The sequence below is a fragment of the Nitrospirota bacterium genome, from assembly GCA_004296885.1.
Classification (GTDB): domain Bacteria; phylum Nitrospirota; class Nitrospiria; order Nitrospirales; family Nitrospiraceae; genus SYGV01.
The window spans coordinates 55,741-103,290 of the sequence record SCVN01000018.1; the positions used below are offsets into that span (position 1 = coordinate 55,741).

Genomic DNA, 47,550 nt, shown 5'->3' on the forward strand with positions numbered 1-47,550 from the left:
ACGGTTGACCAACGTGCCGACATGAACCTTGCCGATCAGGACACCCTGGGCGCCGACCTCCAGCGTCCCGGCCGCCTGAATGTCCCCTTCCAGGCGGCCGTCGATCCGCACGGCACCGTCGAAGCGGCACCGGCCCTTCACTGCCAGCCCTTTCCCCACGAGCGTGCCGCTGTCCTCGGCGCCATGGATCGCGGGTTTCTTGAACCACATGGCGTCACGGCTGGTCCGGCAACTGCTGGTCCGATACGACCGTCCGGTCGCGAGGCACCGCCGGCCCGCCCGGCCCTTCGATCTGCGCCTCCAAGGATTCCGCGAGCACCCGCAACCATGATCGCCGACGGTTCAACGGCTGACCGCACATGAGGCAGAAACCCGTGCGGCTTTCCAGTTCGCAGCCGCACAGCAGACAACCCTTGAACCGCCAGAAGTACATCATGGACTTCCCTCGCAAATGCTTGTCTCGACTTGCACGATGTCCCCTCGGAAATGAGCAAGGTCGGTGCCGAAACGCGCGGGTGTCTAAAATCGAGCGAGTTCCGGTCGGTTATCTAACTCGCAGCCTATTCGCGGGGAAAAGCGATCGCAGGACAGACCCTACACCGGCTTCAGCCACGTGCAGATAACTTGTTGATGATCCTTGAGATTGGATTGAATGCAAGAACCTACACCGAGATGCATAAATGCATCGGACCAGGCGAAGGCTTACAACTCTGTCGGCTCCGGCTCTGATGCCTGCGGCCGGCCATCCGCCGGCGCCGCCTTCGTATCTCCCGGATGCAGACCGTGCTTCCGCAGCAACTTGTAGAAGTCGGCTCGGTAGCGTCCGGCGATCTGCGCCGCGCGCGAGATATTGCCGCCCGAGGCCTGCAGGATCTCCTTGAGGTACCGTAGCTCGAATTCCCCTCTCGCCTCCGTCAGCGGTTTCAACCGGCCTTCGGACGAGACGGGAACAGCGGGCAGCAGGTCCGCCGTGATCATGTTTTGCATGGCCATAATCACGGCCTTTTCCACCGCGTTCTCCAGCTCACGGACATTACCGGGCCATGGCTGCAGCATCAGCTGGTGCATCGCCTCCGGCAGGAATCCCCGCACGTCCTTGTTCGATCGTCCGGCGCTTTGACGGAGAAAATGCTGCGCCAGCGCGGGAATGTCATCCCGTCGCTCGCGGAGCGGAGGCACGGTGATCGGCACCACCTGGATGCGGTAAAAGAGATCCTCTCGGAACGTCCCCGCTTTCACGGCCTGGGCCAAATCCCGATTGGTCGCCGTGATGATGCGGACATCCACTTTGGTGGGGTGCAGCCCCCCGACCTCCTGCACTTCCCGCTCCTGCAACGCCCGCAGGAGCTTCACCTGCACGGCCAGCGGCGTCTCGCCGATTTCATCGAGAAACAGCGTGCCCCGTTCGGCGCTCTGGAACAGCCCGCGCTTCGCATGCTGCGCGCCGGTGAAGGCGCCCTTCGCGTGCCCGAACAGTTCGCTCTCGATGAGGCTCTCTGGAATGGCCCCGCAGTTGATGGCGACGAAAGGGCCCTTGGCCCGCCGGCTGTTGCAATGGATGACGCGCGCGATGACTTCCTTGCCGGTGCCGGTCTCGCCGGAGAGCGAGATGGTCGCATCCGTGTCGGCGACGCGCGCGACCTGTTGCAGCAACTCCTGCATGGACGGGCTCCGCGCGACCACGTTCTCGAGCCCGTAGAGCTCCTTGACCAGCAACTTGAGCCGCTGGATTTCCCGGCTCATCCGCCGCTGCGCCAGGGCTTTCTCGACGTGCACGGCAAATTCCTTGTCGTCGAACGGCTTTGTGAGGTAGCCGCACGCGCCTTTCTGCATGGCTTCCACGGCGTTGGGAATGCTTCCATGGGCGGTGAGGATCAACACCGGCAGCTCGGGGTGGAGCTGGCGCAGCTCCTCCATCAAGGCCAGCCCGTCCCGGCCGCCGAGGCGCAGGTCGGTAATGGCCAGATCGTAGACATCGCGGCGCGCTTCGGCGAGCGCCGTGTCCGCGTCGGTGCAGGCCGTAATGCCAAATCCCATCGCCGTCAGGCGGATCTTGAGCAGATGGAGCAAGCCTTCGTCGTCATCCACCAGCAATATGCGTTCGCCTTCCATCGTCGCGCCTTTCGTCTGCACGCTACGGCTGCGCGTCCTTCCCGGAAGCCGGAGGGATCCGTCCCGGGGCCGGTTTCGGCCTCCGCTTTTCTTTGTCCTTCATTTCCTGATCGATCCGTTTCAACGCGTCGAGTTGCCTGGTCAGCTCCTCGATCTGCTTGTCCCTGGCCTTGAGCCCTCGCTGCAATGTCCGGATCGCCGGCCCGTCCAATTCCTGCGACAGCTGCTGGATCGCCAGTTCCCGGTCGAGCACGTCCCGGACCAGCTGCTCGGTCATCCTCGCCAACGGCCCCGACCAGGCGCCGCCGGAGGGTTGCTCCTTGAGCACGTGCAGCCAGACCCGGCTGGACGAGGCGAGGCGGCTGTCGGGGGAGGCGGCGACGACCTGCTGAAACTGCCGGACCGCTGCTTCCCGGTTTTCATAGAGCGCAACCAGCGCGCGAGTGAAATGGACCCGGTCACAGGTCTGGCGCTCGGCGCAGGTGCCGAGTTGGGTCTCGTGCGCCTGCACGAGACTCTGGTAGCGCGACAGGTCGGCGGCATCCGGCATGAAGAACGGCGAGGTCGGGCTGACCGCGGGCGCGCAGGCGCTGAGGCTCGCGAGCGCCAGCAGCGCTCCGCCGGCCCATGTTCCCTTGCGCATCATGCCATGTCTCCCGGCCGGCGGAGCGGCAACAGGAAGCAGGCGACCGTTCCCTTGCCGACCTCGCTCTCGATCCAGACCCGCCCCCCATGCGCCTCGATGACTTTCTTCGCCAGCGCCAATCCAAGTCCGCTCCCGGCCACCGCATGCTTTTCCTGCCGGCGGCCCTGGTAGAACCGTTCGAAGACGTGTGGCAAGTCTTCCGGCGGAATGCCCGGGCCTGCATCCGAGACGGAGAGACCTGCGTTGCCCATACGCTCGTCCGGTTCCACCCGAACCTGGACCGTCGCCCCCTCCGGGCTGAACTTGAGGGCATTGGAGAGGAGGTTGTCCACCACCTGTTCGATCCGTGCGGCATCCATCGTCACCCACAGCCCGCCGGGCGGCGCGTCGACCAGGACCTGGATACGCCGGCCTTCCGCCAGCAGGCGGGTTTTCCGCACCGATTGTTCCACGGTCCGCGTCAGGTCGGCGCGCGCCAGCCGGTATTCCATCAATCCAGCTTCCATCTTCGAGAGATCCAACAGCGTCGAGATCAGATGCATCAACCGCTGGCTGCTGTCCCGCATGATTTGCAGCGTTTCTCGTTGCGCCCGGTCCAGGGGACCGGGGATTTCATCCAGCAACAGCTGCGTTCCTTCCCGAATGGACGCCAGGGGCGTGCGCAATTCGTGGGAGATGTGGGCCAGAAATTCGGCCTTCATCTCGTCCAGTTCCTGAAGTTTTGCGCCCATCCAATTGACCGTTTCGACCAGTTCGCGCAGGTCGCTGGGCACCTCGACGCTGACCGACCTTCCGAAGTGCCCCTGGCCGATGCGTCGGATGTGCTCCTGGATACGACGCAAGGGACGCAAAATGCTGAGGCTCGCGATCGCCGCGAACGCAAAGCCCAGCACGATGGCGGCCATCAGCAGCTTCCGCATCATGGCCTCGGCCCGAGCCGAACTGGCCCGGGCTTCATTGACCAGAGTGCCCACTCGATTCTCGTGAAGCGCAATATAGGCGTCGAGTTGGTCTGTCATGTGCGTCACGTGCTCGTCGCGCTGACGCTCGTCGTCGGCCGACGGCTGAGCAAAACGGAGCGGTTGGCCTTCGATCTTGTCTCGAAACTGCTGGCGGTAATCCTGGTGCAGCCGCAGCAGATTGTCCAAAAGACCTTGGCCCTCCGGTTCGGTTTCCTGTCGCCGGAGCGCCGTTGCCGTCCTGCGAAATTCATCCGCCTCCTCGCCCAAACTCTTCAAAAACACTTGGTCCCGCACAGCCAGATATTTCTTTTCACTGCGCAGTTGGGCATAGAGGCTTGTGATGAGGTGCTTGGCCGTTTCGATCGCCGGTTGGTGATAGGACACCAATTCGGTATTGAGTTTCGTGAGCTGGCGGAGCTGGAAGAGGGCATAGAGATTGACTCCTGCGACCACCAAAATGATCGCGAGAGAGCCCAAGGCCAGTCGCCAGAAGATTGAAAGACGCATTAGTGGTACATCTCTGTTTCCGGAAGCCTTTTTCGGTGCGCGCTTTTTCGATTCATGCGCATGAAAATCCATACAACTGTAGGTCATTGTAAACTATGGATATGCCTATCCATACATTGGCAATGGTGTAGGCATATCCCTTCAATTGCTCGTTGGTTATTCTTCTCTCATTTCCCGACATAATCAAGAAAACCATTGAAAAATTAGACGCTTCTCCCATCTTCCGCACTCCGGCATTCCCCTTGCTCACATAGAAAATCGCATGCCGATATTTCCTCACGGCACAGGCGACATAAGAGACCGACACCCATAGCGCATTGAAGTAGGCTCTCGACTTACAGAGCCTGACCCAGAAAGGGGGGCACGATGAACAGGATCTTATTGAGCATCCTTTCGCTCCTGTTGCTCGTCGGAGTAGGCGTCATGACGGTCGCCGGCGAAACAGCCATCGCGTCTCAACCAACGGCCATCCGGGTCGATTTGCGGCTTGAGGTTGAGCCGTCCATGTTTCAGGGAACCGTGGAGGCCATCGACCTCTCCGATTCCAGCATGCTCATCAGGACGGACTACGGCCGTATGCTCCGTCTCTTCAGTATGAACTGTCAGGGGCTGCGCGGCCTGAATGAGGGCGACCGCGTGCGGCTCGAACCGGACCCGGAGGGGGCCCTGACCGTCACCACGATGGACCGGACCGTACCTCATCTGACACAGAGCCAGACCTTGCTGGACCAGGCGGCTTGGTCGCCGGGGCTCTGCGACGGGGAGACCCTGTGAACCTCGAACAGCTGATTGTGATCGGTCTCTTGGGGTGGATGGCGATGCACTGGCTGTTGTTCAGCCTGGACGTACCGTGATCGCTCGCGCAGGACCGGATGAACCGGCTCCGTCGTGAGACCGGTCGCCATCCTGTACGACAAGATCAAGGAGGTTGTCATGAAACACATTCTCTTCAATACGGGACGGCTGCTGCTCATGGGCATCATTATGGTCCTGGGCTCTGCGCAGCTCGGCTTGGCGCAAACCGAGGGGCCTCCGGCCCGCGAATGGTCGGGCGGCGCAGCCATCGGTTTTTTGGGCAACACGCCGGACGGGACCGCCTTTGCCCTCAATATGCACGGAGATCGATTCCTGACCCGAAGCTTTTCGATCGGGCCGTTGATGCAATTGGGCGTGACGGGAGACATGACCCAGGTCGGGCTGTCCGGTCAGGGGAAGTATTGGATCGACATTCCGGACACGTCCGACAAACTGAAGCTGGTCTTGCAAGGCGGGTTGGGCTTCGCGCATGCGGATCTGCGCGGGTCCGACACCTCCTGGTTGATCCCGCTCGGGGTCGGACTCGACTACAAAGTGGACGAACGAATGGCGCTGACCTCGACATTCCTCCTCAATTTCACCGATCTCCAGCCGAGTCCGGGAACCCATACCACCGTGATGCCCGGGCTCACCGTCGGAGTGCGATTCTAGGCCCAGCGCAACGATCCTGCCTGTTGCCTTCTGGTTGCCCGGGCAAGAGCGTGACGACAGCCGCAGGATCGCCGGAAAGGAGGGACAGGAGATGAAACCGGTATGCCTCGTGCTCGTGGTGGCATTGATCGGCTCCATGGCCGGCTGCGCAGGGATGACGGATGAGCAGCAGCGATTGCTTTCCGGCGGCGGCATTGGGACGGCCGGAGGCGTGGCGCTCGCCGCGGTCACAGGAGGGAGCCTGCTGATCGGAGCCGTCGTAGGGGGCGCCGCTGGTGTCGCAGGAGGTACGCTGGTGAACGAGCAAGAAAAGAAGAAATCCGCGAAAACTGCAACAGGGAAAAAGACCCGTGCGGTGCAGAGACAAGAAACGAAGGCGGATTAGCGCCCGACGAATCGTGACCGTCCCCACGGCACCGTGCAAACCGCCGCGGGATTGCCTCGAGGGATTCCGACCCATGGCCAATCAACAAGGAGCAGGAGGAGCATCATGATGACGACGAAAGAGTTTGTTCGCGCCGTTTTCGGTGGATTCGCCCTTGTCCTCGTGGCGGTCCCCCTCCTTTGGGCCCAAGCTGATCAGGATGAAGGGCGCCTGCAAGCCGCCAACGTGGCCATCGACAAAGACGCCGCATCCAAAGGATCGGCCGTTCAGGCGCAGACTCTGTCCAAACAGTTCAACGTCCCATCGAGCCAAATTGAAAGCATGCGCGCCCAAAAGCAAGGGTGGGGTGAAATCACCATTCAGCTCGCCATGGCGCAACATCTGACCCAGACTGCCCCCCAGACCTATCCCTCCATGAACGAGGCGCTGGCGAAGATTGAGACGCTGCGAAACGAACACATGGGCTGGGGCAAGATTGCGAAGGACCTCGGCTTCAAGTTGGGACCTGTGGTCCGCGACGCCGAACAGGCACGGCAAGATCTGGCAAAAGACCTCCGTGCGGCAAGGACGGAGCAGGCGACCAGACAAGAACGGACGGAACGACCCGATCGTCCCGTGAGGCCGGAGCGACCGGAACGGCCCGAACGGGCCGCCCACAGGTAGCCAGGCCCGCATTATCTCCCCGATCCAGCGAGGGGAAGGGGGGAGGGCCAGGAATTGTCGGATGGTGGCTTCCGGCCCCTCCCGGCGGGCATGCATGAAGGGAATCCCCATGGCGGCGCGTTCTCTGCGGCGGGTGAGTATGCTGGGGGCCATGCTCTTCGGTGTGGCCGCGTGTACGCCCTGGGAAGTCACGTATCTGGAGAACGCGGTCAACCAAGCCAGCCAGGAGGAGGTGGCCGAGCGTTTCGGCTCTCCGCACAGCACGACCGGGTCGAACGCGAGCGAGTCCGAATGGATCTACCGATATCGCGGGAGCCCCATCGGCCCCATGGGCGGTTTCGATACCGGCGACGATTCTTGCCGTGAGTATGTGTTGACCTTTGATCAACAGGGCACATTGCGCAATTGGAAACGGCAGCAATGCTAAATACGTGCAAGAGGGCCGACCTCCTGTTTTCTGTTCGGCGGTGGAGAGCGAATCATGGGGACTTCCGCAAACAGGAAGAATGCAGCGGTCAGGCGTACGATCGCTTTCAGCGGACTTCTCAAAATCCTGCTCACGATCCTCGCGGTCTGCTGGGGTGTCTTCCCTCAATCCGGTGAGGCATCCGAAGACAATTGGCAGATAGGGCTCTCGGCGTACCATTCATCGGGAACCTACGGCACCGGCTCGCGGACCACCATTACCTCGATTCCGCTCTCCATACGCCGTTTGTTCGATGATGGTGACATCACGCTCATCATCCCCTACCTGTCGGTCACAGGCGACTGCAACGTGACGTTGCTCAGCGGCGTGCCGAACCAAACGGGCGGGACTTGTCCGACAAGAACCGTGGTCCGTAACGGACGCAATGTGCAGACGCAAACGCTGAACACCCGCACGACCGAGACCGGCATCGGAGACACGCTACTCCAGGGCCGATACTACGTTCTGGATGAACAAGGGCTGCTGCCCACCGTCGCACTCACGGCTCGAGTCAAGTTCCCCACGGCCGATGCAAGTCGGGGGCTGGGGACGGGTGAATTTGACGAGAAATTCGGCGTTCAGCTGTCCAAGAATCTCACGGCCCGATGGGTGAGTTTCGCCGACGTCGGCTACACCTTTGTCGGTTCTCCACCGGGGGTCGCGCTCAGGAACCAATGGAATTACGATATTGGGCTCGGCTACGCCTTGACGCCCAACCTGCTCGGCAGTGTCTACTACGAATATTGGACCGCCGTGGTTTCCGGGCTGCAGGACCCCCAAGACCTTTACTTTGACCTGAGTTATAAGGTGAGCCAGATGTTTCGGCTCAATGCGGGGCTTCTGGTAGGACTTTCGGACGGCGCACCCGATTATGGCGTGACGGGGGGCATTGCCGTCAGATTCTAGATTCTATGCGCGGCTACATCGGTGTTCCCTAACAGTCATTGCTGAACTTGCACAAATTAACCATCTCAGGGATTCGTGGATAGGGATCAATGCAGACCGGATCCGGCAGAGGCCAGAAACCGTTCCTTGCGAAGCCAAATTCTGGTCCGACCGGCCGTACGAGGCCCCCACGGCTTCTCATATTTCGCCGGCCGGCTGCCGTGGAATCCCGTAGCATGGCCTGGAAACAAGCAGCCAGATCAATAGGTTGCGCCTATCAATCCGCATGGCATCTGCTCTCGGCACTGGACTTGCTCCCCTCGAATAGAGGAGTCAAGGACATGGGCCAGCTCTGGACGGTAGCGCGGACAGCGGCGGCGATCCTGCTTCTCACCTCCCTGTATTTCGTTGCCGGAAAACTGGGGTTGCGGCTGGCTTTCACGAACGCCAGCGCCAGCACCGTCTGGCCATCCACCGGCATCGCACTGGCCGCACTGCTCCTTCTGGGATATCGGGTCTGGCCGGGCATTTTCGCCGGCGCCTTTCTGGTCAATCTAACGACCACGGGGTCGCTGCAGACGACGCTCGGCATCGCGCTCGGCAATACGCTCGAAGGGCTGACCGGCGCCTATTTTGTGAATCGGTTTGCCCACGGGCGCCACACCTTCGACCGTGCATCGGATGTTTTTATGTTTGCGGGCCTGGCCGGCATGGTGAGCACGGCCATCAGCGCCACCTGCGGCGTGATCAGCCTCTCCCTCGGCGGGTATGCCGAGTGGGCCGACTTCCGTTCGATCTGGCTGACCTGGTGGCTCGGGGACGCGGGAGGCGCGCTGCTCATCACACCGGTATTGCTGCTCTGGGCCCTCAATCCGCGCGTGGACTGGCCCCGCGACCAGGCCATCGAGGCGCCGCTGCTGCTACTGACGCTCGTGGCGGTCGGACAAGCCGTGTTCGGCGGATGGTTGTCCGACGCCATGACGCCCTATCCTCTGGCCTACCTGTGCGTGCCGGTCCTTGCCTGGGCGGCATTCCGATTCGGCCCGCGTGAAACCGCCACCGTCTCGCTCCTGCTCGCCGGACTCGCCGCCTGGGGCACCCTCCGCGGACACGGGCCCTTCGTGGGCCACACACAGGACGAGTCCCTCATCCTCCTGCAGACGTTCATGGTGCTCACGGCGGCGATCACGCTGGCCCTGGCCACCATCGTCGCGGATCGGCGCCGGGCGGCCGCCATGCGCGCCCAGCTCGCCGCCATCGTCGAGTCTTCCGACGACGCGATCATCAGCAAGACGCTGGCAGGAAACATCCTCAGCTGGAACATCGCGGCCGAGCGGATCTTCGGCTATGCCGCGGATGAGGTCATCGGACGTCCAGCCGCCCTCCTTATCCCTCCGGATCGCCTCAACGAAGAGCCCGCCATTCTCCGGCACCTCACGCGCGGCGAACGCATCGAGCACTTCGAGACCGTGCGGCAACGGAAGGACGGGACACTCCTCGACGCATCCCTGATGATCTCCCCGATCAAAGACGCCGAAGGCGCCATCATCGGGGTCTCCACAATCGTGCGCGACATTTCCGAACGCAAGCGCGCCGAGAAGACGTTGGAAGACACGAACCGGGAGCTGGTCGCCCGAATCCAGGACCTGGAGCACCAGTCCTGCCAGATCATGCTGCTCAGTCAATTGGGGGAACTGCTCCAGTCATGCCACACCATAGAGGAGGTCTATGCCATCATCGGCACATTCGCGCCGCAACTCTTTCCGGACGAGCCGGGATTCCTGGGGATCATGAGCGAGTCCGGCCATTTGGTCGAGGCGGCCGTCACATGGCATTCTCCGCTCGCCAGCAAGACCGATTTCCAATTGGACGAGTGTTGGGCGTTGCGGCAGGCCCGGCTCCATGCCGTAGGGGAAACCCGCGCCGGACCGTTTTGCCAGCACCTCGACCGCCCGTTTCCCCTCGGCTATCTCTGTGTGCCCATCATGGCCGAAAGCGAGACGCTCGGCTTGCTCTACGTGCAGAGCAACCGGCATGCCCCAACGCGCGCCGTTCGCCACACGGACTTGTCGGATTCCTCCACGCAACGGATGGCGCAGGCCATGGCCCAGCACATCGCCCTGGCGATCGCCAATCTGAAGTTGCGCGCGGTCCTCCGCGCGCAAGCGATACGGGACCCGCTCACCGGTTTGTTCAACCGGCGCTACCTGACCGAATTGCTGGAGCTGGAGTTGCGCCGCGCTCAGCGGAGCCGCTATTCCGTCGGGGTGGTCATGCTGGACATCGACCATTTCAAACGGGTGAACGACACCTTCGGCCATCAAGCCGGAGACATGTTGTTGCGCGAATTCGCCGCGCTCCTGAATACGAACTGCCGGGGCGGAGATATCGTCGCGCGGTTCGGGGGCGAGGAGTTCGTACTGGTGTTACCCTCCGCATCGTTGGAAGACGCGGCGCGACGGGCGGAAACGCTGAGGAAGGCCGCCGGAGATCTGCAGTTGGTCCGTGACCACCAGACACTTGGGCCCGTCACCGTCTCCCTCGGCGTTGCAGTGTTCCCGAATCATGGAACGACTGGCGAGGCTTTGATCCAGGCGGCCGACTCCGCTCTCTATCAAGCCAAGCAACGTGGACGCAACCAAGTGGTGTCCGTGGAATCTTCGTGACCGGTTCGGCGACGACCAGGTTGGCTCCGGCGGATGAAGGTTCGCGCGCGGCGCAAGGACACCGCTCACCGCGCTAAACTACCCCCTCACCCCGGATAGTTTCATGAAATGACTGCCAGCCGGGAAACCAGGCGGGGAGCAAGGAGCGAGAAAAACGCTGAGCGGAGGGTGGATCGCGAGAGCTCCTGCCATGGTGGGGATCTCGGAGGGGCTTCAGGCTTCCCGGACGACCGGGCCTGCACACCACCCCTGCGCCTAACCCCCTGCTCCTACAGTGTTCCTCTCTCCAACACCTCCGCTCAGCTACCAGGTAACCTCCATCCCGATGCGATCAAGAGAGGCCGGCGCGATCTTAGCCTGGAACCCATCCTCCACATCAATTCCGCATTGAGTCATTCGGCTACAGTGACGGGATCAGCCCATGGTGCGGATGGCTACAGTCAAGGACGGAGGCCATCCCTCTTCGTCCTTGTCTTCATTAGGTCCAGCCAGGGCCAGTGCGTATCTCCTTGAAAGTAAGTGCCTATTTCTTGAGCTACTGGTCCCGAGGCATAGCGGCACCACTCTTGCCCTTCAAGCAGAGAGCCCTCCCGCGCGTAGCGTGAGGCGCCCGGGACAGTGCAACTGATACCGAACGGACAAGGTCACAATGGCCCGCACAGGGTTTCGACGGAGACTCCGATGAGACGCTTCCGACGGACAGCCTCCCCGGGAAGAATATGCCAGGCGCTCCGGGAGGTCTGGCTGATCGGCATCATTGTGCTGCTGGGAAGCTGCGTGGCCCCGCTGCCCACGATGCAACAGGCAGCCAAACAGGGGGACACCAAAACCGTGCTGCTGCTCCTGGATCAGGGGGCGGATGTGAACGCCAGAACCGACCGGGAACAGGTCCAAGGGATGACCCCCCTGCACTGGGCGGCCATGTACGGCCAAACGGATACCGTCAAGGCGTTGCTCGCGCGCGGCGCGGACATCAACGCCAGGACAGGATACAGCGGGGAGACCGCCATCCAACTCGCGGTGACGCCCTATCGAGTCGTGGAAGGGCAGGCCGCCGCAGAGAGGGAAGCGACCGTGCAAGCCCTGCTGGATGCAGGTGCGGATGTCCACAACAAGACCAAGGCGGGAGGCACGTTGCTCTGCACCGCCGCGTACCATCTCTCGCCAGACATCGTCGGCAGGATTCTGGACAAAGCGAGAGACATAGAAGAGCGAGACGGCAGAGGGCAGACCCCACTGTGGTGTGCGGCTGGTTCTCCTTTTGACCGGACTGGCAACGTGCGCGTACTCTTAGCCAAGGGAGCCAAGGTGAATGCCCTGGACAACCAGGGCAAATCCGTGCTCGCCATCGCCGCGCAGGTAGGCAACGCGGAGGTGGTCCGCATGCTCCTTGCCAAGGGCGCGGATGCCAGCATCAAAGACCAGGAGGGATTCACGGCTTTGGATCGAGCCGAGAGCAATCATCAGAAGGACGTCGTCGCGCTGCTCGAACGCGCCATCGCCAAGCAGCAGCCTGTCATCCAGTCCCCTTCGGTTCCATCCGTTGCCGCGGCGCCGCCGGCTCCTGCGCCTCCAGTGAGCGACGTGGACCACCCACCCGTCAACAAAGCGACGGCGAAGAAGCATGCCTATGCGGTCGTGATCGGCATCGAACAGTATCAACAGCAATTACCGCGGGCCGACTTTGCGGCACACGACGCGCAGATCATGGGCCAGTATCTGAACACAACGCTCGGCTATGCCGAGGAACATGTCGTGGTCCTGCTCAACGACCGGGCCACGAAGAATGGCGTAGAGAAGTACATCGAGGGCTGGCTCCCCGATCACGTGGAGGCGGGTGACTCGGTGTTCATCTACTTTTCGGGCCACGGGGCGCCGAACGCCAGGACCGGCAAGGCCTATCTTGTACCCTATGACGGTGATCCGGCGTTTGTGGAGCAGACGGGCTATCCGCTTGACCGTCTGTATGACAAGCTGGCCGCACTCCCCGCGAAGGAGATCGTCGTTATGCTCGACTCCTGTTTTTCGGGAGCCGGAGGAAGGTCCGTGATCGGCAAGGGCATGCGGCCGATGGTGCTCTCGGTGGAGAATCCACTCTTGGCCAAAGGCAAGGTAGTGGTCCTGGCGGCGAGCGGCGGCGGTCAAGTCTCCTCGACCTACAACCAACAAAGCCATGGACTGTTGACCTATTTTTTCCTCAAGGGATTCCAGGGCGAGGCGGACGCGAACCATGACGGCCGCATCGAGCTGCGGGAACTGTACGAGTATCTGAAGCCGCAAGTGGAGCGGACGGCGCGGCGCGAGTTTCACAACGAACAGCAGCCACAACTGCTGGGCAACCCCGACATCCTGAGCCAGGGCATCGTGCTGATGGGAGCGGGCAGACCGTAAGGTTTATGCGTGGTCGCATGATCAAGCTCCTGAGCATCCCATTGCTGGCCCTTTTGGCCGGCTGCGCCACGATCTTCACCGCCGCCCGCGACGGTGATCTTCCGACGGTGCAGACCTTGGTCACCCAAGGCGCCGACGTCAATGCCGCGAATGAGAACGGCAGCACGGCTCTCCATTTCGCGGCGGATAAGGGACGTGCGGAGGTCGTCCGGTTTCTGCTGGACCAGGGAGCCTCGGTCAACGTCAAGGCCAAGTCCGGTTCGACGCCGCTCTTGCTGGCTGCGCAATCCGGTTCTCTGGAGGTTGTCCGGCTCCTGCTGGACCGTGGCGCCGAGGTCAACGTAGAAACCGGCGCCGGCAAGGGCCACATCAATTGGACGCCTCTGACAGTGGCCGTGGAAGCCAATTCTCTGGAATTGGTACAGCTCCTGTTGAGCAAAGGGGCCGACCCGAATCTCCCGGACGACCCGACTATCGCTCCCCTCGCGCATGCTGCGAGGAAAAACAATCGTGAGATGGTTCGCCTCCTCTTGGAACACAAAGCACATGCCGGTAAGGAGTATGCCCTGCGCATGATGGCGCTGCACGGCGATGTGGAAACCGTCCGTCTGCTTCTGGACCGGGGCGCCGATGTGAACGACCGGGGAGGGGGAGGCTGGACTGCGTTAAAGGAAGCCGCCTGGGGGAATGATGCAGGAAAACAACTCCGCGTCATCCAGCTCCTGCTCGAGCGCGGAGCCGACCCGACCGCGATCGACGATGAAGGCTGGACCGCCGCGCGGTGGGCGGAACATCGGGGCAAGCCGGCCCTGGCCAAGGTGCTCAGAGAAGCAGAAGCGAGGGCCGCCAAGGCCGGCCCCGCGGCCCCGCTCCCGGCCGGTCCCGCCGTTCCCGCCAGCGACGTGGACCGTCTCCCGACTGCAAAGGCGCTACGAAAAAAGAACGCCTATGCCGTCGTCATCGGCATCGAACAGTATCGCGAGAAATTGCCCAAAGCGGATTTCGCCGCGCGGGACGCCACGCTGATGGGCGAATATCTGACGAAAGTCCTCGGATACCCGGAAGAGAACGTGGTGGTCCAAGTCAACGAACGCGCGACGGGCAAGGACCTGGAAAAGTATTTCGAAAACTGGCTGCCGAATAATGTCGAGAAGGATGGCTCGGTGTTCGTCTACTACTCAGGCCACGGCGCCCCGAACCCCAAAACAAGCGACGCCTACCTGGTGCCCTACGACGGCGACCCCACCTTCATCGAGTCCACGGGCTATCCCTTGAAGCGGCTCTACGCCGCCCTGGAGAAACTGCCCGCGAAGGACATCACGGTGGTGTTGGACTCCTGTTTTTCGGGAGCCGGCGGACGGTCGGTCCTCGCCAAGGGGGCCAAGCCGATGGTGCTCTCGGTCGAGAATGCGATTGTAGCCGGAGGCAAGACCATCGTGCTCTCGGCCAGTGCTGGCGATCAGATCTCCAGCGCCTATCAGGAGCAGGGCCACGGGCTGCTCACGTATTTCTTCCTCAAAGGCCTCCAAGGAGAGGGGGACCTGAACAAGGACGGGGCGATCGACCTGGCCGAGCTGTTCGACTACATCAAACCGAACGTGAAGAAAATCGCGCGCAAGCAATACAACAACGACCAGCAGCCGCAACTGCTGGCCAGCCCGGAACTGTTGCGCAAAGGCGGGGGGCGGCTGGTCGAACTGTCGTCGCAGTCGCGGTAAGCCTGTTGACGGCGGCCGGACCTCTCTGCCATCAGCCGACGGAGTGTGAGCATGCCAAAGACCCTCCTCTCCCTGTGCGGCCCCGCCGTGCTGATGATTGCGGCGGCGTTCGCGTCCGTCGGTTGTTATGGCGAGCGCCATCTCGTGATCACACCGAACCCGGACTCGATCAATGAGGCGCCGTTGCCCTTGTCGGTCCGAGTCGAGGTGGAGCGGTTCACCCTCAATGTGGATCCGCTGATCCCGGTCGATCTCGATTTCCGGGAAGCGCTTCTCTCCTACATGAACAAGCGGCGCACCTTCCGGGAGGTGTCCGACCAGGCCTCCGAAGCGGTCTTCAAGGTCAAGGCGAAGTTGTCCATGTTGGTCGGTCACGGCACGCGGTTCATCTACCAGTTTGCCGTGTCGGCCGCGCTGCTCACCCACGACAAGGTGTCCATCGGGTCCTACGAGGCGGAAGATGAGGCGATCGGGGGGGCGACGCGTTTCACCGCCTCCGCCGACGAGCCTCCGACGAGCCTCGCATTGAATCGGGCGCTCGACAGCCTGTTTGCTAAGATAGAGGCCGATCGCGCAGCGATCCTGGCAAGACTGGAGGGGCAGCCGACTCCGTCACCGTTCGCCCGCCCCTCCTTGCCTCGCGTGCCCGTCAGCGACGTCGACCGCCTGCCCTCCGTCGTCGCGTCACCGCAGCGGCACGCCTATGCCGTCGTCATCGGCATCGAACAGTATCGCGAGAAACTGCCCAAGGCGGATTTTGCCGACCGGGATGCCAAACTCGTCGGGGAGTATCTGACCAAGGTCCTCGGCTATCCCGAAGAGAATGTCGTGGTTCGGGTGAATGAAAAGGCGACGAAGACGGACTTGGAGAAGTATGTCGAGGCCTGGCTCCCGAACAACCTCGAAAAGGACGGCTCCGTGTTCATCTATTATTCCGGCCATGGGGCGCCGAATCCCAAGAGCGGCGACGCCTATCTTGTCCCCTACGACGGAGATCCGACCTTCGTGGAGAAGACCGGGTATCCGCTAAAGCGGCTCTACGCGCAACTGGAGAAGCTCCCCGCCAAGCACATTACCGTGGTGCTGGATTCCTGTTTTTCCGGCTCGGGTGGACGGTCGGTCCTGGCGGCGGGAGCCAAGCCGATGGTGCTATCCGTCGAGAACGCCATCCTGGCCGGAGGCAAGACGATCGTGCTGTCGGCCAGCGCCGGCGATCAGGTTTCCAGCGCCTACCAGGAGCAGGGGCACGGGCTGCTGACCTATTTCTTCCTGAAGGGCCTCCAGGGGGACGGCGATCTCAACAAGGACGGAACGATCGACCTGGCCGAGCTGTTCGAATACCTGAAGCCGAACGTCCAGAAGATCGCCAGAAAGCAGTACAACAACGAACAGACGCCGCAACTGCTGGCAAGCCCGGAGCTGCTCAAAAAGGGCGGGGGGCGGTTGATCGAGGCGCCGGCCTCCTCAAGATAGCCTTCGCACTTCCCGCTCTTTTTTTTGTCGTTCGGAATTCCCCAGCCGACGGACGGCTCAAGACTTCGACGACCCCACAAGGCCACATCGGGCTGGTATAATCGGTCACAAAGTAGGATGATTCGCTTCGACCAGAGTAACCATGGCGACGCAGTTCACCACCCAGGTTCCCACCAAATACTGGCATTCGCTCGACGACGGGCGCGTGCAGTGCGACCTCTGTCCCCGGTTCTGCAAACTGCAGGAAGGGCAGGAGGGGATGTGCTTCGTCCGCGCGCGCCGGGATAACCGGATCGTCCTCACCACCTACGGCCGCTCCAGCGGCTTCTGCGTGGACCCGATCGAGAAGAAGCCGCTGAACCATTTTCTGCCCGGCACCCCGGTCCTCTCCTTCGGCACGGCCGGCTGCAACCTGGCCTGCAAGTTCTGCCAAAACTGGGACATGAGCAAGTCCCGTGAAATGGACACCTTGGCCGACGAGGCCTCGCCGGAAACCATCGCCCGCGCCGCCAGGGAGCTCGGCTGCCGCAGCGTGGCCTTCACCTACAACGATCCGGTCATCTTTCACGAATACGCGATCGACGTGGCCCAGGCCTGCCGCGAGGCGGGCATTCAATCAGTGGCCGTGACCGCCGGGTACATGTGCGAGGAGCCGCGGGCCGAGTTCTACCGATATATGGACGCGGCCAACGTGGACCTGAAGGCCTTCACCGAACGGTTCTATCACCAGGTGACGAATTCGCACTTGCAACCGGTGCTGGATACGCTTCTGTATCTGAAGCATGAGACCAAGGTCTGGTTCGAGATCACCACGCTGCTCATTCCGGGCGAGAACGATTCGGACCAGGAACTCGACGCACTGAGTTGCTGGGTCGCCGAGCGGCTGGGGCCTGACGTGCCGCTGCACTTCACGGCCTTTCACCCGGATTGGAAGATGCGGGATACCCAGTCCACCCCGCCGGCCACGTTGACCCGTGCCCGCCGCATCGCCATGGGCAACGGGCTGCGTTACGTGTACACGGGGAACGTGCATGACGAAGCGGGCGGGAGCACCCTCTGTCACCGGTGCGGGACGGTCCTCATCGGGCGGGACTGGTATCGGCTCACGGCTTGGACCTTGACGAAGGACGGGCGTTGCCGCGCCTGCGGAACCGCGTGCGCCGGCCTCTTCGACGCCAAGCCCGGCGCCTGGGGGCCGACCCGCCGGCCGGTCATGCTCAAGCACTTCGCCGAGTAACGGGGCACCTCACACGCAGCGACGCTCCTCCGCGTTTTCAGCGTCTGACGACCAAGACGGCGCAGGGCGCATAACGCACCACTCCGTCGGACACGCTTCCCAGCAGGAACCGACTATCCCCGGTCAGGCCCCGCGACCCCACCACCACCAGATCCGCCCGCTTGGCTTCGGCCAGCTTGACGATTTCATGGCTCGGGTTCCCGTGCAGCACCATCGTCGTCACCTCGAATCCGGCTCGCTCGATCGGCGCGGCTGCTTCGTCGGCGACCAGGCCCGCCTCCTTCTCCAGCGGGGCGAGGACGCGGTCCAGCAGCTCCGCATCGGACACTCCGGCGCCTGCTTCGATAGGAAGGGGCGGCACGGCCGACACGACCGTGATCCGCGCGAGGTCGGGGAGCGGCAAGCCGAGCAGACACTTCACGATGGATCGCGACCGCTTGGATCCGTCCACGCCAACGATGATCCGCTCGAACGCAGGGACTCGTTTCTTCACCACCAACACAGGGCAGGGCGCCGCCATCACGACGTGCCGCGACACGCTCCCGAGCAGGAAGCTCCGCACGTCGGTCAGCCCTCGCGATCCCAGGACGATCAGGTCCGTCTTGCGGCGCGCGGCGATCTTGGTCAAGGCCTCCGCCGGATAGCCTCGGACCAGACTGGTCTCCACCTGAAGTCCCTCTTGGGTCAGTAACGCTTCCGCTTGACCCAGAAGGTCTCGACCGTTCCGCTCCGCTACCCCCAGGGCTTTCTCCAGGGCACGCTTGGCGGCCTGCGTCATCCCTTTGACCGGCCGGAACCGGCTGAGATCGATAACATGCACGAGCCCCACCGTTTCACCAGGCCTCGCGAGCGCGTGCTGGACCATGTCCAGGGCCATCTGCGTATGGCGTGAGCCGTCCACGGCACAGAGAATCATGACGTTCCTTTCCAGGCCTCGGCGGCCCTGCGTGGTTCTCTCCGAATCATCCAGCCCCGGCGACCGTGCGTCGCACCATCAGTTTCCGCAGTTCCTCCGCGGCCAACAGCCCGATGGCTCCGGCGATCAGCGGGAGCCAGGCCCACCAAGGCAAGGGCATGGTGCCTAACACCCGGTTCCCCAAGGGGGTATACACGATCAGCGCGAGCAGTGCCAATTCTGCGGCGATCCCCCAGAGGAGAAGCGGATTCGTCAGGAACCCCAAACGGAAGACCGAGGCTCGTTCGGACCGGCAGGCAAAGACGTTGGCCACCTGCGCCACCACGATGGCGGCGAAGGTAATGGTCGTCGCCTGACGATAGAGCGGATCAGCCCACGCGAGAGGCGCACCCCACTTCCAACCGTTGGCATGCAGAAGCCAGAAGAAGGCCGCCATGGCGATACCCGCCTCGATCAACCCAAGGAACACATAGACTCGGAGCAGCACGGGCACGCTGAGCAATCGTTCGGTTCTCGGCCTTGGCGGACTCTCCATGATGCCGGGGTGCGGCGGCTCGGCGCCCAGCGCCACGGCCGGGACCATGTCGGTCCCCAAGTCCACCGCCAACACCTGGGGAATCGTCAACGCCAGCGGAATTTGAAACAGCCCATAGCCCAGATAGGGGACGACTTCCGGGACATTGCTGGCCAACACATAGGTGACGAACTTGCGGATGTTGGCATAGACCGCCCGGCCTTCCTCGATCGCGTTCACGATCGTGGCGAAGTTGTCATCCAGCAGAATCATGTCGGCGGTTTCTTTCGCCACGTCGGTCCCGGTGACGCCCATGGCGATACCGATGTCCGCCTTTTTGAGGGCGGGGGCGTCATTGACGCCATCGCCCGTCACCGCCACGACTTCCCCCATCTCCTTGAGCAGCGAGACGATCCGCATCTTGTGCCGGGGGGCCATGCGGGCGAACACCGACTCCGTCCGCCCGCTGTCGCGAGCGGCCAGACGTTGTTTGAGTTCGTCGTCGCTCATGGCATCCACCTGCGCGCCTTCGACGACCGACGTTGGCCGGTTCGGGTCCGCGTCGGACTCGGCGGGCACGAGTCCGATGAGACGGGCCACGGCCAGGCCCGTCAACGGATGGTCGCCGGTAATCATGATGACCCGCACCCCGGCCTTGCGGCAGCGGGCTACGGCCTCGGGCACCTCCCGATGGGGCGGGTCCATCATGGCGACCAGCCCCAGGAAGATGAGGTCCTGCTCGACGGTGTCCGGAGTGAGGTGAGGCGCCATCCCCCGTTCGATCTCCCGCGTCGCCACCGCCAGCACCCGGTAGGCCTGATGCGCGAAGGCCCGGCTTTGCGCGAGGGCCGCCTCGCGCATGTCCTGCGTGAAGGGGACCAGCACCCCGTCCCGATACGTCCGGCTGCACAGGGCTATGATCACCTCCGGAGCGCCTTTCACGAAGGCGACCAACTTGCCTTCCATCCAGTGCAGCGTGCTCATGCGCTTGCGGTCCGCATCGAACGGCAGCTCGCCCATGCGGGCATGGTGGTTCTGGTCCGCCGGGCCGTACTGTTGGGCAAACGTCAAGAGCGCCACTTCGGTGGGGTCTCCCTGCATCGTCGTGAGGGAGCCGGAGCCCTCGCCGCGCCGGACCAGCCGGGCGTTATTGCAGAGGGCCGAGGCCAGACACAAGAGGCGCAGGGATTCCTGCTCGGACACCTGGCAGGCCCGGCCTTGCAGGAAGAATTGCCCGTCGCGCACCTCCACCTCGCCGCCGTTCACATACAGGCGCTCGACCTCCATGCGGTTCATCGTGAGCGTGCCGGTCTTGTCCGTACAGATCACGGTCGTGCAGCCCAAGGTTTCGACGGAGGTCAGTTGTTTGATCAAGGCCTTGCGCTTGGCCATCCGCTGACTGCCCATCGCGAGCGCGAGGGTCACGGCCGGCAGGAGCCCTTCGGGCACATTGGCCGCAATGATCCCGATCCCGAAGACGGCGCTGACCCAAAAGCCCAGGCCCATGAACCAGCCGATGACAAAGAAGGCCAGCCCCATGACGGAGGACAGGATGGCCACCACATGCGTCACCCGGACGATCTCGCGTTGGAGCGGGCTCAATCCGGACTCGACCATCGTGGTCATTTGCGCGATCTTGCCGAACTCCGTCCGGATCCCCGTCGCATAGACGACGGCGCGCCCCCGGCCGGACAAGATCGTCGTCCCGGCAAACACGAGGTTGGCGGCCTCCAACGGATTGCGATCGGCATCGGTCACGGCCTCCGCATGGTGCCGCTTGGGCTTGGCCTCGCCGGTTAAGGAGGAATTGTCCAGGCGCAGACCGATGGCCTCGATCAGCCGCGCATCGGCCGGCACTTGCTCCCCCTCTTCCAGCAGCAGGAGATCGCCCGACACCAATTCTCGCCGAGGCACCTCGTGCGGCTGGCCCGAGCGCAGGACCCAAGCCATGGCGGGGAGGAGACGGCGGAGCGCTTGCACAGCCCGTTCCGCCTTGTATTCCTGGATAAAGGAGAAGCAGGCGTTGATCAGGATCACGCCCAGAATCGCCCAGCCGAGCGTGGCCATCCCTTGTCCCGGTTGGAAGAACTCGGCCAGAAAGGAAAGTCCGGCGGCAACCCAGAGCAGGAGGGCAAGGAAATGCGTGAACTGCCGGAGAAACCGCAAGACGAGGGACGGACCTTTGACCTCCTGAAGGCTGTTCGGTCCGTCACGAAGGAGCCGCAGGCGGGCCTCCGCCGGCGACAGCCCGTCCGACGTGGTGTCGAGCGCGTTCAGCGTATCGCCGGGAGCAAGGCGTGCAACATCCATCGGTGACGGAGTCGATGATCGGGTCAACGTACGGTCACGCGTGTCGCCCACACAGATCGCTCCTATTCCCCTTTGAACTGCGGGGGGCGCTTGTCCAGAAACGCGCGAATCCCTTCCTGGTAATCGTGACTGCTGTAGACGAGGCGCCGGAGTCCTTGGATACGCTCGAAGGTGAGCGGGGACAGATCGCGGGCATTGGCCAACAGGTTGAGCTCTTCCTTCATGACCGAGATGCTCAGCGGGGAGTTCAGGGCGATATGCGCGGCCATCTCATAGGTGACGCGTTCCAGTTCGTCGCGCGGGACGGCGCGGTTGATGATCCCCAGTCGCTCCGCCCGGTCGGCCGTGATCGGCCGGGCCGTGAAGGCCATCTCTTTCACGATGTGGAGGCTGACCGTGTTCATGAAGGTGAGCAGCCCCGTCAGGTTGTAGGGCACGCCCAGCTTGGCGGGCGTCAGCGCAAAGGTGGCCTCCTGCGCCGCCACCACCAGGTCGCAGGCGAAGGCCATCTCGCAGGCCCCGCCCCACACCCCGCCCTCGATCATCGCGATGACCGGCGCCGGACAGTCCTCCAACTCCCTGATGACCCGCCGGAGCGGATCGCCCCAGCCGAGCGGGTCACGGTGCGCGAGCGGCAGCTCGGAGACGTCGTGGCCCGCCGACCAGACCTTGACGCCTTGCGGAGCGCGCAACACGATCACACGGAGGTTCTGCCGTCTGAACTCGGTCAAGGCGGCGATAAGGTCCGTGATCAGCGCTTCGCTGAGCGCGTTCCGTTTCTCCGGATGATTGAGCGTGATGGTTCCGATGGAGTCCTGTACACCGGTTACGACGAATGGCATCGCTGACGCTCCTCTCCCTGGCCTGTTCCGGCCCCCTTCACCGTCTCACCCGAAGTGCTCGGTATGCTCGCCGAACACGTTCTGCAGCGACCGGCAGATTTCACCGACGCTCGCGGAGGCGCGGACCGCGTCGAGAATGGCGGGCATGAGGTTGTCGTCGCCTTGCGCCACCCGCTCGACGGCGGCCAGGGCCTTCTGCACCGTCCGCTGGTCGCGCCCCGCCTTGGTCCTGACCAGCACGCCGATCCGGTCGCGCTCCGTGTTTTCGGGAACGGTGAACAGCTCGGGCTCGGGGCCTTGGCCTTCCTGGAATTTGTTGACGCCCACGATGACCCGCTCGCCGCTCTCGATCGAGCGGCCGTACTCGTAGGCGGCTTGTTCGATCCGCCTCTGGACGTACCCCTGCTCGATGGCGCCGACCATGCCGCCCAGCTGGTCGATGGCCTCGATAAGGACCTCGGCCTCCCGCTCCAGCTTGTCGGTCAGGGCTTCGAGAAAATAGCTGCCCCCGAGGGGATCGACCGTGCCGGTCACGCCGATTTCGCAGGCCAGGATCTGCTGCGTGCGGATGGCAAGGCGGACGGCCTCCTCGCTCGGGAGGGCCAAGGCCTCGTCTTTGGAATTCGTATGGAGCGACTGCGTGCCGCCCAGCACGGCCGCCAGCGCCTGGATCGCCACGCGGACCACGTTGTTCTCCGGCTGTTGCGCGGTCAGCGCCACTCCGCTGGTCTGGGTGTGGAACCGCAGCATCTGGCTTTTGGGGTCCCGCGCGTGGAACCGCTCTTTCATGATGCGGGCGTACAGCCGGCGGGCGGCGCGAAACTTGGCCACCTCCTCGAACAGATCCGTCTGCGCCGCAAAGAAAAAGGTGAGTCGGGGCGCGAACTTGTCCACGGCCAAGCCGGCCTTGAGCGCGATCTCCACGTAACAGATCGCGTCGGCCAGCGTGAAGGCGAGTTCCTGCGCGGCGGTCGCGCCGGCTTCACGGATGTGAAACCCGCTGACCGAAATCGTATTCCACTTCGGCATGTGCGTGGTGCAGTAGGCGAAGGTGTCGCGGATGAGCCGCAGGCTCGGCTTGGGCGGAAACCGGTAGGTCCCGCGGGCCACGTACTCCTTGAGGATGTCGTTCTGGATGGTGCCGTTCAGCGCCACGGGGGAGACGCCCTGCCGCTCGGCCACGACCAGATACATGGCCAGCAGGATCGCCGCCGTCGCATTGATCGTCATGCTGGTGGAGACCTTGTCCAACGGGATGCCCTCGAAGAGCCGCTCCATGTCCTGCACGGTGGACACGGCCACGCCGGCCCGGCCCACCTCGCCGGCGGCGATCGGATCGTCGCTGTCGTAGCCGATCTGTGTCGGAAGATCGAACGCCACGGACAGGCCGGTGGAGCCGTGCTCCAGCAGGTAGCGATACCGCCGGTTGGAGGCTTCCGCCGTCGCGAACCCGGCATATTGCCGGATGGTCCAGAGCCGCCCGCGGTACATGGTCGGCTGAACGCCGCGCGTGAAGGGATACTGGCCGGGAAAGCCGAGGCGGTCGAGGTAAGCCTGTTCCCGGTCCGGCTCGGGCACGTACAGGCGCTCGACGTCCTCGCCCGAGCCGGTGACGAACGTCGGCTGCCGCTCCGGGAAGCGCTGGAGCGCGTTCGCGATGACGTCCGCTTCCCATTCCGCCCTGGCCCGCCCGAGGGCATTCGCGCCCGAAGAGGACTGGTTGGTCATGACTTCGCGCTCCCGGCTCCGTGTTCCCTCGCAACGGTGTCCAGCAGTCCGCCCACAAGCCCGGCCACGGTCGTCTCGCCGCGCAAGACCCGGCGGACCTGCTCGGACGCCGCGTCGTCGTGCCCGAGCGCGCACAGGACTTGGCGGCGGGCCTCTTCAAGCACCGCGAGCCTGACGTCCGCTTCAACGGCCAGGCTGCGCCGTTCCCGCCACCGGTTGTGCTCCTGCTCGCACCGCGTCTCGAGGAGATCGATCAACTCGGCCACCCCGCGCCCCTTGAGCGCGCTGACCGTCAGAACCTCCGTCGGGAGGCCGTGCCGCCGTCCGTCGCCGGCCAAGTGGAGGGTGGCGAGCAACTGGGCGGCCAGCCGATCGGCCCCTTCCCGATCGGCCTTGTTGACCACGAAGACGTCGCCTGCTTCCAGCAACCCGCACTTGAGGAGCTGAATCCCGTCCCCCTGACCCGGCGCCAGGATGACGAGCACCAGATCGGCCACCTCCGCCACTTCCACTTCGCTCTGCCCGACGCCGACCGTCTCGACCAGCACGACGTCGCACCCGGCCAGCCCCATGATACGGACCATGCCCCTGACGCCGAGCATCAGGCCGCCGACGTGGCCGCGCGACGCGGCCGAGCGAATGAACACCATCGGGTCCGTGGCGTGCCGCATCATGCGCACACGGTCGCCCAGAAGCGCGCCGCCCGTATAGGGAGACGAGGCGTCCACGGCGATCACCCCGACGCGACGGTCCGGATGGCGCGTGCGGAACCCGCCGATCAGGCGGTCGGTCAACACGCTCTTGCCGGAGCCGGGCTGGCCGGTCAGCCCCACGACCATCCGGGGCTCCGGCCACTCGGCCATCCCCGCGAACAGTTCCGGGATCCGTTCCGGCTCGTTCTCCGCCAGGGATAGGAGCCGGGCCGCGGCGCGGATGCGCCCGGCCGTCTCGCACCCGGCTTCCCGGATGAGCTGCCGGACGTCTCCGGTCATGCGGCGCCCTGACGCGTCTGGAGCAAGGCGTTCAGCGTGTCCACGATGGACTTGGACGAAGCCCCGGAGGTCAGCACTGCGGCCACCCCCAGCTCCTTCAGGTACGGAATGTCAGAGCTCGGGATGGTGCCGCCGGCCACGACGAGGATGTCCCCGGCCCCTCGCTCGTGCAGCAGGTCGATCACCCGTTTGAAGAGGACCTTGTGCGCGCCGGACAGGATCGACAGGCCCACCACCGCGACGTCCTCCTGGATCGCCGTGTCGGCGATCTGTTCCGGACTGCGCCTGATACCGGTATAGATCACTTCGTAGCCTGCATCGCGGAGCACATGCGCCACGTACTTGGCTCCCCGGTCGTGGCCGTCCAGCCCCGCTTTTCCGATCAGAATGCGGGCAGGCACCCGCTTGCGATTCAGTTCTTCTGCGCCCGCTGCACCCGGCATCGCTATTTCTTCACGCCTCGTTTTCCGTCAGAAGAGAACGCCAACCCGTCTGGCTGCCGAGACCTTTCGGAACAGCTGCGCTCTCGCTGTGCGATCGTCGTCATCGGCAGAACAGCACGAACATCGACAAGCATCTCAAGTTTCGTGCCAAGACAATCGGGCAGGCTGGCTTGGAAATGGGGGGAAATGGCCTTGGGAATCAGGCCGCTGGAGTCGGGGAGCGAGAGGGATGGCAAGGCCGGCCTGCTTTGCCCCAAAGCTTCAGGGCCTCCTGGGGCAAAACTCCCCAGGTCAGGGTTCTTGTTGAGCCTTTTCGATCTTGGCCCAGGAGTCGCGGAGAGACACGGTCCGGTTGAAGATAAGCTTGTTCGGGGAGGAATCGGTATCCGCGCAGAAGTAGCCCTGCCTCTCGAACTGGAAGCGAGCGCCGGCCGGAGCCGCGGCCAGGCTCGGCTCGACCTTGCAGCCGGCGAGGACCTGCAACGAATGAGGATTCAGCTGCGTCGTGAAGTCGCCGTCGCCCTCGGTCGGCTGCGCGAGCAGATGTTCGTACAGCCGGACCTCGGCGTCCTGTGCCTGGGCGGCCGAGACCCAGTGGATCGTGCTCTTCACCTTGCGCTGGGCCTGGGGACCGCCGCTCCGCGTCTCCGGGTCATAGGTGCAATGGACCTCGACGACCTCGCCGCTGCGTTGGTCTTTCACCGCCTCGACGCACTTGATGATGTAGCCGTACCGCAGCCGGACTTCGCGGCCCGGCGTGAGGCGGAAATATTTTGGCGGCGGCGTTTCACGGAAGTCTTCCTGTTCGATGTACAGCACGCGCGAGAAGGGGACGGTTCTGGTTCCCGCGTCAGGATCTTCGGGGTTGTTCACCGCCTCCAATTGCTCGACCTGGCCCTCCGGATAGTTGTCGATGACGACCTTGAGCGGCCGCAGGACGCCCATCACGCGCGGCGCGCGGCGGTTCAAGTCCTCGCGGATGAAATGTTCCAGCAGCGCCATCTCGACCACTCCGTCCCGCTTCGCCACCCCGATATGCTCGCAGAAGGCCCGGATTGCCTCCGGGGTATAGCCGCGTCGTCGCAGGCCTTGGAGCGTCGGCAGGCGAGGATCGTCCCAGCCGGACACGAGCTTTTTCTCGACCAGCTCCAACAGCTTGCGCTTGCTCATGACCGTATGGCTCAGGTTCAGCCGGGCGAACTCGATCTGCTGCGGGTGGCAGGGAGCGCCGGTCTGCTCAACCACCCAATCGTAGAGGGGCCGGTGGTCTTCGAATTCCAGCGTGCAGATCGAATGGGTGATCCCCTCGATGGCGTCCGAGAGGGGATGGGCATAGTCGTAGTTCGGGTAGATGCACCACCGATCGCCGGTCCGGTGGTGCGCCGCATGCCGGATGCGGTAGAGGGCCGGGTCCCGCAGATTGATGTTGGGCGAAGCCATGTCGATCTTGGCCCGCAACACATGGGTCCCGTCGGGAAACTCGCCGGCCTTCATGCGCGCGAAGAGGTCCAGGTTCTCCTGCACCGAACGATTCCGGTAGGGGCTCTCCTTCCCCGGCTCCTTCAACGTGCCCCGGTGGGCGCGCATCTCATCGGCGCTCAAACTGTCCACGTAGGCCAGGCCCTGTGTGATCAGATGCACGGCGTACTGGTACAGCCGCTCGAAGTAGTCCGACGCGTAGAACAGCTTGTCGCCCCAGTCGAACCCCAGCCAGCGCACGTCGGCCTGGATTGCCTCCACATATTCCACCTCTTCCCTGGTCGGGTTCGTATCGTCGAACCGCAAATGGCAGACGCCCTGGAACTCCCGGGCGATGCCGAAATTCAGGCAGATGGACTTGGCATGGCCGATGTGCAGGTAGCCGTTCGGCTCGGGCGGAAAGCGGGTCACGACGCGCCCGCCGTGCTTGCCGGCTTGCTGATCCTGCGCGACGATCTCGCGCACAAAATTCCCTGCGGCGGAAGACTCGGGACTGGCCATGGAAACGGATCCTTCTTCCTGTTGACCGTGCAGCTCGCTGACCGGTAGTTCTATCATAGACGAGGGGGAAGGAGAAATGCCCTGCGCATAGAGTCTTGGAGTCTTGCTCCTCCGATCTCGGCCGCGTATGCTCGACTCCGAAGAAGGCTCTCCGGAGAATCTTCGATTCGGGCGGACCCCGTTATTGCTCTTGCGCTGTCTAATTCATTTTCATTGGACGAACGAAGCAGGGCGTGAACCGATGGCGAGATTCTTGCACCGCTCAGATACGCTTGTCCAAGATCCATTGTCAATCGCCCTCAGGGGACGAAAGGATGCGCGTGAAACCAAACTATCGGCGGATCTCGATGCTCACGGTCGGGCTCGTCACGATCCTGCTCCTACCATGGTCCCCCGGAGTGGCCGGCGCGGCGGCGGTCCCTTCTCCGGCAGACCTTGAGGCGGCCTGCTCAGGCCCATTCCGCGACAAGCACCCGAGTCGGAAGGCGCTTGCGCAGGTGCTCGATGCCCATGCCCATTGGCTTGAGGATATCCAGGACCGGAACGGAAAACGCGCGAACCTCTGCAAGGCCGGGTTACGGGGCGTCCGCCTGCGGGAAGCGAACCTGGACCGGGCGGACCTCTCCGGGGCGGACCTGCGGGAAGCCGACTTGCGCGAGGGCACCCTGAGCGAAGCGGACCTCTACGGAGCCGACCTTCAGAAAACCGATCTCTTTGGGGCCGACCTGACCGGCGCCGACCTTCGCAAGGCCAATTTGAACGGGGCGAATCTTCAAGAGGCCGCGCTGGCGGAGACGGCCCTGTTCGGCGCCACGCTGGTGCGGGCCAATTTGCGCGTCGCCTACATGGAAGGGGTGCACTTGTACGGAGCGGATTTGCGGAACGCCGATCTGCGGGAAACCAGCCTGGGCGACGCCCACCTCTATGGAGCCAACCTGCAGCACGCCAATCTGTCCGGGGCCGAGCTGATCGAGGCCGATCTCCGCAAAGCGCACCTGGACAGGGCCAATCTCTCGTCCGCAAACCTCAAGAATGCCAATGTCGCCGGGGCCAGCCTGCAGGGGGCCAATCTCCACAAGGCCGATCTCTTTGCGGCGATTTTCCGGGACACTATTCTCGTCAAGGCCAACTTGCAAGGAGCCATTTCGTCCGAGGCCGATTTCTCGAATGCCAACTTGCGCGAAGCGACTCTGCAAGGAGCGGGCTTGGCCCGGGCCAACCTGGAAGGGGCCGACCTCGGCAAGGCCGACCTCCGCGATGCGAATCTGGGGATGGCCATTTTGTACAAGGCGGATCTGCGCGGCGCCAATCTGCGCGGCGCCTCTTTGCCGCAAGCGGTCCTGCTCGGGGCCAGGCTCGGAGCCGCCGACTTGCGGGCCGCCCGGCTGGAGGAAGCTCATCTCGCCGGAGCCGACTGCGAACGGGCGACTATGGCCGGAGCCGTCCTGGAAGGGGCGAATCTGGTCAAAGCCAACCTGCGTGGAGCCGATCTCCGGCAGGCCGACCTGCGCCACGCGAATCTCCAGGAGGCGGATCTGAGCGGGGCCAACCTCGAGGGGTCGGTCCTGAGCGGAGCCGATCTCACCGGAGTCTCGGGCCTGACTCAGGCGCAACTCAACCGGGCTTCCGTCGGAGCGGACACGAAGCTCCCGGCGGAGCTCATGCGACCGTCGGCCGTTCCGGCCCAGCCGTAGCCCGCGCGGAGTTCGTGCGCGGCCGACGATTCTCACCATTTTCAATCAAGAAGGAGGAACCGATGATCAAGGACGTTGCAGGGGACATTCTCTTGACCAAAGCTCAGGCCATCGCCCACGGCGTTGCGCCCAACGATAACTTTGCGACCGGGCTGGCTCTGGCCTTACGGGACCGGTGGCCGGCCATGTACAAAGATTTGCGGCACTACCACCAGCAGGCCAACCCCAAACCGGGGGAACTCTGGAGCTGGGGCGGGGCCGGCGGGGTGCGGATCGTGAACCTTTTCACGCAGGAATCGGCCGCCAGCCACGGGGTCCATCCGGGCAAAGCAACGCTGGAGAACGTCAATCACTGCCTGCGCGCCCTGCGGAAAGAAATCGAGGCGCAGGGGTTCAAGAGCGTGGCGCTGCCGAAACTGGCCACAGGGGTCGGGGGATTACGCTGGGAAGAGGTGAAGCCGCTGATCGACAAACACCTGGGCGACCTCTCCATTCCAATCTTCGTATACTCGCAGTACAAGCCCGGTGTCGCCGCGGCAGAAGCCGTCTAACGGGCTAGTGTTGCGTTCCCCAAATACGTTCGTGGTGAGCCCGGTTCGACGGTGCTCACCACAGGCTTCGAGAAACCAACCGTTTGTCCTGAGGCCTGTCCTGAGCTTTGTCGAAGGGCTCTCGAAGGAGACGGTTGGTTTCCTCAGGGCAGGCTCGTCGAACCATGAACGGAATGGCCTGAAGTCACATGCCCTTCGACAGGCTCAGGGCGAACGGATTATGACAAGAACTTCTGGGACGCAACACTAGCGGGAGGCTTCTTTCGCCCTGCCTTGCTCGGTTCGAGATTCGAAACAGGCCTGGCAGAGGTGGGTCTGCTTGTCTTCGGAGGTGTAGTAGACGGTGAGACTGCCGGCTGCACAGTCGGCGCAGGTCACGGGGCCGAGCCGGCGGGCATCGACGGGGACGAAACAAGCAACGCGGCAGGTCATCGGGATCTCCTGCCCCATCATTTCATACTTCGCCGGCCCCTGCAACGCAGAAGCCGACGGCATGAGGCGGCGCCGCAGACGAGTTAGCGGATGATGAAGTCGGCGAAATAGACCGATCGCACTCCGCCGTTCGGCAAGAGGGCATTGATCTTCCTCGTGAGACCATCACGGAGCCGGGTCTTTCCCTCTACGCTCCGCAGTATCTTGGAGTCCTGGCTTGCGGCCGTGATGATGACGACGTTTTCGATGGCCGCCAGGCGGGCCTGCACATCATCGGCGACATCAGGACGCTCCAATTCCAGGGTCAGGGTTAGCCGCACGAAATCCGTGGCGTCGATATCCCTCGAGTTGACGATCAATGGCTCCATGTAGAAGAGGTTGTTCGACGGGCCTGTGGGCCGGTTGACGGAATTGTTGTATGACGTCGACAGGCTGAACCCGCCCTTCAAGAATGGCACGGGCGACAGGTTGTACGCCAGGACGATCCCCGCCGCGAAGAGGCCCAGCACCACTCCGACCGCCAGCAGGCGTCTCCATTGCAGATCGCTCTCGTCGGCCTCTTGTCCGTCTGAAGACTGTTCTCTCACGATCCAGCGCCTCTCTCCTGTGCAGGTATCGGATATTTCCCACCAAACCTCAAATTCCCCCGGGATGGACGAACCGTATCGGATTGAGACACGTCGACGATGGACAGTAACCGACAGCAACAGACAGACCCGCGCGCGCACCTCGACCGGGCAAGACCCACTATGGGACCGGGCAGAACAATCCTTGCGCGTCGCGCCGAAGCTGTGCGAGAGCGGCCGCCCTCGCTCCGGCGGTCAGTGGCCCGACAGGCCGGGGAGCAGGGACAGGAGGATCGACACCGCGATCAAGACAATAATGATCCATTCCAACACTTCCATGCGGCGGATCGTCGCACGATCGGACATCTTGTGGTAGATGCTTTCGAGGGCTTGCAACTTCTTGATGATGCTCGCCTCCCATTCGGATAAGTGAAAACGGCGGGACACGAGCTGATACACTCGGGCAAGATACTGGTCTCCCAGCAGTTTGAGCGCGTTGGTGACCCGCTCGAAGAGCACGGCGCTGTCGATCTGAAACCGCGCGATGCGCTGGACTTCGGCTTCAAAGGACCCGGGCCAGCGAAACCGGCCGGTCATCGGCAGGGCGAGGAAGTCGGAGTCGCGGTCGAGCGCCTCGCTCAGTTGCTGGTCCAGGCAGCGCGCCTCCAGCAGCTCGACGTTGGCGAATTCCAGCACCGCCCGCACATCCTCCATCCCCCGCCCAAACACCAGCGCGGCGTTCCAATCGATGATCGCCAGGTCGTTGACCCCATAGGCAATGCGGCAGGAGACGGACTCCTCCACCTCCTGGTCGGACAAGGGCAGGAGCTCGCCTCGCAGCAACTGAGCGATTTCCTGCGCGTGGCGCGGACACAGATGGTTCCCCGCGGACTCCGCCGTCCAGTCGGTCATCTGGAAGATGACATAGTCTTCCACCGCGTCCAGAATCCCCGGCTTTTTCACGGCCCCGATGATGGCGGCCAACAGCCGCTCCACGCGGCCCCGCGCGTCCGCCTGCAGCGCGGGGTTGTCGTAGAGTTCCTGGCTGAAGGCCAGGAGTTGCGCAAACGGCCCGTCGACGGGAATCGTGTACGTCACGGAGACGGCGCCGAAATCGTAGATGACGACATCGACGGCGGCGAGGCTGCGATAATTCCCGATCACCAACGGATCCGCGTCCTGGATCACGCGCAGAGGGGGAGGATAGAATTTGAACGACTGCGGGGCGCGTCGTTTCTGCCGGAGGGTCGAGCGTTCCTTGCTTTCCGTGATGTGCCGGCCGGCTTCATCCAGGTCGATCGCCCAGGCGACGTCGTAGGCGAAGAGGGCGTAACAGATACCCTTGTCAACAGTGATCTGTGAAAACATCACACGGTGCCCCCGGTCGGACGCTCAGCGAATAAGCATCAACGCCGCGCCGCCCGCGCCGAGCGTGATGCCCAGCCCCAACGCCACCGGCGCGGCCAGCTCCCGCCCTCCCAACCACCAGGCCAGACCCGCTTTGACCACCGTGTTGGTGACCGCCGCCAGTGTGATGGCGGTTGCAGCAACATGGGCGACCAGCCCGTCCAGATGAAACCGGGCCATCGAAAGACTGATGGCATCCACCTCGGTCAGGCCGGCCAAGATCCCCGCCAGGTACAGGCCTCCCTCGCCCAGCCACGCCTGTGCGCCTTTGGACAGAAAAATCACCGTGGCGTAGAACAGACCGAATTGGAGCGCGGCACGCAGTTCGAAGGGGTTGCGATGAGACACCGGCTCCGCGCGTGGCAATGCGTGGCGCGAGCGGAGATACAAGGCCGCCGCCGTTCCGTAGGCCACCAGGGTCATCATGCCGAGCGGCCAGACCAAGGTCGGCACAAGGCCGATGTCCACGATGCCGACGATCGTCAGGATGCGGGCAAACATGGTGGCGGACGCCGCGAGGATCGCCACCGCAGCCAGCGGGACGGTCGCGGGCGAGTCCTTCGCGCGCGGGGCCAGGCTCACGGTCACGGCCGTGGAGGACACCAGCCCGCCCAGAATCCCCGTGACGGCCAAGCCCTGTTGTGGCCCGATCATGCGCGTGGCGAGATAGCCGAGGAAGCTGATCCCGGCGATCAAGACGCTCATCGTGCCGATCTCGAACGGATTCAGCACGTGCAAGGGCCCGAATGTACGGTTTGGGAGCAGCGGCAGGACCACCAAGGCCAGGATGACGAACTTGACCGTGGCGTAGATGTCGTCTTCCGACACCCGCTCGACTGCGTGATGAAGCGGCGCCTTGAAGGAAAGCACCGCCATGACGACCGCCGCGCTCGCCACGATCAGCAGGTACCGCTGCCCGGTGGCCAGCGGCAATCCCGGCAGAAGCGCCAGGACTCCCAGGAGAAAGGTGATAAGCGCCGCCACCTGGGTCGTGACCCCGGGCGTCCCGTCCTGATGCCATTCCTGGTAATAGGAAATGGCCAAAAACGATCCGAGCGTCAGCAGCGCGCCCAGGATCACCCACACGCCGACCGCATGGGCGAGAAGGGCCGAGAGGGCGCCGGAGAGCGCGATCAGGGGAAACGTGCGGACGCCGCCGATGATGCTGGGCTTCTTGTCCAGCGCCCGGGACTGCTCCCGTTCCAGGCCGATCAACGACCCGGCCGCCAGAGCCACCAGAAAGCTCAGGAAGATTTCCTCGAAGGACATGGCTGGTTCGCTTCCCATCGCAAAAATCTCATGGTTCGATACATCGCGCAAACCGTCCCATCGCATACGAGCAAGAGCAGTGCCATCAGGTCCTGGCCGGCGCGCCCCGCTTTCCGACATTCAATCATCGGCTTAGCGTTCCACAAGCCTGCGCTTGTAGCATCTTGTCTCTTACGTTCACGGCACTTTGTAGCAATTCTCCTCAGTGGAGGCATGTCCCAATGAGTCGGCCCGGGTGAGGTGATGCAAGTCACCAGATTCATGCAGGATCCCGTGATATCGGACTCGGTGATACTTGGCCACGCCTTTGCTTATGTAAAGAAGCGGCCGGCTTTTAGCTGTCCGCATTCAACTCCGGGTGATGGCTCACGGCGTCTTCGTTGGAAAGGGCGTTTCATGACCGATGGCATCGTCATTCAGGAATCGCCCACGATCCCGGCCCAGGACCAGCCGGTTGAAATTGTGGAGCGGAAAGGGAAGGGACACCCGGACACGATCTGCGATGCGGTGGCAGATCGGATCTCGGTGGAGCTGTCGCGAGCCTATATGAAGTCGTTCGGCCGGATTCTCCACCACAACATCGACAAGGGCCTGTTGGCGGCGGGACAAGTGGACTGTCGGATGGGCGGCGGTCGGGTGCTGAAGCCGATGCGCCTGATCATCGGGGACAGGGCCGCGCCCGGAGTCGGACGCAAGACGATCCCCGTGGCGACGATCGTCACAGCGGCGGCCCGGGACTGGTTCAAACAGAACCTGCGCCACGTCGACCCGGAACGGCACATACGGTTCCAGGTGGAACTGCGGCCCGGATCATCCGAGCTCGGCGCCATCTTCCAGCCGCGCCGTGGCCCGCTTGTCGCCAACGACACCTCGGCCGCAGTCGGCTACGCACCCCTCACGCCGACCGAGCGCCTGGTCCTGGAGGTGGAGCATTTCCTCAACGGGCCCCTGTTCAAGGGAGCGTTTCCGGAAACCGGCGAGGACGTCAAGGTCATGGCCTTTCGCATGGGACGGACCATGACACTGACCGTAGCCATGCCCTTACTTGCCGCGTATATTTCCTCCGAAGCCGCGTATTTCCGGCTGAAGGGCCGCATCCTGCGTGCAATCCAAGCCCACGTGCGGCATCACCCATCCGGAGGCCCTCACATTCAGGTGACGGTGAACGCGTTGGACCGCCGGGGAGCCGGACTCGACGGGATGTACCTGTCACTGATCGGCACCTCGGCCGAACAGGGAGACTCGGGCCAGGTCGGCCGGGGCAACCGCGTCTGCGGCGTGATCGCCCTCAATCGGCCGATGAGCGGGGAGGCGGCGGCCGGCAAGAACCCCGTCAGCCATGTGGGGAAGATCTACAGCGTCTTGACGCATGAACTCGCCATGCGGATCTATCAGCAGGTACCGGGCTTGCGAGAGGTGACCCTGTGGCTGGGCAGTACGATCGGGCACCGGATCGATCGCCCCTCCCTGGTGGTGGCACAGGTGAGTCCGGTCGCGGGCACGTCTCTCCGGCGGGTGCAGCCGGCGATTCGGAGGATTATCCAGGAGGGGCTCGACAACCTGGAGCCCTTTTGTCAGGCGCTGGCCGAGGGGAAATTTCCGGTGTGCTGACGCAGAAGTTTTGAATTCTTCATGTTGAATTTTGAGTTGGGAACTCACCATTAAGAATTCAAAATTTAAAACTTTCGTTCAGCGTTCATCGTTTCGGGGGTTGTGATGCGGGAAGCGTTGTTCTTTGAGAGGGAGGAGCGCCAACGGGTCCGATGCACCCTCTGTCCCCACCTGTGCAAGGTGGCGCCGGGACATCGCGGGGCCTGCGGGGTGCGGATCAATCGCGACGGCAGGCTCTACACGCTGGTCGGCGACCGCACGATCGCCCAGGAGATCGATCCGATCGAGAAGAAGCCGCTCTTCCATTTTCTCCCCGGCTCGCAGGCTTATTCGATCGCCACCGTCGGCTGCAACCTCCGTTGCCTGTTCTGCGTAAACTGGGAGATCTCGCAGAGTCCCAAGGGCCAACCGGCCGAAACGGGGGATTTTGCCTGCCTGCCCCTGGCCGAACAGCCCCCGGACATGGAAACGTCCCAGCTCACGTCGCCGGACGCGGTTGTGGCCAAAGCCCTGGCGAACCGGTGCGCGAGCGTGGCCTACACCTACACCGAACCCACGATCTTCTTCGAGTTGGCCCTGGAAACCGCGAAAGCCGCCAAGGCCGCGGGTCTGAAGAACCTGTTCGTGACCAACGGCTTTATCATGCCGGACGCGCTGCGCATGATCGCCCCCTATCTGGACGCGGCCAATATCGACCTCAAGAGCTTCCGCGACAGCTATTATCGGCGGGTGTGCGGCGCGGCGCTCCAGCCGATCCTGGAGGCGATCCGGCTCTACAAGCAACTGGGGGTCTGGATTGAGCTGACGACCTTGTTGATCCCGGGGCGAAACGACGCGGCGCAGGAGTTGCGGGACCTGGCCGGATTTATCAAGGCGGACCTCGGTGAGGACGTCCCCTGGCACCTCAGCCGCTTCTTTCCGACCTACAAGATGGCGGATGTCCCGAGCACCCCGCTGGAGACGCTCCGGGCCGCCAGGCAGATCGGGCTCGAGGCGGGCCTCAAATTCGTGTACCTTGGCAACGTGAGCGAGGAGGGAGGCGAAGACACCTCCTGCCCCAACTGCCGGGCCGTGGTGATCCGTCGGGCCGGACTCACGCTGGTCGAGAATCGGTTGAAGGACTCCGCATGCCCTGCCTGTCGGCAACCACTGGCCGGCGTGTGGCGAGGGAGATGATAAGGTGGGGAAACATTTGGAGGTGCGGTCACGCCCGCACCGTAACGCTCGCTGAGGGGAGGACACGATGACAAAGCAGAACAAAGGCATCCAGGACCGGCAACTGGCCGACTTCAGCCGGCTGACCGTGGTCCGGTTCATGGAAAAGGACGTGCAGGTCGGCCACCTTCAGACCAAGGCCGACGTGCTCGCATCGCAGATGATCGAGGGGTTCGGCGCGGTCCCCATTGTGGATGAACGGCAGCGCTTGATCGGCATCGTCAGCGAGCACGATCTGCTGGCGTCGCTGGAGAAGGGCCAGGCATGGAGCCAAGTGGCGGCCGGAGACATCATGGCTCCCAACCCCTATTCGGTGCGGCCGGAAACGGAGTTGGGCACCTTGATTCACGTGTTCCGAGCCAGCCAGATGATTCGGGTCCCGGTCGTGGATGCAGAGGGAAAACTTATCGGGATCATCGCGCGACGCGACATCCTGCGCGGCTACCTCAACTACGGCCTCGCTCCCGGAGTGTGAACGACCTCGTGCGGCGCATCCCTCTGAGGAAGCACATGTGGCAGGTGATCGTCGTCGTTGCGATGACGGCCTTGTGGCTGGGCCATGCCGCTCCAGCCAGCGCAGCCGGTTCGGCGACCGAGGCGGTCAGGGGCACGATCGACGAAGTCATCCGCATCCTGTCCGATAAGGAGATGAAGCAGCCGGCGCGTCACCAGGAACGCCGCAAGCTGCTGGAAACCGTCATCTGGGGCCGGTTCGACGACAAGGAAATGAGCAAGCGTTCCCTGGCCGCCCAGTGGACCAAACTGAACGAGGCGGAACGGGAGGAGTTTGTCGGCTTGTTTCGATCTTTCTTGACGGATGCCTATGCAGACAAGATCGAGGGCTATGCCGGCGAGCAAGTGCAGTATTTGGGCGAACGGTTGGAGGGGGCCTATGCGGAGGTCCGCACCAAGCTGCTCTCGGAGAAGACCTCCTACCCGATGGAATACCGCTTGATGGAGAAGTCCGGAGACTGGGTCGTCTACGACATCATCGTGGACGGCATCAGCTTGGTCCGCAATTATCGCGGCCAGTTCGAGCGGATTATCCGCGCCGAGTCCTACGCCGCCTTGGTGGAGAAGCTGCGTAAGAAGTCGAAGGACATCACGGCGCCCAAAACCAAGGGCTCGGACCGATCGAGCCGGGATCCGTCGTGAAACGGCGGTAAGGGCCTGCGTCTTCGGCGCCCTTGCGCCCCGTCCCTAGCCTCTGTATCCGAACAGGCGCAACTGCGCCTTCCGGTCCGCAATGTCCTGCTCCTGTTCGATGCCACGGGGGCTCTGTCCGTCCACCACGCCCAGAATTCCCCGACCGCGGCTCGTTTCGGCCAGGATCACCTCGACCGGATTGGCGGTGGCGCAGTAGATTCCGCAAACCTCCGGCACCTGCCAGACCGCCGGGAGCACGTTGATCGGATAGCAGTTACGGAGGAGAATCAGGAAGCTGTGCCCGGCCCCGATGGCCTTGGCGTTGCGCTGGGCCAGAGCGATCAGTTCCTGATCGTTGCCGCTCCAGCGCACCAGGCAGGGGCCTGAGGATTCGCAAAACGCCACCCCGAACGCGATGTCCGGAACGGACCCGATCAGCGCATCGTGCAAATCGTCCACGGTTTTGAGGAAATGCGCCTGGCCAAGAATGAGGTTGACCGTGTCCGGTTTCGCGACGGACACGGAGAGCAGACGGACCGCCGACGCTGTATCGTCCATAGACCGACCTCCTCACCGACCCCGTTGCGCCAGAACCCGCACGTAGGCGATGACGTCTTCCATTTGTTGGTCGGTGAGGCGTCCCCGCCAGCCGTGCATCGGACTCAGAGCCAGCCCGAATTCGATCGTCGTGAACAGTTGCTCGTCCGACTTCATCTGGGTGATGAACCGATGGAAATTGGCGGGCGGAATTTTTAGCCCCAGCGCGTCCGGCCCGTCGCCCCAACCGCCCGCTCCATGGCAGCGCTGGCACTGCTGTTCATAGACACTCTTTCCCCGATGGACATCTCCGGCAAGGTCTTGGGCCTGGACGGGAAGGGGCGGCCCCAGCGCCCACCAACCGAACCCCGTCCCCATTAACAGCACCGGTACCAGGAAGCGTTTCATGACAAGCCTCTTCATGGATAGCGGGCCGCGCGATAGGCATCGCGCGGCCCGCGTCTATCCGCCCCTACCCTTGAGGGAAGCTCAGCCGCCGCCGACCTCGCCCTTCGTCTCGACAAGGAACACTTCCCCCTTCATCTCCGGATGCATATCGCACCAGAAGGGGATGCGCTGGGTCTCCACATCCTTGGTGCTGCCCTTGGTGAAGTAGAGGGTGATCGCCTTGCCCGGGCGAATGTGATAGGCCCGGACTCCTTTCCCCACCAGGTAGACCCCTTCGCCGTCCATCCGTACCGGCACATCGAAGAGCAGGGGTGACGTGAACCCATGTTCGATCGTGTCCTCGTTCCGAATCGTAATGCTCGTCAACTCCCCCGGCATCGAAGCGCCGGTCACCTTGTAACTCTTGTCCTTGATCACCACTTCGACTTTGTGGGCCTCGGCCGCCAATGCCGTGGTCGGCCCGATCATGCTCGGAACCGTCGAGCCGATCATGGCGATCGCCATGGACGCGAGGAGTGAGGTAAACCCTTGAGCTTTGACCTTCATAGTGGCCTCCTTTGGCTGAAATACCTACCGCAACCTGTCAGTGCCTCATGCCAGCTCACCGCCAAGGGCCGGCACCCTGGTGGCTGTACATGTATCTTGGTTTGATAACTGTGCAACTGCGATGCCATGAACGGCTCACAATCGAATGTCCAAGAGGATAGGCAGCAGACCGAGGCTGAGCGTGCCGATTCCCTTTGTGCACAAGGAGTTACCGAGCACTTCCGACCTGCAACCTGGGCCGGCCCGATGGCCGTCTGCTTGTCCCTGCGTCGCCTGCCGCTTTGCACCACAGGCCGAATCTCTCGGCCTGTAGCAGAATGCGCCGTTCTTGAAGGGTGTCCTGTTGTGGCAACGGAACGAGAAGAGCGGGTGGTGATCTGGAGGGGGGCGCAAGGGGGCTTGGCACGCTTCTCAGCTTTTCTTCGTCGTGTGCGCGATGAAACTCGTATAGAGCTGTTGCAGCTTCTTGCTGCCGCAAGAGGGACACACAACCGGGCCGCTCTCATGTTCCTTCAACGTCAAGATGATCAGCGACTCTTTGCCGCAATCGAGACACTTGTAATCATACATCGGCACGTCGTCACCCCTGAGAGCATTGACGATTGAGGGATTGTCGGAATCGCCGGGATTGCCAGGATTGCCAACATTGTCCGAGTCCGGTACTCATGGCAATCCTTCAATCTCGGCGATTCTCGTCCTGGCAATCTTGGCAATTCCGTCTAATCGTTCAATTCCTTTTGGCCCTCGCCCCACGCCATCACGATCTCGGCCATCTCCGCCAGACGCTGCGCCGCTTTGCCGAACAGCGTATCGGCCGGATAGAGGCCGTCCGGCCCGCGGGTGCCGGCGGGCAAGCCGGTCAACAGTTCCAGCGCTTCTTCCACCGTGTGGACGGCATAGATGGAGAACCGGCCCGCCTCCACGGCCTGCACGACATCGCGGCGCAGGCCCAAGTGTTTGGTGTTGCGGGCGGGAATGATCACGCCCTGGTCGCCGGTCAACCCGCGCCGGTCGCAGGACGCGAAGAAGCCCTCGATCTTTTCGTTCACGCCGCCGATCGGCTGGATCGCGCCAAGTTGGTTGACCGAGCCCGTGATCGCCAGGGACTGGCGCACCGGGACTTCGGCCAGGCTGGAGAGGATCGCGGCCAGCTCGGCAACCGCGGCACTGTCTCCCTCGACCTCGGAGTAGGTCTGCTCGAACGTCAGCGTCGCCGTGAGCGCAAAGGGATGGGCTCCGGCAAACTTCCCGGCCAAATATCCGGCCAACGTCAGCACCCCCTTGCTGTGAATGTGTCCGGCCAGTTCGGCTTCCCGCTGGATGTCGAGCACCCCTTTGGTGCCCACGGAGGTGCGGGCGGTGATCCGGCAGGGACGCCCGAAGGCATAGTCGCCCAGCAGATGCACGGAGAGTCCGTTCACCTGACCGACCACGGCCCCCGCGAGATCGACCATGAGCGTCCCTTCCTCGATCTCGTCCTGGACCCACTGCTCCGGCAGGTCTGCCCGGTGCCGCTTCTTGGCCACGGCGGTTTCGACATCGCCCCGCGACACCACCGTCCGGCCTGCGCGAGTAGCCCAGAACGCCGCTTCGCGTACCACGTCGCTCAGAAGGCTCAGGCGCAAGGACAGCCGGTCGTACCGCTCGGCCATCCGGGCGCCCTCTCGAATCAGTTCCGCGACGGCCTCGGCGCTGAAATGGGGCAGGCCCTCGTCCCGGCAGAGCTTGGCCACCAGGCGGCCGTACAATCGGTCCTGTCGCTCGTCCCGCTCGACGTCGACATCGAAGTCCGCCTTCACTTTAAAGATCTTCTGAAAATCCTCTTCATAGGCCTGCAACAGGTGATAAATGATCGGCGGCCCCACCATGATGACCTTGACATCCACCGGCACCGGCTGCGGCCTCAGGCCGGTGGTCGAAAACCCGAAGAACTCGCCCGGATCTTCGATCTTGACCTCCCGGGTCTTGATGGCACGCTTCAACGCGTCCCAGGCAAAAGGCTGCCGGAGCAGATCCAACGCGCTTAAAATCAGATAGCCGCCGGACGCCTGCAGGATGGCGCCGGCCTTGATCTCCGTGAAGTCCGTGAACACCACCCCCAAGTGGGCCTTGCGTTCGATCTTGCCCACCAGGTTGGCGTACGTCGGGTGGGACTCGTCCACGAGCGGGGCGCCGCCCTCGGCTGCATGCTCCACGATCAGGTTCACGCTATAGCGGGTCAGGTCCGGCGGACGGCCCCCGACGAGTCCAGGGATGGGGAGGGGGATGGGCGGCGCCTCCTGGCGCAGAAAATCCTTAAAGGTGCCCAGGATGTCCTCGTGCACCCGCTCCAGATAGTCGAGCACCGCCGCCTGCCCGCCGTACGCCCGCCGGAAGGTCTCGAACCGGCCGATCAGCGCATTCTTGACGACCTCCCGATCCATGTCCCGCACGCGCTGCTCGGCTTCATGGTCCAACGCATGGACGCGGACGTGGAACTCGCGAATCTCGCTGTCGAGCGTTTTGCGCTTCTCGGCGATGTCATCCCGCTCCTGCTCCGAGAGCTTGGCCATCGCCTCCTCCGAGATAGGCTGCCCCTCGCGCGTCGGCACGAGGCTGAAGCCGACCGGCGTCTCTTCGAATCCGAAGCCCCGGGCTTCAGTCAGGTCGGTCAGGTTCCGGAAGAGCGTCTTTTTTTTGGCCTCGGTTTCCTCGTAGATCCTGGCTCTGGCTTCCAGGTAGGTGGTGCCTTCGAAAATCTTGGGGAGGTCGCGGCGCAGGCCCTCGATCAGGCCGGTCATGGCTTCTTTGAAGGTCCGGCCCTGGGCGGCCGGAAACGACAGGCAGTGCGGCTTCGACGGGTCCTGAAAATTATTGACGTAGCACAGGTCCGGCGCCGGGGGCGCCAGGCGGGCCAGCCGCTTGACCATGTCTTTGGCCATCGACCATTTGCCCGAGCCGATCGGCCCCGCCACATACACGTTGAAGCCCGGGCTCTGCATGCGCAGGCCGAATTCCAAGGCCTCCACCGCCCGCGCCTGGCCGATCGGCTCCTCCAGCGGCGGCAGTTCGCTCGTGTCCTTGTACCCGAGCCGCGACAGGTCCACGGAGGGCGCCAGCGCGGACACCGGCAATTTCAAGAGGCCGCGCGCCGCCGTCTCCGGAGGCCCCTTACCCGACGGACGGGATCGGCTCGACGGTGGTGGCTTGGGGACCTTTGTCACCGGCCTCGACGTTGAAGGCGACTTCTTGCCCATCGCTCAATTCCTCAAAGGTGAACCCATGCACGGCATTCCGATGAAAATAGACTTCGCCGCCGCCTTCTTGGAGAATGAAGCCATATCCCTCGCGCGGAAAGAGTTTGCAGATCACGCCGCGCAGCGGCACGGGAGGCACGCGGATGTCGGTCGAGGCTCGTTTCTCGCGGTACTTCCGCAACTCGATCGCCACCGCGGCAAAGGCGGCCCGAATCGCTTCCTCAAAGGTTTTTTCTTCCTTCCGTGCCGTGAAGGTATGCCGCCCCGGCAGCGTGATCACGACCAGCGCCTCGGCGACATCGTCGAGCTTCTTATGGTGTTTGTTTTTGGTCAGCGTCACCCGGGCATGGGTCACATCCTCGTGACCGGATTGCAGATCGGCCACCCGTTGTTCGATTTCGGTCTTCCATCGCGGCGTCATCGCGATGTTGCGGCTCTCAATGCGCAGATCCATACGTCCCCCTGCAATAATAATTGGCCGATACGTGAGCGAATCCCTGTTGCATTGTATAGACTTCCGCCATGGCTCTCCCTAGCACCAATGCAAAGGCAACGCAAAGGCCATGCCACAAAACCGTGCAGCCCATTGCATCATGAACGATTGCCAAAATCGCCGGAATTGACGATTGCCACGATTGGGTGATTGTCAAAATTGCCAGGATTGACGGATTCCGATGATCCTGGCAATCATGGTAATCGTCAATTCCTTTGAGCTGGTGCATAATTCCTCACTGGCGTCAATCCGGGTGAAGCCGAATGCGGCAGTCGGGATAGCTTTCAGCTATCAGCCGTCGGCTTTCGCGGCCGAACGGGGGGAATAGGACTTGCTTCTCTCTGTGCAAGCTGATAGCTGAATGCTGATAGCTAACAACGCGCAGTCCCCATGCCGATCTTGCACCGGGAGAAGCTTGAAACGTACCTGCGCCGACGGTTCGGACCGAAGGCGCGGTTGCTGGCGTTCGGGCCCATCGGAAAAGAAACCTCGGGCGCGGCGCGCAAGAAGTACGGCTACGGAGCCCCCGTCGGCCTGACCGTGCACGACGGGCTGGCGACCAGGCGCGTCGTCATCGAGACGATGCGTCCGGGACCCTTCGGCCACGAACACATGGCCGACCGAGCCCAGGCGCTGCTCTGGGATTACGACTCCTACGGCCGACTGCCGCGTCACGTGCCGGCGTTGGACGTCGGCGCCTTCGACGCGGACGGAGCCCTGTTCTCGGTGGCGCCGGCGGAGGAGTTCTTCGTCCTGACGGCATGGGCCGAAGGGGCCGGCTACCAGAAGGACCTGGAACGTTTGAGCCGCACCGGTCGCCTGCCGAAAGGGGATCGGGACCGTGCCGGAGCCCTCGCTCGGTACCTGGCCGTGATTCATCGCACGAAACGTCGGGACCCACCCCTCTACCGGCGGCGGCTCCGGGAACTGCTCGGCCACGGCGAATGCATCATGGGCCTGACCGACAGCTATCCCCGCCGGTTCGGCTTCATCACGGAAGACTTGCTGCGGTCAATCGAAGAGGGCTGCAACCGCTGGCGCTGGCGCTTGCGTCACAAGGCCGGCCGGCTCGCGCAAGTGCATGGAGACTTTCATCCCTGGAACGTGCTCTTCCGCAAAGGGACTGATTTCAGCGTCCTAGACCGCTCGCGGGGGGAGTGGGGCGAGGCCGCCGACGACGTGACCGCGATGACCATCAACTATTTGTTCTTTTCGTTGTGCCGATGGGGCCGGTTGCAGGGGCCGTTCGAGGTCTTGTTCCGTCAGTTCTGGGAGGATTATGAGACGGCCAGCGGGGACCGCGCGATCACGGCATGCGCCGCGCCCTTTTTCGCGTTTCGCGGTCTCGTGATCGCGAGTCCGCTCTGGTATCCGAAACTGTCCCTCTCGGTACGGCGCAGCATCTTCACGTTCGTCCAAAACGTGCTCTCGGCCGACCGGTTCGAGCCGGCTGACGTGCACCGGTATTACACACGCTGAGATCGGATCGAGGCACGAGCGGGTGGACGACCATGCAAAAAAATGCTTCACTTCAATCTCAAAACGGAGTAGTAGTAGTTGCTCGTACGGTAGGACTACAGCCTGAGAAACGCTCGGGACCGTCGATGATGGATTGTCGGAAGCTCATCTCCATTCTCACGACCCGCTGCCCGATCTGCCGGGCCCGATACGGGAGGCGGATCGTGCGCCACTCGACCGACCGGTGGCTCGGCTTGTTCTGTCTCTATCTTTTCGAATGCGCGTCCTGCAATCACCGCTTCCACGCCTTTTCCTTTTCGCGCCACACACCGTCGGACCACTCCCCCCATTCGCATGCCCCGTAAGCCCGGGTTCGCCGTCTGGCTCACCGGCCTTCCCGCTTCCGGAAAGAGCGCCATCGCCGCGGTGCTGAAGCCGAAGCTGGAAACATTGGGGCTTCGTGTGGAGGTGCTGGAGTCGGATGCCTTGCGCCAGACATTAACCCCTGCGCCGACCTACTCGCGCGAGGAACGCGACTTGTTTTACCGGGCCCTGGCCGTCATGGGCAGCCGGCTGGCCGCCCAGGGCGTGGCCGTGATTTTCGACGCCACGGCGAACCGGCGAGCCTACCGGGACTTCGCCCGCACGTTGATTCCCAACGTGATCGAAGTGTCGGTCGAGTGCCCGTTGGAGACGTGCATGGAGCGGGATCGGAAAGGGACCTATCGGAAAGGACGGGCAGGGGAGTCGGCGACGGTGCCGGGATTGCAGGACCCTTACGAACCGCCGCTCGACCCGGCCCTCCGCATCGACACGACACGGATCGCGCCGGAAGCGGCGGCCGATCTGATCCTGGCTTCGTTGCGGGAGCGGCAGCTCCTGACGCCACCCGGAGAGGGCGGGGCCGTCAGTCCGGCGCGTTGAGCATCAGCTTGACCATGACAGCCATCTCGACTTGGTCCAGGTCCACCGGCTTGGACAGGACGTCGAAGGCGCCCAGGTCCAGCGCCGTCTTCAGCAGCGGCTCTTCCTGACTGGCGGTCAGCATGATGACGCCGCCGGCAAACTTGTTCTTGACCAGCCGCCGCAGCACCTCCACCCCGTTGATATCCGGCATGTAAATGTCCAGCAGCACGAGATCGGGCGGTTCCTGTTTCACGCTCGCCAGCGCCGCCTCTCCGCCGTAGGCGGTCTTGACCCGGTATCCGCGCCGTTGCAAGAACTCGCCCACGAGGTCGCAAATCTCCCGTTCGTCGTCCACGATAAGAATCGTCGCAGGCTTGGGCTCGACGCCGGCCGGAGCCACGGAAGCCGGAGCCGCCTTGGCCGGCTTGCCGACTTCCTGCAACGCGCGGTTGACGGCCTGCATGATCACATCCATTTTGAGCCGCTTGCGCAGGACGTCGAGGACGCCCATCTCGCGGGCGCGGTTCTCGACGTCGGCGGTGACATCGCCCGTCACCACCACGACCGGCAAGCGGGGATCACGAGCTTTCAGCTTCGCCAGGGCGTCGAGTCCGGACAGGCCCAGCAGCACCAAGTCCAGAAGCACAACGGCCGGCTGCCGCTCGTCGAAGCGTTGCACCGTCTCCTCGCCGGTTCGCGCAATCACGATCTCGTGCCCATAGGCGCTCAACACGTTCTTCAGCGTCTGACTAAACCGGTGATCCGCATTCGCAATCAGAATCGTCGCCATGCTTTTCCTCCATGGATTATTGCCAGAATTGCCAGGATTGTCGGAATCCGTCAATCCTGGCAATCGTCAATTCTTCTGAATCGTCAATGATTCAATTCCTCAGAAACCGGCAGCCGGACGATACCGGTCGCGCCCCGGCCACGTCGAGCTCGCCGGTCGCCGTCTCCTTCAGCCCCATTATGATCGGCCCGACGGTCCGGTCACGGGGACACCGGTTTTGCGGGAGGGGCGCCCATTTGTTCCTGAAGCTTTTTGTGTCGCTCCGATGCTTTCCTGACCCCTCCGACCGCCTGTATGTAGCTGTCCTTGGCCGTGATCCGTTCAGCCGTCCGGTAGGCCTGCTCCGCCCGGTCGAATTGATTGCCGAGTTCGTATCCGATACCCAAATCGTACCAGGCTGAAGGGTTCTCCGGATCGTGCTTGGTGACCGATTCCCATTGGGCCACGGCCTCGTCCAGACGATCCGCCTTCACATAGTCGATCCCTCGCTTAATGTCGGCGTCGCCGAACAACCATCCGCCGTTTTCAAACTCCCGCGCCACCGTCACCCGATGCGGCTGAATCTGGTTGATGAACCTGGTGACAACGGTCTCCGTGAGCAGCCCGAGGATCTCGCTTTCTCCCTTGTCCGGTCCGGAGGCCGCGGCGGTGTCGTAGAGATAACTGGCGGACTCTTCCCGGCCCGTCAGGACCGCCGCCGTGTCCGCCACCACCACCCGGTACGAGGCCGTCACCGTCCCCGTTCGGCGGTGATGATGCTCCTCGACCGGGACTTCCTCATAGACCGGCATGTCATTGCACCGCTGTTGCTTCTTGCCGTCTTTCTCGACGGTGTAACAATTTTTTCGCACTTGCCCGGTATCCCGGCGTTGCATCACGGTGCGGGTATAGGGTTCCGTCTTGGCCGCATAGGCCGACACGGTTCCCACCAGGAGGGCATCGACCCCCAAGGCCTTGCCCGCCTTGGCCGCCATCCGTTCGTCGACGACCCCCAACATGCCGAGCGCCTGCTCCTGCTCCAGCGCCAGCAGCTTCTCGCGTTCGACCACCGTGAAAAATTGCCCTTCTGCCAGCTTCGCCGTCAGGAGCGCCGAGATTTTGTCTTCGGAATCCTCCGGTCCATCGACCGCCGTGACGGCCAGCGACCGAACGCCCTTCGCCTTCAGGTTCACCTCCGCGGGAACCATCACCGAGAATTCCAAGCGCGTCGTGGCACAGGCGGAGAGGCCGGCCGCCACGAGCCCAAGAGCCAGAAGCGTTACACCGTGAACGAGGCCCGAGTGTCGTCCGCTTTTCATGCGCGATCCTTTCTATGAAGCATCCTGCGCATGCCTCCGACCCGACAAGCGACGCCCATCGCTACGACAGTCCTAGAATCGCCAAGGCCAACCGTTTCGTTCTCTGCCTGAGTTGTTCGGCCTGCAGCATCTCCATCCTCAATCATGGCAATCTTGGCAATCCCTCAATCTCTTAATTCTTCAGTAGCCGGCAGCCGGACGATGAACGTCGCGCCCTGACCCATCTCGGACTCGCAGGTCACCGTCCCGCCCAGCGTCGTCACGATCATGTGCACGGTCCAGAGTCCCAGTCCGGTCCCCTCTCCGACCGGTTTCGTCGTAAAGAACGGCTCGAACAGTTTCGCCCGATGCTCGGGCGGAATCCCCGGCCCGTCGTCTTGAATCCTGACTTCTATCCATCGCTCTCCATCGCCCCTTCCCCGTGTCACCCCTTCACCGTGTCCCCGTGTCTCCGTGTCGGTAATAAGCCTCGCTTTCACCCTCAACGTCCCCTGCCCGTGCGCCTGCGCCATGGCCTGCAGGGCGTTCATGATCAGGTTCAAGAAGGCCTGGTGCAGTTGGGTGGGATCGGACCGGCAGGGGGGCAGGTCCGCCGCATACTCGGTCACCACGGTGATGCGGGCCTTCATCAATTCGTTGGACAGGAAATCCAGCACGCCTTTGAGGATCGCGGCGACCGAGCAG

At 63.2% G+C, this 47,550-nt stretch carries 43 protein-coding genes and 1 pseudogene (1 of these 44 only partly in view); 19 read left to right on the forward strand and 25 right to left on the reverse strand.

Annotation, left to right across the window (positions count from 1 at the left end; all coding sequences use genetic code 11):
* The 5 genes from EPO61_11200 to EPO61_11220 form a co-directional block, all read right to left on the reverse strand.
* Window positions 1–210: the beginning of a polymer-forming cytoskeletal family protein gene (locus tag EPO61_11200; GenBank protein TAJ08003.1), read on the reverse strand. It extends 288 nt beyond the left edge of the window; the window shows 210 of its 498 coding nt (coding positions 1–210); the start codon lies at window positions 208–210; the stop codon falls past the left edge of the window.
* Between the two features lie 4 nt (window positions 211–214).
* Complete coding sequence (locus EPO61_11205) at window positions 215–436, reverse strand: hypothetical protein (protein TAJ08004.1); 222 nt, start codon at window positions 434–436, stop codon at window positions 215–217.
* 266 nt (window positions 437–702) lie between these two features.
* The gene (locus tag EPO61_11210) at window positions 703–2,112 is read right to left on the reverse strand and encodes a sigma-54-dependent Fis family transcriptional regulator (GenBank protein TAJ08005.1); all 1,410 of its coding nucleotides are present in this window, start codon (window positions 2,110–2,112) and stop codon (window positions 703–705) included.
* A gap of 22 nt (window positions 2,113–2,134) precedes the next feature.
* Window positions 2,135–2,758, reverse strand: a complete 624-nt coding sequence (locus EPO61_11215; protein TAJ08006.1) for a hypothetical protein — start codon at window positions 2,756–2,758, stop codon at window positions 2,135–2,137.
* Window positions 2,755–4,314, reverse strand: a complete 1,560-nt coding sequence (locus tag EPO61_11220) for a HAMP domain-containing histidine kinase (protein TAJ08007.1) — start codon at window positions 4,312–4,314, stop codon at window positions 2,755–2,757. Before EPO61_11220 ends, EPO61_11215 begins: the two co-directional genes overlap by 4 nt.
* A gap of 279 nt (window positions 4,315–4,593) precedes the next feature.
* Between EPO61_11220 and EPO61_11225 the strand changes: the two genes are divergently transcribed.
* The 11 genes and pseudogenes from EPO61_11225 (at window position 4,594) to amrS (EPO61_11275) (ending at window position 17,578) form a co-directional block, all read left to right on the forward strand.
* On the forward strand, window positions 4,594–5,001 hold the full coding sequence (locus EPO61_11225) for a hypothetical protein (protein ID TAJ08008.1): 408 nt from the start codon (window positions 4,594–4,596) through the stop codon (window positions 4,999–5,001).
* A gap of 159 nt (window positions 5,002–5,160) precedes the next feature.
* Window positions 5,161–5,694 carry a hypothetical protein gene (locus EPO61_11230; protein TAJ08009.1) on the forward strand — a complete coding sequence of 178 codons (534 nt, stop codon included), beginning with the start codon at window positions 5,161–5,163 and terminating at the stop codon, window positions 5,692–5,694.
* A 91-nt stretch (window positions 5,695–5,785) separates the two neighbouring features.
* Window positions 5,786–5,992: pseudogene (locus EPO61_11235) on the forward strand (hypothetical protein).
* Between the two features lie 192 nt (window positions 5,993–6,184).
* The gene (locus EPO61_11240) at window positions 6,185–6,742 is read left to right on the forward strand and encodes a hypothetical protein (GenBank protein TAJ08010.1); all 558 of its coding nucleotides are present in this window, start codon (window positions 6,185–6,187) and stop codon (window positions 6,740–6,742) included.
* A 109-nt stretch (window positions 6,743–6,851) separates the two neighbouring features.
* Window positions 6,852–7,169 (forward strand): hypothetical protein, encoded by a 318-nt coding sequence (locus EPO61_11245; protein ID TAJ08011.1) that lies wholly within the window; start codon window positions 6,852–6,854, stop codon window positions 7,167–7,169.
* A 54-nt stretch (window positions 7,170–7,223) separates the two neighbouring features.
* Window positions 7,224–8,114: a transporter gene (locus EPO61_11250; GenBank protein ID TAJ08012.1), complete on the forward strand. Its 891-nt coding sequence runs from the start codon at window positions 7,224–7,226 to the stop codon at window positions 8,112–8,114.
* A gap of 89 nt (window positions 8,115–8,203) precedes the next feature.
* Complete coding sequence (locus EPO61_11255) at window positions 8,204–10,759, forward strand: diguanylate cyclase (protein ID TAJ08013.1); 2,556 nt, start codon at window positions 8,204–8,206, stop codon at window positions 10,757–10,759.
* A gap of 681 nt (window positions 10,760–11,440) precedes the next feature.
* Complete coding sequence (locus EPO61_11260; protein ID TAJ08014.1) at window positions 11,441–13,150, forward strand: hypothetical protein; 1,710 nt, start codon at window positions 11,441–11,443, stop codon at window positions 13,148–13,150.
* Between the two features lie 5 nt (window positions 13,151–13,155).
* Window positions 13,156–14,868, forward strand: coding sequence for a hypothetical protein (locus tag EPO61_11265; protein ID TAJ08015.1), 1,713 nt, complete (start codon window positions 13,156–13,158; stop codon window positions 14,866–14,868).
* A gap of 93 nt (window positions 14,869–14,961) precedes the next feature.
* Window positions 14,962–16,341: a caspase family protein gene (locus tag EPO61_11270; GenBank protein ID TAJ08050.1), complete on the forward strand. Its 1,380-nt coding sequence runs from the start codon at window positions 14,962–14,964 to the stop codon at window positions 16,339–16,341.
* Between the two features lie 142 nt (window positions 16,342–16,483).
* Window positions 16,484–17,578 carry an AmmeMemoRadiSam system radical SAM enzyme gene (gene amrS / locus EPO61_11275; protein ID TAJ08016.1) on the forward strand — a complete coding sequence of 365 codons (1,095 nt, stop codon included), beginning with the start codon at window positions 16,484–16,486 and terminating at the stop codon, window positions 17,576–17,578.
* Window positions 17,579–17,615: 37 nt separating this feature from the next.
* Here the strand turns inward: amrS (EPO61_11275) and EPO61_11280 are convergent, their stop codons facing one another.
* From EPO61_11280 to EPO61_11310, 7 genes are all read right to left on the reverse strand, one after another.
* A complete protein-coding gene (locus EPO61_11280; protein TAJ08017.1) occupies window positions 17,616–18,494 on the reverse strand; it encodes a universal stress protein in 879 nt (292 codons plus the stop codon).
* 46 nt (window positions 18,495–18,540) lie between these two features.
* Window positions 18,541–21,318 (reverse strand): cation-transporting P-type ATPase, encoded by a 2,778-nt coding sequence (locus EPO61_11285; GenBank protein TAJ08018.1) that lies wholly within the window; start codon window positions 21,316–21,318, stop codon window positions 18,541–18,543.
* A gap of 62 nt (window positions 21,319–21,380) precedes the next feature.
* On the reverse strand, window positions 21,381–22,160 hold the full coding sequence (locus EPO61_11290) for a methylmalonyl-CoA decarboxylase (GenBank protein TAJ08019.1): 780 nt from the start codon (window positions 22,158–22,160) through the stop codon (window positions 21,381–21,383).
* Window positions 22,161–22,205: 45 nt separating this feature from the next.
* Window positions 22,206–23,888, reverse strand: coding sequence for a methylmalonyl-CoA mutase (locus EPO61_11295; GenBank protein TAJ08020.1), 1,683 nt, complete (start codon window positions 23,886–23,888; stop codon window positions 22,206–22,208).
* Window positions 23,885–24,880: a methylmalonyl Co-A mutase-associated GTPase MeaB gene (gene meaB / locus EPO61_11300; GenBank protein TAJ08021.1), complete on the reverse strand. Its 996-nt coding sequence runs from the start codon at window positions 24,878–24,880 to the stop codon at window positions 23,885–23,887. Before meaB ends, EPO61_11295 begins: the two co-directional genes overlap by 4 nt.
* Window positions 24,877–25,323: a cobalamin B12-binding domain-containing protein gene (locus EPO61_11305; protein ID TAJ08022.1), complete on the reverse strand. Its 447-nt coding sequence runs from the start codon at window positions 25,321–25,323 to the stop codon at window positions 24,877–24,879. The genes meaB and EPO61_11305 overlap by 4 nt, the downstream gene beginning before the upstream one ends.
* 291 nt (window positions 25,324–25,614) lie before the next feature.
* Window positions 25,615–27,303 (reverse strand): glutamine--tRNA ligase/YqeY domain fusion protein, encoded by a 1,689-nt coding sequence (locus tag EPO61_11310; GenBank protein TAJ08023.1) that lies wholly within the window; start codon window positions 27,301–27,303, stop codon window positions 25,615–25,617.
* Between the two features lie 314 nt (window positions 27,304–27,617).
* Between EPO61_11310 and EPO61_11315 the strand changes: the two genes are divergently transcribed.
* Both EPO61_11315 and EPO61_11320 read left to right on the forward strand, forming a co-directional pair.
* Window positions 27,618–28,997, forward strand: a complete 1,380-nt coding sequence (locus tag EPO61_11315; GenBank protein ID TAJ08024.1) for a pentapeptide repeat-containing protein — start codon at window positions 27,618–27,620, stop codon at window positions 28,995–28,997.
* Between the two features lie 62 nt (window positions 28,998–29,059).
* On the forward strand, window positions 29,060–29,548 hold the full coding sequence (locus EPO61_11320) for an Appr-1-p processing protein (protein TAJ08025.1): 489 nt from the start codon (window positions 29,060–29,062) through the stop codon (window positions 29,546–29,548).
* Between the two features lie 246 nt (window positions 29,549–29,794).
* Here the strand turns inward: EPO61_11320 and EPO61_11325 are convergent, their stop codons facing one another.
* From EPO61_11325 to EPO61_11340, 4 genes are all read right to left on the reverse strand, one after another.
* The gene (locus tag EPO61_11325; protein TAJ08026.1) at window positions 29,795–30,043 is read right to left on the reverse strand and encodes a hypothetical protein; all 249 of its coding nucleotides are present in this window, start codon (window positions 30,041–30,043) and stop codon (window positions 29,795–29,797) included.
* Between the two features lie 20 nt (window positions 30,044–30,063).
* Window positions 30,064–30,567 (reverse strand): flagellar basal body-associated FliL family protein, encoded by a 504-nt coding sequence (locus EPO61_11330; protein TAJ08027.1) that lies wholly within the window; start codon window positions 30,565–30,567, stop codon window positions 30,064–30,066.
* A 234-nt stretch (window positions 30,568–30,801) separates the two neighbouring features.
* On the reverse strand, window positions 30,802–31,914 hold the full coding sequence (locus EPO61_11335) for a hypothetical protein (GenBank protein ID TAJ08028.1): 1,113 nt from the start codon (window positions 31,912–31,914) through the stop codon (window positions 30,802–30,804).
* Between the two features lie 24 nt (window positions 31,915–31,938).
* Window positions 31,939–33,342: an MgtC/SapB family protein gene (locus EPO61_11340; GenBank protein TAJ08029.1), complete on the reverse strand. Its 1,404-nt coding sequence runs from the start codon at window positions 33,340–33,342 to the stop codon at window positions 31,939–31,941.
* A gap of 276 nt (window positions 33,343–33,618) precedes the next feature.
* On the opposite strand from EPO61_11340, the gene EPO61_11345 reads away from it, so the two are divergent.
* From EPO61_11345 to EPO61_11360, 4 genes are all read left to right on the forward strand, one after another.
* Window positions 33,619–34,833: a methionine adenosyltransferase gene (locus tag EPO61_11345; GenBank protein ID TAJ08030.1), complete on the forward strand. Its 1,215-nt coding sequence runs from the start codon at window positions 33,619–33,621 to the stop codon at window positions 34,831–34,833.
* A 105-nt stretch (window positions 34,834–34,938) separates the two neighbouring features.
* The gene (amrS, locus tag EPO61_11350; protein ID TAJ08031.1) at window positions 34,939–36,009 is read left to right on the forward strand and encodes an AmmeMemoRadiSam system radical SAM enzyme; all 1,071 of its coding nucleotides are present in this window, start codon (window positions 34,939–34,941) and stop codon (window positions 36,007–36,009) included.
* A gap of 67 nt (window positions 36,010–36,076) precedes the next feature.
* The gene (locus EPO61_11355) at window positions 36,077–36,523 is read left to right on the forward strand and encodes a CBS domain-containing protein (protein ID TAJ08032.1); all 447 of its coding nucleotides are present in this window, start codon (window positions 36,077–36,079) and stop codon (window positions 36,521–36,523) included.
* 62 nt (window positions 36,524–36,585) lie between these two features.
* Complete coding sequence (locus EPO61_11360) at window positions 36,586–37,203, forward strand: ABC transporter substrate-binding protein (GenBank protein TAJ08051.1); 618 nt, start codon at window positions 36,586–36,588, stop codon at window positions 37,201–37,203.
* Window positions 37,204–37,248: 45 nt separating this feature from the next.
* On the opposite strand, the gene EPO61_11365 is transcribed toward EPO61_11360, so the two are convergent.
* The 6 genes from EPO61_11365 to EPO61_11390 all read right to left on the reverse strand — a co-directional run bounded on the left by EPO61_11365 (window position 37,249) and on the right by EPO61_11390 (window position 42,375).
* The gene (locus tag EPO61_11365) at window positions 37,249–37,752 is read right to left on the reverse strand and encodes a hypothetical protein (protein ID TAJ08033.1); all 504 of its coding nucleotides are present in this window, start codon (window positions 37,750–37,752) and stop codon (window positions 37,249–37,251) included.
* Window positions 37,753–37,764: 12 nt separating this feature from the next.
* A complete protein-coding gene (locus tag EPO61_11370; protein ID TAJ08034.1) occupies window positions 37,765–38,154 on the reverse strand; it encodes a cytochrome c in 390 nt (129 codons plus the stop codon).
* Between the two features lie 66 nt (window positions 38,155–38,220).
* Entirely contained in the window at window positions 38,221–38,685 is a 465-nt protein-coding gene (locus tag EPO61_11375; protein ID TAJ08035.1) for a hypothetical protein, read from the reverse strand.
* 411 nt (window positions 38,686–39,096) lie between these two features.
* Window positions 39,097–39,261: a zinc ribbon domain-containing protein gene (locus EPO61_11380; GenBank protein TAJ08036.1), complete on the reverse strand. Its 165-nt coding sequence runs from the start codon at window positions 39,259–39,261 to the stop codon at window positions 39,097–39,099.
* Between the two features lie 143 nt (window positions 39,262–39,404).
* The gene (locus tag EPO61_11385) at window positions 39,405–41,921 is read right to left on the reverse strand and encodes an ATP-binding protein (GenBank protein ID TAJ08037.1); all 2,517 of its coding nucleotides are present in this window, start codon (window positions 41,919–41,921) and stop codon (window positions 39,405–39,407) included.
* Window positions 41,836–42,375, reverse strand: a complete 540-nt coding sequence (locus EPO61_11390) for an HPF/RaiA family ribosome-associated protein (GenBank protein TAJ08038.1) — start codon at window positions 42,373–42,375, stop codon at window positions 41,836–41,838. The genes EPO61_11385 and EPO61_11390 overlap by 86 nt, the downstream gene beginning before the upstream one ends.
* A gap of 429 nt (window positions 42,376–42,804) precedes the next feature.
* On the opposite strand from EPO61_11390, the gene EPO61_11395 reads away from it, so the two are divergent.
* Together EPO61_11395 and EPO61_11400 are read left to right on the forward strand one after the other, a co-directional pair.
* On the forward strand, window positions 42,805–43,893 hold the full coding sequence (locus EPO61_11395) for an aminoglycoside phosphotransferase family protein (protein TAJ08039.1): 1,089 nt from the start codon (window positions 42,805–42,807) through the stop codon (window positions 43,891–43,893).
* Between the two features lie 333 nt (window positions 43,894–44,226).
* The gene (locus EPO61_11400; GenBank protein TAJ08040.1) at window positions 44,227–44,796 is read left to right on the forward strand and encodes an adenylyl-sulfate kinase; all 570 of its coding nucleotides are present in this window, start codon (window positions 44,227–44,229) and stop codon (window positions 44,794–44,796) included.
* Here the strand turns inward: EPO61_11400 and EPO61_11405 are convergent.
* The 3 genes from EPO61_11405 to EPO61_11415 form a co-directional block, all read right to left on the reverse strand.
* Window positions 44,780–45,568 carry a response regulator gene (locus tag EPO61_11405; protein ID TAJ08041.1) on the reverse strand — a complete coding sequence of 263 codons (789 nt, stop codon included), beginning with the start codon at window positions 45,566–45,568 and terminating at the stop codon, window positions 44,780–44,782. The two genes, EPO61_11400 and EPO61_11405, sit on opposite strands and share 17 nt — an antisense overlap.
* Before the next feature lie 200 nt (window positions 45,569–45,768).
* The gene (locus EPO61_11410; GenBank protein ID TAJ08042.1) at window positions 45,769–46,866 is read right to left on the reverse strand and encodes a tetratricopeptide repeat protein; all 1,098 of its coding nucleotides are present in this window, start codon (window positions 46,864–46,866) and stop codon (window positions 45,769–45,771) included.
* Window positions 46,867–47,030: 164 nt separating this feature from the next.
* A partial coding sequence (locus EPO61_11415) for a hypothetical protein (GenBank protein TAJ08043.1) occupies window positions 47,031–47,550 on the reverse strand: 520 nt, incomplete at its 5' end.

Coding starts and splice junctions, on each gene's coding strand:
- EPO61_11205 (TAJ08004.1), bottom strand. CDS start 436: ATGATGTACTTCTGGCGGTTCAAGGGTTGTCTGCTGTGCGGCTGCGAA.
- EPO61_11210 (TAJ08005.1), bottom strand. CDS start 2,112: ATGGAAGGCGAACGCATATTGCTGGTGGATGACGACGAAGGCTTGCTC.
- EPO61_11215 (TAJ08006.1), bottom strand. CDS start 2,758: ATGATGCGCAAGGGAACATGGGCCGGCGGAGCGCTGCTGGCGCTCGCG.
- EPO61_11220 (TAJ08007.1), bottom strand. CDS start 4,314: ATGACCTACAGTTGTATGGATTTTCATGCGCATGAATCGAAAAAGCGC.
- EPO61_11225 (TAJ08008.1), top strand. CDS start 4,594: ATGAACAGGATCTTATTGAGCATCCTTTCGCTCCTGTTGCTCGTCGGA.
- EPO61_11230 (TAJ08009.1), top strand. CDS start 5,161: ATGAAACACATTCTCTTCAATACGGGACGGCTGCTGCTCATGGGCATC.
- EPO61_11240 (TAJ08010.1), top strand. CDS start 6,185: ATGATGACGACGAAAGAGTTTGTTCGCGCCGTTTTCGGTGGATTCGCC.
- EPO61_11245 (TAJ08011.1), top strand. CDS start 6,852: ATGGCGGCGCGTTCTCTGCGGCGGGTGAGTATGCTGGGGGCCATGCTC.
- EPO61_11250 (TAJ08012.1), top strand. CDS start 7,224: ATGGGGACTTCCGCAAACAGGAAGAATGCAGCGGTCAGGCGTACGATC.
- EPO61_11255 (TAJ08013.1), top strand. CDS start 8,204: ATGCAGACCGGATCCGGCAGAGGCCAGAAACCGTTCCTTGCGAAGCCA.
- EPO61_11260 (TAJ08014.1), top strand. CDS start 11,441: ATGAGACGCTTCCGACGGACAGCCTCCCCGGGAAGAATATGCCAGGCG.
- EPO61_11265 (TAJ08015.1), top strand. CDS start 13,156: ATGCGTGGTCGCATGATCAAGCTCCTGAGCATCCCATTGCTGGCCCTT.
- EPO61_11270 (TAJ08050.1), top strand. CDS start 14,962: ATGATTGCGGCGGCGTTCGCGTCCGTCGGTTGTTATGGCGAGCGCCAT.
- amrS (TAJ08016.1), top strand. CDS start 16,484: ATGGCGACGCAGTTCACCACCCAGGTTCCCACCAAATACTGGCATTCG.
- EPO61_11280 (TAJ08017.1), bottom strand. CDS start 18,494: ATGATTCTCTGTGCCGTGGACGGCTCACGCCATACGCAGATGGCCCTG.
- EPO61_11285 (TAJ08018.1), bottom strand. CDS start 21,318: ATGGATGTTGCACGCCTTGCTCCCGGCGATACGCTGAACGCGCTCGAC.
- EPO61_11290 (TAJ08019.1), bottom strand. CDS start 22,160: ATGCCATTCGTCGTAACCGGTGTACAGGACTCCATCGGAACCATCACG.
- EPO61_11295 (TAJ08020.1), bottom strand. CDS start 23,888: ATGACCAACCAGTCCTCTTCGGGCGCGAATGCCCTCGGGCGGGCCAGG.
- meaB (TAJ08021.1), bottom strand. CDS start 24,880: ATGACCGGAGACGTCCGGCAGCTCATCCGGGAAGCCGGGTGCGAGACG.
- EPO61_11305 (TAJ08022.1), bottom strand. CDS start 25,323: ATGCCGGGTGCAGCGGGCGCAGAAGAACTGAATCGCAAGCGGGTGCCT.
- EPO61_11310 (TAJ08023.1), bottom strand. CDS start 27,303: ATGGCCAGTCCCGAGTCTTCCGCCGCAGGGAATTTTGTGCGCGAGATC.
- EPO61_11315 (TAJ08024.1), top strand. CDS start 27,618: ATGCGCGTGAAACCAAACTATCGGCGGATCTCGATGCTCACGGTCGGG.
- EPO61_11320 (TAJ08025.1), top strand. CDS start 29,060: ATGATCAAGGACGTTGCAGGGGACATTCTCTTGACCAAAGCTCAGGCC.
- EPO61_11325 (TAJ08026.1), bottom strand. CDS start 30,043: ATGCCGTCGGCTTCTGCGTTGCAGGGGCCGGCGAAGTATGAAATGATG.
- EPO61_11335 (TAJ08028.1), bottom strand. CDS start 31,914: ATGTTTTCACAGATCACTGTTGACAAGGGTATCTGTTACGCCCTCTTC.
- EPO61_11340 (TAJ08029.1), bottom strand. CDS start 33,342: ATGTCGGAAAGCGGGGCGCGCCGGCCAGGACCTGATGGCACTGCTCTT.
- EPO61_11345 (TAJ08030.1), top strand. CDS start 33,619: ATGACCGATGGCATCGTCATTCAGGAATCGCCCACGATCCCGGCCCAG.
- amrS (TAJ08031.1), top strand. CDS start 34,939: ATGCGGGAAGCGTTGTTCTTTGAGAGGGAGGAGCGCCAACGGGTCCGA.
- EPO61_11355 (TAJ08032.1), top strand. CDS start 36,077: ATGACAAAGCAGAACAAAGGCATCCAGGACCGGCAACTGGCCGACTTC.
- EPO61_11360 (TAJ08051.1), top strand. CDS start 36,586: ATGACGGCCTTGTGGCTGGGCCATGCCGCTCCAGCCAGCGCAGCCGGT.
- EPO61_11365 (TAJ08033.1), bottom strand. CDS start 37,752: ATGGACGATACAGCGTCGGCGGTCCGTCTGCTCTCCGTGTCCGTCGCG.
- EPO61_11370 (TAJ08034.1), bottom strand. CDS start 38,154: ATGAAGAGGCTTGTCATGAAACGCTTCCTGGTACCGGTGCTGTTAATG.
- EPO61_11375 (TAJ08035.1), bottom strand. CDS start 38,685: ATGAAGGTCAAAGCTCAAGGGTTTACCTCACTCCTCGCGTCCATGGCG.
- EPO61_11385 (TAJ08037.1), bottom strand. CDS start 41,921: ATGGGCAAGAAGTCGCCTTCAACGTCGAGGCCGGTGACAAAGGTCCCC.
- EPO61_11390 (TAJ08038.1), bottom strand. CDS start 42,375: ATGGATCTGCGCATTGAGAGCCGCAACATCGCGATGACGCCGCGATGG.
- EPO61_11395 (TAJ08039.1), top strand. CDS start 42,805: ATGCCGATCTTGCACCGGGAGAAGCTTGAAACGTACCTGCGCCGACGG.
- EPO61_11400 (TAJ08040.1), top strand. CDS start 44,227: ATGCCCCGTAAGCCCGGGTTCGCCGTCTGGCTCACCGGCCTTCCCGCT.
- EPO61_11405 (TAJ08041.1), bottom strand. CDS start 45,568: ATGGCGACGATTCTGATTGCGAATGCGGATCACCGGTTTAGTCAGACG.
- EPO61_11410 (TAJ08042.1), bottom strand. CDS start 46,866: ATGAAAAGCGGACGACACTCGGGCCTCGTTCACGGTGTAACGCTTCTG.